The 57408-nt window shown below is 59.7% G+C and carries 53 protein-coding genes and 2 pseudogenes (1 of these 55 only partly in view); 30 read left to right on the top strand and 25 right to left on the bottom strand.

Going from position 1 to position 57408, the window contains the following annotated elements; all coding sequences use genetic code 11:
* The 3 genes from ACSR1C_RS16895 to ACSR1C_RS16885 all read left to right on the top strand — a co-directional run.
* A protein-coding gene (locus ACSR1C_RS16895) for a DUF1403 family protein (protein WP_287014501.1) crosses the window boundary here: on the top strand, nt 1–253 show its 3' portion. The gene continues 701 nt to the left of window position 1, outside the view; 253 of the gene's 954 nt are visible here — the last part of the coding sequence; its start codon lies beyond the left edge, outside the window; its stop codon occupies nt 251–253.
* Nucleotides 250–846, top strand: coding sequence for an SMC-Scp complex subunit ScpB (gene scpB / locus ACSR1C_RS16890; protein ID WP_287014502.1), 597 nt, complete (start codon nt 250–252; stop codon nt 844–846). The genes ACSR1C_RS16895 and scpB overlap by 4 nt, the downstream gene beginning before the upstream one ends.
* A gap of 101 nt (nt 847–947) precedes the next feature.
* On the top strand, nt 948–1841 hold the full coding sequence (locus ACSR1C_RS16885) for a hypothetical protein (RefSeq protein ID WP_350153492.1): 894 nt from the start codon (nt 948–950) through the stop codon (nt 1839–1841).
* A 7-nt stretch (nt 1842–1848) separates the two neighbouring features.
* Here the strand turns inward: ACSR1C_RS16885 and ACSR1C_RS16880 are convergent, their stop codons facing one another.
* Complete coding sequence (locus tag ACSR1C_RS16880) at nt 1849–2352, bottom strand: PIN domain-containing protein (protein WP_287014503.1); 504 nt, start codon at nt 2350–2352, stop codon at nt 1849–1851.
* Between the two features lie 8 nt (nt 2353–2360).
* Nucleotides 2361–3431 (bottom strand): helix-turn-helix domain-containing protein, encoded by a 1071-nt coding sequence (locus tag ACSR1C_RS16875; protein WP_287014504.1) that lies wholly within the window; start codon nt 3429–3431, stop codon nt 2361–2363.
* Between the two features lie 104 nt (nt 3432–3535).
* Between ACSR1C_RS16875 and ACSR1C_RS16870 the strand changes: the two genes are divergently transcribed.
* The 4 genes from ACSR1C_RS16870 to ACSR1C_RS16855 are packed head-to-tail and all read left to right on the top strand — an operon-like array spanning nt 3536 to nt 6432.
* The gene (locus tag ACSR1C_RS16870; protein ID WP_274838380.1) at nt 3536–3760 is read left to right on the top strand and encodes a DUF2188 domain-containing protein; all 225 of its coding nucleotides are present in this window, start codon (nt 3536–3538) and stop codon (nt 3758–3760) included.
* 7 nt (nt 3761–3767) lie between these two features.
* Nucleotides 3768–4754 (top strand): CBASS cGAMP-activated phospholipase, encoded by a 987-nt coding sequence (locus ACSR1C_RS16865; RefSeq protein ID WP_460260428.1) that lies wholly within the window; start codon nt 3768–3770, stop codon nt 4752–4754.
* Nucleotides 4751–5950, top strand: coding sequence for a nucleotidyltransferase domain-containing protein (locus ACSR1C_RS16860; RefSeq protein ID WP_287014506.1), 1200 nt, complete (start codon nt 4751–4753; stop codon nt 5948–5950). The genes ACSR1C_RS16865 and ACSR1C_RS16860 overlap by 4 nt, the downstream gene beginning before the upstream one ends.
* Before the next feature lie 5 nt (nt 5951–5955).
* Nucleotides 5956–6432, top strand: a complete 477-nt coding sequence (locus ACSR1C_RS16855) for a hypothetical protein (protein WP_287014507.1) — start codon at nt 5956–5958, stop codon at nt 6430–6432.
* A gap of 55 nt (nt 6433–6487) precedes the next feature.
* On the opposite strand, the gene ACSR1C_RS16850 is transcribed toward ACSR1C_RS16855, so the two are convergent.
* Complete coding sequence (locus ACSR1C_RS16850; protein WP_287014508.1) at nt 6488–7246, bottom strand: hypothetical protein; 759 nt, start codon at nt 7244–7246, stop codon at nt 6488–6490.
* Nucleotides 7240–8295: a hypothetical protein gene (locus tag ACSR1C_RS16845; protein WP_287014509.1), complete on the bottom strand. Its 1056-nt coding sequence runs from the start codon at nt 8293–8295 to the stop codon at nt 7240–7242. The genes ACSR1C_RS16850 and ACSR1C_RS16845 overlap by 7 nt, the downstream gene beginning before the upstream one ends.
* 279 nt (nt 8296–8574) lie before the next feature.
* On the opposite strand from ACSR1C_RS16845, the gene ACSR1C_RS16840 reads away from it, so the two are divergent.
* On the top strand, nt 8575–9873 hold the full coding sequence (locus ACSR1C_RS16840; protein ID WP_287014510.1) for a DUF5623 domain-containing protein: 1299 nt from the start codon (nt 8575–8577) through the stop codon (nt 9871–9873).
* A gap of 86 nt (nt 9874–9959) precedes the next feature.
* Nucleotides 9960–10241: a hypothetical protein gene (locus ACSR1C_RS16835; RefSeq protein WP_287014511.1), complete on the top strand. Its 282-nt coding sequence runs from the start codon at nt 9960–9962 to the stop codon at nt 10239–10241.
* A gap of 80 nt (nt 10242–10321) precedes the next feature.
* Here the strand turns inward: ACSR1C_RS16835 and ACSR1C_RS16830 are convergent, their stop codons facing one another.
* Nucleotides 10322–11719 (bottom strand): hypothetical protein, encoded by a 1398-nt coding sequence (locus ACSR1C_RS16830; protein ID WP_287014512.1) that lies wholly within the window; start codon nt 11717–11719, stop codon nt 10322–10324.
* Nucleotides 11720–12830: 1111 nt separating this feature from the next.
* Between ACSR1C_RS16830 and ACSR1C_RS16825 the strand changes: the two genes are divergently transcribed.
* From ACSR1C_RS16825 to ACSR1C_RS16785, 9 genes are all read left to right on the top strand, one after another.
* A complete protein-coding gene (locus ACSR1C_RS16825) occupies nt 12831–13169 on the top strand; it encodes a DUF736 domain-containing protein (RefSeq protein ID WP_027238662.1) in 339 nt (112 codons plus the stop codon).
* 635 nt (nt 13170–13804) lie between these two features.
* Nucleotides 13805–13981 carry a hypothetical protein gene (locus ACSR1C_RS16820; RefSeq protein ID WP_165198475.1) on the top strand — a complete coding sequence of 59 codons (177 nt, stop codon included), beginning with the start codon at nt 13805–13807 and terminating at the stop codon, nt 13979–13981.
* Between the two features lie 526 nt (nt 13982–14507).
* Nucleotides 14508–15128 carry a helix-turn-helix domain-containing protein gene (locus tag ACSR1C_RS16815; RefSeq protein WP_353681620.1) on the top strand — a complete coding sequence of 207 codons (621 nt, stop codon included), beginning with the start codon at nt 14508–14510 and terminating at the stop codon, nt 15126–15128.
* Entirely contained in the window at nt 15121–17061 is a 1941-nt protein-coding gene (locus ACSR1C_RS16810; protein WP_287014522.1) for a relaxase/mobilization nuclease domain-containing protein, read from the top strand. Before ACSR1C_RS16815 ends, ACSR1C_RS16810 begins: the two co-directional genes overlap by 8 nt.
* A 15-nt stretch (nt 17062–17076) precedes the next feature.
* Entirely contained in the window at nt 17077–19002 is a 1926-nt protein-coding gene (locus ACSR1C_RS16805) for a type IV secretory system conjugative DNA transfer family protein (protein ID WP_287014521.1), read from the top strand.
* A 199-nt stretch (nt 19003–19201) separates the two neighbouring features.
* On the top strand, nt 19202–20512 hold the full coding sequence (gene dcm / locus ACSR1C_RS16800; protein ID WP_274861472.1) for a DNA (cytosine-5-)-methyltransferase: 1311 nt from the start codon (nt 19202–19204) through the stop codon (nt 20510–20512).
* A gap of 1 nt (nt 20513) precedes the next feature.
* Nucleotides 20514–22097, top strand: a complete 1584-nt coding sequence (locus ACSR1C_RS16795) for an ATP-binding protein (protein ID WP_287014520.1) — start codon at nt 20514–20516, stop codon at nt 22095–22097.
* Nucleotides 22090–24300: a Z1 domain-containing protein gene (locus ACSR1C_RS16790; RefSeq protein WP_460260427.1), complete on the top strand. Its 2211-nt coding sequence runs from the start codon at nt 22090–22092 to the stop codon at nt 24298–24300. The genes ACSR1C_RS16795 and ACSR1C_RS16790 overlap by 8 nt, the downstream gene beginning before the upstream one ends.
* Nucleotides 24290–25234: a PD-(D/E)XK motif protein gene (locus ACSR1C_RS16785; RefSeq protein WP_350153414.1), complete on the top strand. Its 945-nt coding sequence runs from the start codon at nt 24290–24292 to the stop codon at nt 25232–25234. The genes ACSR1C_RS16790 and ACSR1C_RS16785 overlap by 11 nt, the downstream gene beginning before the upstream one ends.
* 12 nt (nt 25235–25246) lie before the next feature.
* Here the strand turns inward: ACSR1C_RS16785 and ACSR1C_RS16780 are convergent, their stop codons facing one another.
* From ACSR1C_RS16780 to ACSR1C_RS16715, 14 genes are all read right to left on the bottom strand, one after another.
* Nucleotides 25247–26227 carry an ATPase, T2SS/T4P/T4SS family gene (locus ACSR1C_RS16780; RefSeq protein ID WP_350153415.1) on the bottom strand — a complete coding sequence of 327 codons (981 nt, stop codon included), beginning with the start codon at nt 26225–26227 and terminating at the stop codon, nt 25247–25249.
* Complete coding sequence (locus ACSR1C_RS16775; RefSeq protein WP_460260426.1) at nt 26227–27651, bottom strand: TrbI/VirB10 family protein; 1425 nt, start codon at nt 27649–27651, stop codon at nt 26227–26229. Before ACSR1C_RS16775 ends, ACSR1C_RS16780 begins: the two co-directional genes overlap by 1 nt.
* A 2-nt stretch (nt 27652–27653) precedes the next feature.
* Nucleotides 27654–28388: a TrbG/VirB9 family P-type conjugative transfer protein gene (locus ACSR1C_RS16770; RefSeq protein WP_287014516.1), complete on the bottom strand. Its 735-nt coding sequence runs from the start codon at nt 28386–28388 to the stop codon at nt 27654–27656.
* Nucleotides 28389–28393: 5 nt separating this feature from the next.
* A complete protein-coding gene (locus ACSR1C_RS16765; RefSeq protein ID WP_460260425.1) occupies nt 28394–29074 on the bottom strand; it encodes a VirB8 family type IV secretion system protein in 681 nt (226 codons plus the stop codon).
* Between the two features lie 17 nt (nt 29075–29091).
* Entirely contained in the window at nt 29092–30105 is a 1014-nt protein-coding gene (locus ACSR1C_RS16760; protein ID WP_460260424.1) for a TrbL/VirB6 family protein, read from the bottom strand.
* Nucleotides 30106–30531, bottom strand: a complete 426-nt coding sequence (locus tag ACSR1C_RS16755; protein WP_460260423.1) for a hypothetical protein — start codon at nt 30529–30531, stop codon at nt 30106–30108.
* 8 nt (nt 30532–30539) lie between these two features.
* Complete coding sequence (locus ACSR1C_RS16750; protein WP_460260422.1) at nt 30540–31307, bottom strand: type IV secretion system protein; 768 nt, start codon at nt 31305–31307, stop codon at nt 30540–30542.
* Nucleotides 31304–32416 carry a lytic transglycosylase domain-containing protein gene (locus ACSR1C_RS16745; protein ID WP_460260421.1) on the bottom strand — a complete coding sequence of 371 codons (1113 nt, stop codon included), beginning with the start codon at nt 32414–32416 and terminating at the stop codon, nt 31304–31306. Before ACSR1C_RS16745 ends, ACSR1C_RS16750 begins: the two co-directional genes overlap by 4 nt.
* A complete protein-coding gene (locus ACSR1C_RS16740) occupies nt 32413–32622 on the bottom strand; it encodes a hypothetical protein (RefSeq protein WP_027238818.1) in 210 nt (69 codons plus the stop codon). Before ACSR1C_RS16740 ends, ACSR1C_RS16745 begins: the two co-directional genes overlap by 4 nt.
* The gene (locus ACSR1C_RS16735) at nt 32619–34997 is read right to left on the bottom strand and encodes a VirB4 family type IV secretion/conjugal transfer ATPase (RefSeq protein ID WP_027238817.1); all 2379 of its coding nucleotides are present in this window, start codon (nt 34995–34997) and stop codon (nt 32619–32621) included. The genes ACSR1C_RS16740 and ACSR1C_RS16735 overlap by 4 nt, the downstream gene beginning before the upstream one ends.
* Nucleotides 34987–35265 (bottom strand): VirB3 family type IV secretion system protein, encoded by a 279-nt coding sequence (locus tag ACSR1C_RS16730; protein WP_027238816.1) that lies wholly within the window; start codon nt 35263–35265, stop codon nt 34987–34989. Before ACSR1C_RS16730 ends, ACSR1C_RS16735 begins: the two co-directional genes overlap by 11 nt.
* A gap of 123 nt (nt 35266–35388) precedes the next feature.
* A complete protein-coding gene (locus ACSR1C_RS16725) occupies nt 35389–35670 on the bottom strand; it encodes a TrbC/VirB2 family protein (protein WP_027238815.1) in 282 nt (93 codons plus the stop codon).
* A 16-nt stretch (nt 35671–35686) separates the two neighbouring features.
* On the bottom strand, nt 35687–36364 hold the full coding sequence (locus ACSR1C_RS16720; RefSeq protein WP_272490895.1) for a lytic transglycosylase domain-containing protein: 678 nt from the start codon (nt 36362–36364) through the stop codon (nt 35687–35689).
* Nucleotides 36324–36638 carry a hypothetical protein gene (locus ACSR1C_RS16715; protein ID WP_008335576.1) on the bottom strand — a complete coding sequence of 105 codons (315 nt, stop codon included), beginning with the start codon at nt 36636–36638 and terminating at the stop codon, nt 36324–36326. Before ACSR1C_RS16715 ends, ACSR1C_RS16720 begins: the two co-directional genes overlap by 41 nt.
* Before the next feature lie 132 nt (nt 36639–36770).
* Here ACSR1C_RS16715 and ACSR1C_RS16710 point away from each other — a divergent pair, with 132 nt between their 5' ends.
* The gene (locus ACSR1C_RS16710; RefSeq protein WP_238368579.1) at nt 36771–37349 is read left to right on the top strand and encodes a hypothetical protein; all 579 of its coding nucleotides are present in this window, start codon (nt 36771–36773) and stop codon (nt 37347–37349) included.
* Here the strand turns inward: ACSR1C_RS16710 and ACSR1C_RS16705 are convergent.
* The 4 genes from ACSR1C_RS16705 to ACSR1C_RS16690 all read right to left on the bottom strand — a co-directional run bounded on the left by ACSR1C_RS16705 (nt 37343) and on the right by ACSR1C_RS16690 (nt 42017).
* Complete coding sequence (locus tag ACSR1C_RS16705) at nt 37343–37543, bottom strand: hypothetical protein (protein ID WP_027238812.1); 201 nt, start codon at nt 37541–37543, stop codon at nt 37343–37345. The genes ACSR1C_RS16710 and ACSR1C_RS16705 overlap by 7 nt on opposite strands.
* Before the next feature lie 76 nt (nt 37544–37619).
* Entirely contained in the window at nt 37620–37829 is a 210-nt protein-coding gene (locus tag ACSR1C_RS16700; RefSeq protein ID WP_040179450.1) for a helix-turn-helix transcriptional regulator, read from the bottom strand.
* Between the two features lie 358 nt (nt 37830–38187).
* Nucleotides 38188–39369, bottom strand: coding sequence for an NAD(P)/FAD-dependent oxidoreductase (locus ACSR1C_RS16695; RefSeq protein WP_036784129.1), 1182 nt, complete (start codon nt 39367–39369; stop codon nt 38188–38190).
* Between the two features lie 32 nt (nt 39370–39401).
* A complete protein-coding gene (locus tag ACSR1C_RS16690) occupies nt 39402–42017 on the bottom strand; it encodes a helix-turn-helix transcriptional regulator (RefSeq protein WP_238368580.1) in 2616 nt (871 codons plus the stop codon).
* A 212-nt stretch (nt 42018–42229) separates the two neighbouring features.
* On the opposite strand from ACSR1C_RS16690, the gene ACSR1C_RS16685 reads away from it, so the two are divergent.
* From ACSR1C_RS16685 to ACSR1C_RS16635, 11 genes and pseudogenes are all read left to right on the top strand, one after another.
* Nucleotides 42230–43441 (top strand): alkane 1-monooxygenase, encoded by a 1212-nt coding sequence (locus ACSR1C_RS16685; protein ID WP_238368581.1) that lies wholly within the window; start codon nt 42230–42232, stop codon nt 43439–43441.
* Nucleotides 43442–43614: 173 nt separating this feature from the next.
* Nucleotides 43615–44085 carry a rubredoxin gene (locus ACSR1C_RS16680; protein WP_027238807.1) on the top strand — a complete coding sequence of 157 codons (471 nt, stop codon included), beginning with the start codon at nt 43615–43617 and terminating at the stop codon, nt 44083–44085.
* A 10-nt stretch (nt 44086–44095) separates the two neighbouring features.
* The gene (locus tag ACSR1C_RS16675; RefSeq protein ID WP_027238806.1) at nt 44096–45541 is read left to right on the top strand and encodes an aldehyde dehydrogenase family protein; all 1446 of its coding nucleotides are present in this window, start codon (nt 44096–44098) and stop codon (nt 45539–45541) included.
* 31 nt (nt 45542–45572) lie between these two features.
* Nucleotides 45573–47201: a GMC family oxidoreductase gene (locus ACSR1C_RS16670; RefSeq protein ID WP_027238805.1), complete on the top strand. Its 1629-nt coding sequence runs from the start codon at nt 45573–45575 to the stop codon at nt 47199–47201.
* A 150-nt stretch (nt 47202–47351) separates the two neighbouring features.
* A complete protein-coding gene (locus ACSR1C_RS16665) occupies nt 47352–48974 on the top strand; it encodes a long-chain fatty acid--CoA ligase (RefSeq protein WP_027238804.1) in 1623 nt (540 codons plus the stop codon).
* Between the two features lie 93 nt (nt 48975–49067).
* A complete protein-coding gene (locus ACSR1C_RS16660; protein WP_027238803.1) occupies nt 49068–49754 on the top strand; it encodes an OmpW/AlkL family protein in 687 nt (228 codons plus the stop codon).
* Nucleotides 49755–49897: 143 nt separating this feature from the next.
* Nucleotides 49898–51085, top strand: coding sequence for an acetyl-CoA C-acyltransferase family protein (locus ACSR1C_RS16655; protein ID WP_027238802.1), 1188 nt, complete (start codon nt 49898–49900; stop codon nt 51083–51085).
* Between the two features lie 2 nt (nt 51086–51087).
* The gene (locus tag ACSR1C_RS16650; RefSeq protein WP_051360505.1) at nt 51088–51351 is read left to right on the top strand and encodes a hypothetical protein; all 264 of its coding nucleotides are present in this window, start codon (nt 51088–51090) and stop codon (nt 51349–51351) included.
* A gap of 23 nt (nt 51352–51374) precedes the next feature.
* Nucleotides 51375–51671: pseudogene (locus tag ACSR1C_RS16645) on the top strand (electron transfer flavoprotein subunit beta/FixA family protein); the annotation flags it as partial.
* A gap of 21 nt (nt 51672–51692) precedes the next feature.
* On the top strand, nt 51693–53480 hold the full coding sequence (locus tag ACSR1C_RS16640) for an acyl-CoA dehydrogenase (protein WP_027238799.1): 1788 nt from the start codon (nt 51693–51695) through the stop codon (nt 53478–53480).
* A gap of 58 nt (nt 53481–53538) precedes the next feature.
* Nucleotides 53539–55791, top strand: coding sequence for a 3-hydroxyacyl-CoA dehydrogenase/enoyl-CoA hydratase family protein (locus ACSR1C_RS16635; RefSeq protein WP_027238798.1), 2253 nt, complete (start codon nt 53539–53541; stop codon nt 55789–55791).
* A gap of 33 nt (nt 55792–55824) precedes the next feature.
* On the opposite strand, the pseudogene ACSR1C_RS16630 reads toward ACSR1C_RS16635, so the two are convergent.
* Together ACSR1C_RS16630 and tnpC are read right to left on the bottom strand one after the other, a co-directional pair.
* A pseudogene (locus tag ACSR1C_RS16630) lies at nt 55825–56546 on the bottom strand (IS30 family transposase); the annotation flags it as partial.
* Between the two features lie 26 nt (nt 56547–56572).
* On the bottom strand, nt 56573–57408 hold an 836-nt coding region (gene tnpC, locus ACSR1C_RS16625), incomplete at its 5' end, for an IS66 family transposase (protein ID WP_036784174.1).

Genomic DNA, 57408 nt, shown 5'->3' with positions numbered 1-57408 from the left:
TGTCCGTCGCGCGGAGGCGCTTCGGTCCGTGGCGTCGAAGCTGCGGGCAAAGGGTTCGGATGCGGCGGTCGACTTGTTCCTGACCGAAGATGCGGTCGCCCCGGCGTCGATGCTGTCGCCGCGTATTCGCGGGACCTCGATCTCCATGACCGATCGCGCTGCGCGGCGGTTCTGCGACCGGCTGGTCGAGCTGGGTGTCGCGCGGGAGCTGACCGGGCGGCCAACTTTCCGGCTCTACGGGATCGCGCCATGACGGTCGCGACCAGGAAGCGGAAACCGGCGGAGGAAGGCGGCGCCGTCTTTGACCGGGATCTGGACGACCTGCCGCAGGAGCTGCGCTGGCGCGAATGGATGGGCCGGATCGAGGCGGTGCTCTTCGCCAGTGCCTCGCCAGTTAGCCGCGAGGACCTCGCGCGCGTGGTGGGGCAGGGGGCCTCGGTGGAGATGCTGATCGAGGACGTCCAGGCCGAGCTGACGGGTCGTCCTTACGAACTGGCCCAAGTGGCCGGCGGCTGGATGTTCCGAACGAGGACGCAGTTCGGGGCCGCGATCAAGGCGGCGGCCGACCTTGGCGAGCAGCCGCTTGCCTTCTCCGAGATGGAGATGGGCGTGCTTTGCGCCATCGCCTACCACCAGCCGATCGACCGGGCGGGGTTGGCCGACATCTTCGGCAAGGAGGTCAGCCGCGATCTTTTAGCCCGGCTGCGCTACAAGGACCTGATCGCAAGCGGGCCGCGGTCGCCGCGGCCCGGGGCGCCGCATACCTTCGTGACGACCGAGACGTTTCTGGTGACCTTCGATCTGCATAGCCTGCGGGATCTGCCGGATCTGGAATTAACGACGTAATGAAACCCGTATCCGGTTGATCGGCTTGTCAAATAATCTGACAAGGAGTTATCGGCTGGCGCAGATGACTGCGTGAGACCAACCAAAACAAGAGGCTTCCGATGATTGACTATACGGAAATCAGAAATGGTGACGATTGGGAGCTCTTCTGCCGGGACTATCTTGTGGCGCAAGGCCTGGTAGTCGAGGTGCCGCCTGGGCCGGGCCCGGACGGTGGTCGCGACTTGCTAGTCAAGGAGCAACTAAAAGGAAAGCTCGCGACACGGTCTTTCACATGGCTTGTGTCATGCAAGCACTTTGCCGCTGGTGGCGGGTCCGTCGGGACCAATCATGAAACAAATATAACGGATCGGCTGGTGCACCATAATGCGAATGGATTTCTCGGGTTTTACTCTACGACCGCCAGTGCTGCGCTGATTACCCGCCTAAAGGATCTTCGTGGTAACGGCACAATTGAGTCTTTTGAAGTATTTGACGGAGCTCGTATTGAGAGCGGGTTTCACGATGTTGGGTTGTCTGGAGTCTTGCTTCAGCATCTTCCTGCTAGCCACACGGCGTTGCGGCCAATCCATCCTCTTCTCGGTGAGTATGTGCCGCTGGAATGCGAGGTTTGCGGAAGGGACCTCCTGAAGGAGAGCACCAAAGGAAATTTCAAGGGCGCAATCAACTTCGCAGTCAAGGATGATATCACGCACTCGGTCCACTTCGTATGCAAGGGCGAGTGCGACCGCAGGTTGACGTCACGCCTGAATCACCAAGGCTTCATGGACTGCTGGGATGATATCCAGGATTATTGCAATCCTCTGATCTTTTTCCGACGACTGACGGGCTACATGGCTGGCCTCAGAAACAATCCGCAAGCCTATACCGATAAGGCTCATCGGCAAATGATCGATCTGTATCTCGCGGTGAGCCAGCGAACATTGAGGCAAACAAATGAGGAGGACCGCCAGGAGTATCTGCGCGCTCGGGAGGTGGAAGAAATAGGTGTCTGATGCTCGACTACCGCACCCGACGTAGCAGGTTGTCGATGAGTTGATTAGGCAGGAAGACCGCCTTGTCATCCCGCCAAAGCGTCAATGCCGTTTCAAGCAGCTTGGGATCGCAAAGGCTCTCACTCAATAGTTGGTCGACCACCCATAGAACGCCATGCGCGGCGATCCCGTTGTCCACGGCCACGCGCCGCAGCAAACGGTCTCCGGTGAGCAGAATAGCTTCCGCGTGCACCTGTGCCGTCACGAGGCAGAAGCAATCGTTCGCCGACAGACGCCCGTGCCGTTTCTTGATGTCGAATGCCTGGCCAACTTGGGCAGGCGGCAGGTCATACGTCGCCATGCCGCTTCCGTCGAGGAGCGCCCATTCCTGAGGTGTGAAATCCAGGATCTCGCTGGCCCGCACGGGTAGTGGCACGATGAATTCGTAGGGTAGGGCGCACAGGACGTGCAACAACCGACCCTTCCGAAGATCGATCAAGCAGCTGGCATCGTTGACGATCACGCGGGCCACGAGACGAACTATCCCCTGATATTCTCTTCAACGGTGGACAGCGATAGGTGCAGCATCTGAGCGGCGCGTACCGGCGAGATCAATTCCTCACCGAGGGCTCGCCAGACCAGGCGCTCAAACCGCTGCGGATGCTCGAAAGCACCGAACCCCTCATCATCCCGTATCTCGTCCGGCTCGCTGGTGCGCCAGCGCCGTGCATAGGTCCGAAACGCGTAGTCGATCATCGACTGGGGCAGGATGCCAACCTGTCCGAGACGCATCAGCATCGCGGCTGCCGACACGCCATAGAGCCGCTTCAGTCGCATGATCTCCATATAGGTCATGCCGCTGCGCGAGGGACCGGCCTCCTCGATCAGGTGATCGGTGGGTATCAGGAACGCACCGGCGAAACGGTTCATCGCCTTCTCGAGCTTGATCGCCGAGTTTCCGGTCGCCCGAATGACACGGTGCGCCAGTTCATGGGCCAGATTGAACCGCCTGCGCTCGACATTGGTGCGGCTTGAAACCACCACGACATCGGTGGAACTTCGGCCCTCGCTGCGCCGCACCTCGCAGGCCAACCCATCGAAGCGCTCGGCGAAATCGGCTTCGATGACCTTGATGCCCTTGTCCTCGAGCAGCCGCGACATGCTGGGAACTGGATCGTTTCCGAGCTTCCAATGCCTTCGCAGCTCTCGTGCCAACAGGTCCAGCTCTTCGTAGCTCTCGACGACATCCCTAACCAGATCGCCGAACGGGTCTTCCGGCGGCGCGATCTCCAGGATGTCCTCGATCGCCAGGTAGTCTTCCAGCCTCTCTATGACGATGGCTTCCGCATGGGCGCGGTCCCTCGCAGAGGTGCTGGAATGCTTGCGGAATTCGACGCCGACAAGCTCTTCGACCTGACCTCCCATCAGGAAATCGAGTGACACGCCAAGCGCCTTGCTCAGTCCGACGAGGACCGAGGAGGACGGGTTCATCTTGTCCGCCTCGTATTTGCTAATGGCCTGTGCGGTGATCCTTGGCGAGGTGCGGTCGGCAAGCCCCTGCATCGACAAGCCCGCCTTCTTGCGGGCCAGTCGCAACCGTTGTCCAAACATGGTCTGCTCCCGTGAAAACGTCAGTTGATAAACGACATTTCTTGCTCTATATATCAACACATGATTGACGAATCGTCAAGGAAAAAAGGCGCTTGGAGATTAAAATGACCAAGAAAAATCAGCATGTTGTTCCCCACAAGGACGGTTGGGCCGTGAAAGGCGCAGGCAATGCAAAGGCAACAGCCATCCACTCGACGCAGCAAGCCGCAATCACCCAGGCGCGGGACATCGCCCGCAATCAGGGCTCGGAAATGCTCATCCACGGAACCAACGGTCGCATCCGCGAGCGCAACACCTACGGCAAAGATCCCTACCCCCCGGAAGGCTAAGTAAATCATGAGACGTATCCTGTGCATCGATGGCGGTGGCATCAAAGGCACCCAACCCGCGGCCTTTTTGGCGGGTTTGGAAGAAGACCTTGATGAACCGATTGGCCGCTACTTCGACTTGATTGCGGGAACGTCAACCGGGGGCATTCTCGCGATCGGCCTCGCCCTAGGCATCCCGGCCAAAACCCTCCTCGAACTCTACGAAAATCGCGGGCCGACGATCTTCGGGCAAGCGGGGGACAAGAGCTGGCTCGGACAAAAGGCCCGGGACGCGCGTGCCGCCCTGCGTCACCTGGTCAAGCCCAAGCACGAAGCGTCTACGCTTCGGGACGAGCTCCGCGCTGTCCTCGGTGACAAGCTCATCGGCGAAGCGGAGACCCGGTTGCTCATCCCGGCCTGGGATGCCGATCAGCGCAGCGTCTACATCTACAAGACGTCACATCATCCGCGGCTCACCAAGGATTACCGGAAGCCGGCCCTCGACGCCGCGATGGCGACGTCAGCCGCTCCGACCTATTTCGCGCGCCACAAGACGGTGGATGATGTCGGGCTTCTCGATGGCGGCACCTGGTGCAACAATCCGGTGGGGGTCGCGACCGTCGAAGCGATCTCGATGCTCGGCTGGTCTCCGCAGGACCTGCACATCCTGAGCCTCGGCTGTGTCGACGAGGTCTACATGCTTCCCGAGTCTCCCGGCAAAGCCGGACTCGGGTTGAAGGCCCTCAGCCTTCTCATGGACGGTCAATCCCGCGGAGCGCTCGGCATTGCCCGTCATCTGACAGGCGATCCGCACGACCGGACGGCTGTTCACCGGTATTCGCCGAGCGTGCCTCAGGGTTTCTTTTCCCTCGACGACATCACCAAGATCCAGAGGCTCAAGGGGCTTGGCGCTTCGAGCGCCCGGCACGCGAGTCCCACACTGAACCCCATCTTCTTCCAGCAACCTGCCGAGCCGTTCGTGCCCGTGCATCAACTCGAACGGAACGCGGCATGAACCAGATCTTCTCGCACCCTCTCACCGATACCGCCATTCAGCGGCGGGCACAGGTCTTCACGATCCTTGAAGAAATCTGCCAGGAGCTGGAATGGACGCAGACCCAGTTTGAGAAAGCCCGAACCAGCTACGAGGCGGTCGCGGACTGGTTGTCCGGATCGAGCGACCCGATGCTTGCTTCCCTCCATGTCTACCTACACGGCTCTGGCGCACTCGGCACCTCGATCAAACCGATCGGGCGCGACGAGTTCGATGTCGACCTGATCAGCTTCATTCTCGGCCTTGGCCCGGAAATCGCACCGGCACGCCTGAAGGCCGCGATCGGCAAGCGCCTGCGCGAGCACGCCTACTATGCCTCTATCCTGGAAGAAAAGAAGCGCTGCTGGCGCCTGAACTACGCCGGTGACTTCCACCTCGACATCTCCCCGACCATTGCCAATCCGAACTGCATGAACGGCGGTGAGCTGGTGCCCGATCGCAAGCTGCGGGATTGGCACGCGACGAATCCCCGGGCCTATCGCGCCCTCTTCGACGAACGGGCGGCCCTGGTCCCGAGGATGACACGGTCGATCATCGCGGCGCAGCGCGATGCGGCCACGACCGAGCCCTTCCCAGTCCGTCAGTCCGTCAAGGGCATTCTGCGGCGGACCGTGCAGCTCCTGAAGCGTCACCGGGATCTGGAGTTCCTGCATGTTCAGGAGGACATCGCGCCGATCTCGATCATCATCACGACCCTGGCCATGCGATCCTATGAGATGTGTGTGAGGCGCCACGTTTTCGCAGACGAGCTCCAAGTGCTGATCGACACGATACGTCTGATGCCGGACTTCATCGAACGCCCGCTGGTCAATGGCCGCCAAATCTACGCGGTCTGGAACGAGACCACCAACGGCGAAAATTTTGCCGAACGTTGGAATGAAGAACCCGCGCGGGTCGAGGCCTTCTACAAATGGCACGGCAAGGCGCTTGCGGATTTTGAATCCCTGCGTGACCTCGTTGGCCTCGACGCGATTGTCGGCTCCATGAAGGACAGCCTGGGCGACAAACTTGTTGCCCGGACCATGAACCGGCGGATGGATGCGCTGAACGAGGGGCGGAAGACGGGGGCACTCGTGCTTGGTGCGGGTGTTGGCCTGACCACCCAAAAATCGGCCGCTTCGACGCCCGTTCCCAAGAACGAGTTTTTCGGGGACTAGGCGCGATGGCGGGATCGACCACGAGAAACCAACTGTCACTGCCCCAGCAGTACCTGTTCCTTCAGAGGACGAAGACGATCTCCGGCGAAGGTGTGCTCGGGCCCGGCCGTTTGGAGTGGCGATTTCGGGCGAAACCGACGCCGCTTTCCCGGTTATATCAGGTCACGCTTGTCCTGGAGAGGGACGGGACGCCGGATGTTCGGGTCGTAGCTCCTGACTTGAGGCTGCTCGCCGGCGGACGCGACCTGCCGCATATCTACCATGACCCGGATCGGCTCTGTCTCTATCTGCCCGGGACCGGACAATGGGATGCCAGCAAACGTTTGGACCTCACCATCATCCCCTGGACCCACCTCTGGCTGATCTATTTCGAGGAATGGCTCGTGTCGGACGACTGGAAGGGCGGGGGAAAACACCCTGGAGAGCATGACCCAGACGAAGGCAACCGCGCATTGCGCCGCAGCCTGCGCCGTATGCGTTAAGTTTCGTATGATCATCGTTCTCGGGTCGGTTCGGAGACACCCCGGATAGGGGGCGCTAGAGCTGGTAGAGACGGGTGATTAGGTCGAGGCCAGTTTCTCGATCGATGGGGACACCGAAGGCGTTCGGGTCGAAGTTTGCCAGCCCGTTCACCCGCACCACGTAGGCCCTGAGGTCAGCTTTCAGTGGCTCGGTGACCTCGATGGGCTGATCGGTCGGGAGAAGTTGAAGCAACCTAAACACATCGTTCCGGTGCTTCCGGATATCGCTTCCCTTGGCATTCGCGTCCCCATCATCCTTTCGCTGAGACAGGTCGACGAATGCTCTGGCCTTGAACGGGATGAGCAGGCGCTCATCGAGTACAAGAATTTCGTCAATGACGCGACGGCTCTCGAGGAGTGCCTCGTAGTAGTCCGTGTCCAACAGGATCGCGGAAAGGCTCAGGGTTTCGTCCGAAACCTCAACCACCGTCAGCCCCGCATCCTCCGGGATTTCCAGCGCTTCTGGTTTGCGCGCAAAGAGCTCGAGCATCGCCGGATACGATGGGTCGGTCGGATTGTGGAACCTGTAAAACTCCCGACGGCCGTTGCTGCGTTCGCGCGCCTGATAACCACCACCATCCAGGAAGGCCTTCAGGGACTGCGCGAAAGACGGATCCACGACCTCGACGCAGAGCACCATGTCGATGTCGTTGGTTTGGCGGAAATCGATGCCGACCTCCTCGAAAATCATCGAACATGCGGTGCCGCCGATAACCGCATAATGGTCGGCATGGTTCGCGAAATGCTCTCGAAACTTGTCCAGGCCGACTACCATGCGAACTCTTCCAACAATTGTTCCGCGGCGGCTTCCAGCCGCTCGTCGGGGTTGTCGCGGAACTGCAGGTAGAGCGACAACGCGTCCACCTCATGCGTACCCGACACGATATCGGGGTCGTACCACCAAACGTCGATCGCGAAGTTCGGCTCCTCCTCCTGTTCGACCTCTTTCCCGAACTCGCCACTTTGAATCCGCTTCCAGTCCTTTGGCCCGGCAGCAAAACGCAGGATGCGGGGCCTGGACATCGTCGAGCGTTCCGAAAGCGCACTTTCGCCACCGATAGGCAGATACTCTGGCAATGGACTGCCGTAGAAGCCCTTCGGCAGAGAGGGTGCCCGAAACCAATGTTCGGCTTTGACCGGCGAGCGCAGTCTTGAAGCCGCGGCTTCGAACAATTCTCGAGGAGCTTCGGAGAACTGGATATGCTTGCTGCGCCCTCGCGCTTCCACATGCGCAAGCTCGCTGGCCTCCAGCTCTTCGAAGGCGCGGCCGATTGACATAGCCGAGTATCGCAAGATTTCCGCGAGATCGCTCGGTCGCGCGTTTTCCACGTCCCTGAGGTTCAGGTGTCGCAAGAAGAGTGCCTGCGATGCCGGCGACAGTTGATCTTCCGAGAAATCCCGTCTTCGCCGAAAATGTTCTCTGAGGTCCATCGCAAGTTGAGGAATGAAGAGCTGGTTTCCTGGCACAATGAAGGCTGCGGACTCCTCTATGAGCCGGCTGCGTTGATAGGCGGAAAGGTGGTCCAGGACCAATACGAGGATCCCCTCAAAGTGGCGTTGGATAGCTCCAAGCTGTTTGGAAAGCCCTGTAGGATTCTTGGCGTCCTCAGACTTCGGGACGACGAGCAAGATCGTATGCCCGAAGAGCTCCGTTTGTCGGTACTCGAATCCATTGGCAAGAAAGAGCGGCAACCCTTTCTTGCTCCCCCAGGCCTTCAGGCTGGCTGGCACATGAAGCGTTGTACGCAGGTGGGACTGCGCATCCTTGATGAGGTCCTGGGAGGATTTCTGATCCACTTCTAACATGAGTTTGGAAGCTAACATTGATAGTGTTAGTTTTCAAGACCGATGTTAGTATCGTCGCTGTGAACTGTGATCCCGGTGCCGACCGTGTTTCCGCAGACGGCGACGCGGTCAGGTGCCCGTTGCATGATGGTGCGATCCATCCTATCTTGTAGATGCTCTTGGCAGGAGCATGGCACTCGCCGTTCCGAAGCTGCAGGCAGCACTGCCCGAAGATCTTTCTAGCGATCCCCATCAGCTAACACTCTGGCTTGTAGGGCGGTAGGCGAGTGACGTTCGGTGTCAAGCCGGGAGATAGCTATGTTGATCGATGGTCCACGACCTACCACCCTAGTTGGGGTGAAACGCCTTGCCAAGCAGCTGAAGAAGACAAACGGAATCAAGCATTCTGACGCGCTTGATCTTGCTGCCAAATCTGCCGATTGTGTCAACTTTCGTCATGCACATCGCACTTTGCCGACCAATGGTTTCACGAACTCCAAGCCCTATGTGTTGCTGACGATCTATTGGAGCGACAAGGAGCGCGGACATCGCTGCGGGCGGGAAACACTGCGGATTGAGCTTTCCAAGCCGATCCTCGAACTCTGCCCCAAAAGCACGCTCAGATATGTTCGCGGATTCGGAAACCTTCGAATGGTTGCCGATGACCATTTTGTCTGTGATGACATTGCCCACAAGCAAGAATATGCGCGGGATCGGCTTTGTACAGCTGAGCGTTCGCTTCGTTTTATGGAGCATACCGGACTGCGACCGAACCGAGACCGCAGGAACTACCCCAGAATTCTGGACACCGACAAGCTACCCAATATCGACCATTCGACTGACTGGGTAGATCCGGCCAGTAGTCAATTCGTCCTGATTGACGAGCCCTATGGCAACGCGCCCGACGATTCAAATCGCGCAGCATGGGCGACCCGCAACGGCTGGCGGCTTGAAAAGGCGTCTTGGCCCGGGATGTATCGGCCCTACGATTGCGATCTCTATGTCGGTATCGACACACGCTCAGGATACGACGTTGACGCTCTGATGGAAAAGATCAATGCCATGCCAGAGCCAGTCGTCAGCGAAAACTGGACGGGAGAATCTGTACCTTCATGGGAGACGTTTCTCAGCCCCATGGCGAAGACGAAACAGGACGAACGCCGCGCAAGGTGCAAGGGGATGATCTATCCCTCTCCGAGCAAGGCCACCGTGCCCTATAACTACAACCCCGGGTGTTCGCGCCGCCGTCCAGCTGGTGAACTCGGAATTGATGGCCATGTGCAGGCAGGCCGCGTGATCAAGGCGGTAATGTCGTCGCAGCATGCACCAGGCGGAGTCTATACGCGGTTGAGTTCGCTTCGGTCAGATCTCGAAGATTGGCTGGGCCTTGAGATTGGCCGGGGGCAACTTGAGGACGCTGAGTTCTTCGAGGTCTACTACACCAGAACCGAAGAGGATCACGCGTTTCTGCAGACATTGACCTCTGCTGATGACGTTGTTGCAGCCCTTCGTAGGATAGCACGGATGTTGAAGAATGCTTATCCCGATTGCGCCCCACTTCGCCAACAGCTTCGGCGCATTGAAATGTCCGTATCGATGATAGAAAAGGCGAGGTAACTTGCGTTGCGCGCCAAAGGAATATTTGGTTCGCAACCGTTCTCTTCTAGGCGCGGTCAATATCAAGGCAAGGGAATCCTCTGATCATGGACTATCCGGAAATTTGTAGGGAAGCTTTTGCTTTGGTCGACGATATCGGCAACGGGGCTTTCAACAACGAGTTCAGTGAACGTGGGACACTTGCCACGACTGTTGAAGTCGCCATGCCCGTCCTTGCGATCTTTCGTCAGTTGAACCCCGATGACCCGAACTCGATTGCTGATGCGCAGTCTCGGCTTTTCAAGATCGCCTCGGGAGAGCAGGGCGTGTTCTCGCGCTATCCTGCACTGGCCGCTTTTTCGCTTGGCGAAAGAATAGACGTTCAGTAGCTGCCAGCGAGGACGCAAGACGGTTAAGCGAGGCAAACCTTTGCCTCGCTTGTTCGTTGCAGACGAAGCAAAACAGATCGCTAGCCAGCCTGATCGCTACCCTTTCCTTCCCGGATACGACGCAATAGCTCTTTGTCCGTTGGGTCGGCACCGTTCATAATCGCCTCCACCTGAAGGAGGTGCTGCGAGGCACGCCTCAAGTCCCGTGGAATGAGCGCTTCAGTTCGTGTTCGGGCTCTGTCCTCAACAATCTCGTGCCCTTCGTGAACAGCCCACCCGATGAACCCCCTCTCGAAACGTTCTTTCGTTTGGTCGTCTAGGTGAAGTTCTTGAGCTGGTTCACCCTCTCGTATCCGGAGAACCTGAAAGCCTCGATGAAACCCGCCCCGCCAGTTCTCTTGTCGTTGGCCGGCTCTCTGCGACCTCTTTGGCATCGGGGTCAGCGCGACCCTCACGTAGACATCCGGGTCGTCGATATTGATCAGTGCCAACGCCAGATCAAGCGGCTCGCCAAGTGTGCTGTGCGTCCAAATGTTGTGATCGAGGAGGTAGCTATCGCCTTCATGCGCCCAGTATTCGCCGTCAGGAATCCAGAACATGGGCCGATCATCGAGAAGGTCAGGCGTCGCAAACCCAATCGGTTCCCAAACCTGCGTGAGTGGCTGGGACAGCCTGAACCGGATGCTCCCATGTTCCACGAATTGTTTCTGGCCGAGATGGGGGGCCACTGCCGATAACAGGCGCAACGCCAGATCTAGGTCGGTGACCGACGGCGTATCGCCTTCATCAAGAAGGACCCGCACCCCTTGAGATGCATGGCTTTCGTCGGGCGTACGCCCATAGAACTCCGGAATAGACAGCACGCAATCGAAGGGGCCAACAACGATCCGAAGCGCACTGCAAGCATTCTGCGCCAAGGTGGAGTACAGTTCGATGGAGTTTAGGTTTTGGATTGCGTTGAAGACGAGTTGCGCGGCGATCGGTTCCAGGTCGGATGCATATGCTTCGGCGATGCCAATGGCGTCCCCACGATTCAAGATCAGTTTTGCGTCGATGGATGCCTCGCTGTACCCATTCCCTTCCACGACGCTGAGTTCTAATCCAATGATCGGATCGCTTGCGTGCCGCATCGCAAATAGCGGGCGGGCTTCTTCGACCAGATAGGCGAGGTCAACTCCATTCCCTGTGTTTTTCACTTCGGCCAAGCGCGCGGGGAATTCTTTTGCGCTTCGATTGATCGCGGGGATGAAACTGGTGTTCTGCCCCGTCTGTGGGTGGGCTCGCTTGGTTTGTTTCGCTTTAAGCGCGCCCCAGTTTGAGCCCGGGGAGATTGCGGCGGCAAGATCGTTCAAGAGTGTCAGCTTGGTAGGGCGATTTTCACCGGTCCATCTTTCCAGAATTCGGTCGACGCCTTTTGACAGGTCTTCGAGCTTGATCGGGAAGGTCTCGGCTGACTGCACATCAGTGTTCAGGTTCATTTTGCTCATTCCTCTGGCGTGCCTCCGAAACCAATTCAAGCCGTGGGCCCTATAGCAGGAGTCGGAAAGCGCGCAGCTGATTGAGCAAACCGATGAATATCCAGAAGCTCGGCAAACCAGGATCCAATGGGCCCGGATCAGGTTCGCTGGGTTGGTTTCCACCTGCTGCGCCGACCTGTACTTTACAGCGCGCCAGCCCCAAGTGAGCTTCTCGAGCTTACATCGTGGACGTTCGGCAAGCAACTACCTGTGGGCCCCTCTCGATGATCTTGGCCCCTCCTGCCCTTTGGTCAGGACCGCGCCCTACTCGGTCGGCTGCACGCAGCCGCCCTCCCCGAGCTGAAACGCCGCCTCTCCCTGCGACGTGCCGCTGGCCGTGCCGTCTCCTCGGAGCCAGCCCGACCAGCCGTCGCATGGTCGTGGCAACGCTTCATCTCGGCCATTCGGTAACGGTCGCTGGGGCGGGCGCGTTACATCAGTGATCTCGTACCTCGCATCTCGCCAGTGTTGGTCCTCGCTTTGCCGGACACGCAGCTCCACGCCGCGATCATGGGTCGCAAACGATGTCCGACGACCACAGGATCGCACTGGCCGCAACTGGCATAGGGCCGGTGATGGTCGTGCTGTGCAAATCCAAGCTATCGGGCTGCCGAAGAGCGTCCGCTCGAAATCCCGGTGAGCCGAGCACGGTATCGGGGCTTTGACGGTCTCCCTGCTGCTCTTCCAGACAACACACATCGCATTGCCATGAGAACCAGCCGTCGCGGCACGTGAGCCAGGGGCAGGCAAAGCTCTGACTCGCCCGGGTCCGGATCGGTGCAAGAAGACAGAGAAGACACCGCCCCCGCAGCTACTCTGTTTGCAGTTCACCCAGTTTCCTTCGCGGCCAACGCACTTCTCCCTTTGTCTGAGTTGCATGACATGCTGGTCGCAGCTGTCGTCCCGTCCACAAAGGTTGTCGCCGATCTTTTTCCCCTGATCCTGCGGATCATTCCTCGCGAGGCAAAAAGACCGGCGCCTGCCCCTCTCCGCTGCGCTTCGCCTTCGGTGTGGCTAGGCCTTGGCCAGCTGCAAGGTGACCATCATTGCAACGCAAACACGGAGAAGAGCAATGACCACGAACTGCATCAAATTCACCAGCGCCGACATCGAAACCGCCAAGGGCACAGGCTCCATCTCGACCCTGACCTTCGATCTCGACATCACGGTCGAACCCGTCGCAAGCGCAAACCCGATGGCCCCCACGCACCGCGTCCTCGGCCGCTCCCCGCGCGGAAAGCTGGTCGAGTGCGGCGGCATCTGGAAGAAGCAGAACAAGGAGACCGGCGCTGACTACTACACGCTGACCATCCGCGACCACGGCTTCAACGCGAACCTCGGCAAGGCCGCGAACCAGGACGATCTGTCCCTGCAGGCCGTCATCCCCTGGGGTCCCAAAGACGCCGCGTAAGCCAAAGGCCAGACCGCTTCGGCGGTCTGGCTATCTCTCGTTCTTGGGTGCGCCTGATGGGCGGGCCCAAAAGCCGATGTTCGAAGAACGCGGCATATTTCGGACGCGCACGCAGAGGCGGGTCGTCAGACCGGATAGGTCGCGGACGCGGCTTCGATCTTTCAGTTCAGCGACAGCGTGGATCACGCGCGGTGGAGGCTGAACCGAATGTCCGCAGGGAGAACTAGGAGCCCACTGAGCGAGGCAAGCACACCCCTTTCGTCAGTCGAGCAAGCCGCGCCAGGGGTGTCTTTGTGAGGCTCCCAGGGGCGGCAAACTCGCCCTGCGCCGTAGGCAACGAAATCACAAATCATCGTCATGCATCCCGGGGCAACGTCTCACGTTAGGATCACCGCCGCGCGCCTTTCCGTCGACCTGTTGGCCTTAGAGATCGCTAGCCCGGGGTCGAGCGGCCGGCAACGCCGGGGACAGGTTTCTGGACGGCTGGCGCCTTGAGCGCTGCGGGGCATCGCTCACAACAAACCTGCCCCCGGCGTGCTCCATTTCATTCCGCCCCGTGCCGGGTGCTGCCCGCTCTCATGCCCCCGGTCTTTTCCACGATCCGTCCAACGACGATCAACGGAAAGGATCACACCATGACACTCGAACAATCCATCGACCTCGCCGAACTGCAAGCCGACATGGCCTTCGATGCCTACCTCGCCGCCTTCGATGAAGACGCCCATCCCGAGACCCTCGACAGCCTCGAGACCGAGGCGCTGATCGCCCGCAGCCGCTACGACGACCTGCGCTCTCAGGGACTGGGTCACTGACCCAGACACTCCTGCGGGTCTTTGGATCCGCAGGGGTCTGACGCTGATCTTTACCAACACTGTGACGCCCTAAATGGGCGTGACCCGCGCCATCCCGCGCGGGCCATCTTCGTGTTCTCGGCGCCCGATCCGTAACCGGCTCGGGCGCTCGGACTGCTCGTCGTTGCGCGCTGCGTGAGCGCAAGTTTCGGAAGCTTTTTCGACCTGGTTGCCCTGCATCGATGAGGGCGGGACCCGTTCCATGCCGCATCGCGACGCGGGGTCTTGATGGTGTCCAATGCCAGCAAAAAGACACTCCGTGCAAAACGTAATATTGCGCAATGTGATGTATTGAAGTATAAGCGAAGGAGAGAAGGAAGACGTTGGCAGGATATGGCCAATGTTTGCACATTTTGTCCGAGGGGTCTGTCATGGGCGTTTCCCGCAAAGCTGAATGCTCCGCCGCACGCGAACACGATTGCGGGCAATCGCTGCCTCGCGCGCGTCTGCGCATGCATCATTTTCCCGGAAGCGGGAGAACGCCCTAGTGCCGAGGCCAGCGAAAAACCTGAAGCTTGAAGAGCGCATCGAAGTGGCGCGGCGCTTTGCGGCGGGCGAGAGCGCGAAGGACCTGGCGGCGGTGTTTGGCATCTCTCCGCGCCATGTGAACCGGCTCGCGAAAGAGGAGGCGGGCGAGGGGATCGCGGTGCGCGATCCGAGCGAGGCAGTTGCGTTCCGGGCGAGCCGATCCGAGCTCGATGCCTTCGACGCGGAGTGGCGCGAGCGGGGCTATGCCAACCGGTCACAGGCGCTCAATGCGGTGCTGCGCGGACGGTGCGGTTTCCTCGATGTGCCGCGCGATCTGGTCGCGGAGTTCTGTGCCGCGTGGCGACAGGCGAAGGACGTGAGTGACGCCGGATTGGTGCTCGCCAAGGCGGTCCATCGCTGTCGGCTGGAGGTCTCGGAGGCGGACCGCGCGGTGCTGATCGAACTGCTCGATCTGGCGCAGTCGATGAGCCGTGAAATGGGCCTGATGAAGGATGCGGCGCAGGCACTGCGTCATCAGGAGTGGCCGAAAAAGGAAGAAGGGCAGGGGGCAGAGGGCGCGGTTCTGGAAGACGGGCCGCGAGTGAGTGGCAGTGGTTTGAGGCTCGTCAGGAATGGCTGATCCGCTCGCCCTCTATGCCTCCGTCATGGGCCGGCTCTGGGAGGATGAGCGCATCCGGGGCCAGGCCGCGGCGCGGATCGACGCGCGGCTGGCGGGGCTTCGGCAGGGGCGGAGTTTCTCGCGCGTCGGATCCATGTCGGCGCGCAACGCACTGAAGGCTGCTTCGGGCCAAAGCCGGGCGGCGGTCTTCAAACGGATCCGGGCGGGGGGCTGCAAGACGCGTGCTTCGCTCGGGGCGCAGATCTCCTACATCAATGACAAGGCGGTCTACACCTACTCCACGATGACCAACGCGCTGACCGACGCGGCGGTGCTTTCTGAGGAGCAGAAAGAAGACATCATCGAGGACTGGGCCGGGACCTGGCGCGGCTCGACCAAGCTTGGCTTCACCTCGCACATGTTGCTGTCCTTCCCGACCGACGTGACGGTCGATCAGGTGCGCGACATCGCCATGGACTGGACGGAGCATTTCTTCGAGAGCGGTGAATATGGCGACCAATGGGACTATGTCCTCGCGGTTCATGACGACCGGGCGCACAAGCACGCCCATATCATCCTGAACAATCGCGGCGTCGAGAAGGGCACCTGGTTTTCCTGCTGGGCCGAGGGCGTGATGTCGCCGCAGCTGATGCGGGAGAAGCAGGCCGAGATCGCGGAAGGCTATGGCGTCATGCTCGACGCTACGACCCGGCTTGAGCGGGGCATTTTTGAGAAGCCCGCTGGGATCGAGGAGATCTACCGCGCGAAGGAAGAGGCGAGGCTGCCGCGCGAGATCGTCATGACCGTGCAAGAGGCCGCCATCGCGCAGGCGCAGGTGGTGGGTTTCGCCAAGGACTACAAGAACCTCGCCGACCTGCTGCACCGGATGGACCAGCGCCACATGGCGCGCGCCGTACGCGGCATGGCGGAGGCGCTTGGTTCGGGCACGCCGTGGAACTTCACCGAAGGAGAGATAGGCATGAAGGACATCAAGACCGTCGGTGATGCGATCGACTATTCCGAGCGCACGATCGAGGCGCTCAGGCTCAAGGCCGAGGAACTGGACCCGACCGAGCGGGCCGCTTTTGAAGCCAAGGCCGCGCCGATCATCGCGGACCTTTCGCAGATGGTGCCGGACCCGGAGCTGCGCGCGCGCTTTGGCAAGCAGCTGGAGGAACCCTATCCGCCGGGGGCGGGCAGCGAGGTGCTGATTGCGGCGCTGCAGTCCGGCAATGACGACGGGTTGCGCGACGTGCTCGAGCGTGCCGAGGAGGCAGGCATGGACAGCGAAGAGTTGGTGGCGCGGATTGCGGCGGGTGGCACGCGGAACTACGGCATGGCGCAGGACTGGGTCGAGCGCGACATGAATGCGGTGCTCGCGAAGGATGGCCTCAGCGTGGAGATCGCCAATGACGATCAGCTCGATCTCGCGCTCGAGAAGGTCGACGGGGTGATGGACGCGCTGATGGAGCGGGCTAAGGAACTGGGTGTCCAGATCGGTCGGACCCTCGCGGACGAGGAAGAGGCGACTCTTCCTCTCATCGACGAGGACTACCGGACGCCCAATCCCTACCTTCAGGACCTCGCCGACATGTTGCGGGACGGTAAGCTCACCGAGGAACAGGAAGAGACCGTCGAGCGGACCCTGCAATCCGAGCTCTTCAAGGAATTGGGCGAGGAGGGCTTGGCCGAGCTACGCCGTGGCAACTTCGAGGTGCTGGATGCGGCCTTGCCGAGCAAGCTCGACCAGATCACCGTCACCCAGGAGTTCCTGGAGATGACGTTTGAGGAGACCGGCGATCAGGTCTTCACCGATCGCGCTGCCGGGTTGCAGCAGGACAAGGCGACAGAGGTGGCGCGGCTGCGCGGCCAGCAGGAGGCGCAGGAGTTGGGGCGTGATCTTGCCCGAAACAAAACGCTAGACCGCGGTCTCGATGACGAGATGGAATTCTAAGGGGAGATGACCACCATGACCAAGACACTCCCCCTCTGGGCCGCGCTTCTTTTCGGTGTGATCTGCGGCGCCGTCATCGGCACCATCGTCGCTGCCTTCTACCTGACCTTGGCCCTGAAAACCGGCTTCGCCAATTTCGACATGCTGACCCTTTGGAAGGCGAGCGCCGCTACGCGTGCGGGGCACGCGCAAGCCTTCAAGGTGGGGTTTGGCGCTGTCGGGTTCGGGGCCATCGGCCTTGGCGCGCTCGCGCTGGCCTGGACCTGGAAGAAAGAGCGCGACGACTACGGATCGGCCCATTGGCAGACGAAAGCGGAGCTGAAGAAAAATGACATGCTGCTAGCGCCTGGCAAGGGCTTCGTCTGCGGCAAGCTTGGCGCGCCGAGTTCCAAGGCAGAGTTTATCTCCTCAACCACCATCCCCCATGTAATGATGGTGGCACCGACCCGCGCCGGTAAGGGCGTCGGCTTCGTGATCCCGAACCTTCTGAGCTTCGCGGGCTCGGTCGTGGTGCTCGACGTGAAGGGCGAGAACTTCGAGAAGACTGCGCGGCTTCGCGCACTGAACGGTGACGAGGTCTACCGCTTCAGCCCGTTTGACTGGGCCAATGCCACGCACCGCTACAACCCGCTTGCGCGGATCGCGAAGGCCCCGACCTTCGCGCAGCGCTTCACTGAGGTCTCGATCCTGGCCGACCTCTTCCTCGACAAGGACAACAAGACGCTCGACACCTTTTCCGAGGCCGGCAAGTCGATCTTCGTTGCGGCCTGTCTTTTGGCGATCCAACGCGGCACGCCGAACCTCGGCGAGGTGAACAAGATCGTCGCCGGGGGCGAATACAAGAACGCCCAATACAAGACATATGCCGATGAGGCCGAAGAGGACATCCTGCGCGAGCTGTGGACCAACGCCGCGTCGGCCTCGTCGCGACTTCTGACCTCGAACATCCAGGCGCTGATGACCGCCGGTCTCAAGCAATGGGACAACCCGGCGGTCCGCTCGGCCACCGAGGCGAGCGACTTCGATTTCTCGACCTTTCGGAAGACCCCGCAGTCGCTCTACATCGCCGTCTCCGAGGATCACATCGCGACCTTGGCGCCGCTCCTGCGCCTGATGTTCGCCGATCTCATCGCGTCGATCCGCCTCAATGAACCGGGTCCGGATGAGCCTTGGCCGGTCATGATGATGATCGACGAATTCCAGCAGATGGGGGCGATGCCCTATCTGGAGCGCGCGATCCATTCGCTGGCGAGCTATGGCGGTCGCGTCGCGATGATCGCGCAGTCACTGGCCTCGCTCGACCGGATCTACGGGCCCGAAGGCCGCGAGAGCCTCGAGAACGGGGCAGGGCTGAAGCTGTATATCACGCCCCGCGACCAGCGCACCGTGAAGGAGGTCTCGGCGGCCGTCGGCAGCACGACCCGCGAGGCGGTGACCCGTATGTATGGCCGCAACAAGGGCTTCCTCGGGGCGACTTCGACATCAGCGCGGCTGGAAGAGCGGCCGCTACTTTCGGAGACCGAAGCGCGCCTGATGGATCCTGACGAGGTGATCATCCTCGCGTCGCCCCAGCATCCGATCAAGGCGAGCCGGATCAAGTATTACGACGATCCGTTCTTCAAGGACATGCTCGCCCGCCAGGAGGGTAAGCCGTTCCCCTATCCGCCGAGCGTGCAGGGTGTGGGGCCTTGGAATGGAATAGCGGGCGGCGACGGTGGAGAAGAGACCGGTACAGACGAGCGGGTGAAACCAGCCGAACGCGCGCCGGTCCGGGATCGATCACAACGGCGCGAGGCGCGGGCGATGAGCGTGATGGCGATGGAGGCTGGAAGCGGGCAACCAGTGCCCGAGACGCTCGAGCGGGAAGCGGCGGTGCCGAAGGAATGGGAGGCGACGCTCGACCGACAGGAGGATTTCATCGAGGAACTGTTGGGTGGGTGAGGTTTCGTCTTGTGTCCTGGCCCGACGCAATCGGCACCCCTGATCTGTCTCAAAGAAAGAGGTGCACTTCGTATGGTTGTGGAGTAGGTCTAGCGTTGACATCATATCTCTCATCTATATCGTGTAGAGATTAAGCGATTGGCTGTTTGAGGACATCGCCAACGACCCACCAAAGCACATAGAAAAGAGCCTGACCGTCGTGGCGCAGTTAAAGTTTATTGACCTTTTTGCAGGCCTTGGCGGATTTCATCAGGCGTTGAGTGCGTCGGGCGCTGAGTGCGTCTTCGCCTCGGAGATCAACGCTGATCTGGCCTCATTGTATGAGAAGAACTACGGCACAAAGCCCCACGGCGATATCCGCAGCGTCGATATTCCTTCGATCCCAGATCATGATGTCCTGTGCGCAGGCTTTCCCTGCCAGCCGTTCTCCAAGGCTGGCGAGCAGAAAGGCCTGCAATGTCCCCAATGGGGCGACCTCATCGATTACGTGATCGACATTTTGCGTGTGAAGGAACCGCGCTTCTTCATCATCGAAAATGTGCCAAACCTTGTCCGCCATGACGGGGGCAGGACGTGGCAGAATATCTGCACCCGGCTGCGCGCGCTCGACTATGACGTCGATTTTGCGCGCTTGTCCCCGCATATGTTCGGGGTGCCGCAAAAGCGCGAACGCGCCTTCATCATAGGCGACCGCGAAGGGCTCGGCGGCTTTTCCTGGCCGGTGCCAGAAGACGCGGCGCAGCTTTCCATTTCGTCCGTCTTGGACGATAAACCCGAGGATGCTCTGCACCTAAGCCCAAACCATGTCCATTACCTGTCAATTTGGCAGGAATTCGTGGCGGCGTTCCCGAAAAATATGGAACTGCCGTCATTCCCGATTTGGGCGATGGAATTTGGCGCGGATTATCCCCTTGATGGCCTCACCCCGTATGAGCGCGGATATCGTCGGCTTGGCCGGTATAAGGGTGCATTCGGGCAGTCCTTGAAGGGGCTATCGCCCGAAGAGACTGAAGCTGCGCTTCCAGGTTATGCCCGCACCAAGCTTGAGCGCTTCCCGGCATGGAAGATCGATTTCATCGAAAAGAACCGCGCCTTCTACGCTGAGCACAGATCAATCATCGATCCTTGGATTGATCAGATAAAATCCTTCCCGCCCAGTTTTCAAAAGCTCGAATGGAACATCAAAGGTGGGGTGCGAGACATCTGGCAACATATAATTCAATTTCGGGCCAGCGGTATTCGGATTAAGAAGGCCGATACAGCTCCCGCGCTAATTTCCATGACAACGAGCCAAGTTCCCATCGTAAGCTGGGAGCGGCGGTATATGACGCCGCGCGAATGCAGCCGCCTGCAAAGCCTTGAGCTCACCCATTTGCCGAGCACCAAGAACGGTGCTTACAAAGCCTTTGGCAATGCCGTTAATGTTGAAGTTGTGAAGCGCATCTTCGCCGCCCTTGTCACCAGAGAAGATGCAGCGGAGTCCGCACAGCGGGCCGTTGCCGCAGAGTAACATGAGCCGCCTAAACACGGTCAATATCCGGCCCGGCGTAAACGTCCTTTCTGTACTGCCGCACCTTAACTACAAGGCGTGGTACGCCTTGGCCGAGTTCGTTGACAACTCGATCCAGAGCAGTATCTCGCGCCGCAAGGACTTGGAAGCCATCTCGGGCGGTTCCTACGTTTTGCGGGTCGATATCACCTTCGATGCGGACGACGGCCGGATCGTGGTTCTCGACAACGCTGCTGGGATTGCCTCATCCGACTATCAGCGCGCCTTCCGACCTGCCGAAATCCCGCCCGATGCAACGGGCCTGTCCGAGTTCGGCATGGGCATGAAGAGTGCGGCATGCTGGTTCGCGCCGAAATGGAGTGTCCGCTCCAGTGCACTTGGCGAAAGAGACGAGCGCACTGTATTCTTTGATATCGACCGCATTGTCCATGACAGCATCGAAGAGTTGAATGTCGTCACTTCGGTTGCGTCCGAAGACAAGCACTACACGGAAATCCGGCTGGAAGACATTCGCCGATTTCCGAAGGGTCGGACCATAGGCAAGATCAAAGAGCATCTGGCCAGCATCTATCGCATCTTTCTGCGCTCTGGCGCGCTGGAGCTCTTCGTAGATGGTGAGCGGCTGCGATACGACGAGCCCAAGGTTTTGGTCACGCCATCCTACAAAGACCCCGATGGACCGCAGATCACTTGGAAGCGCGATATCGACATCGATCTCGGGCCAGGCAAATCAGCGACCGGCTTCGTTGCTATCCGGGAGAAGGCCGACACCCGCCTTGCTGGCCTAGCGCTCTTCCGGCGCAACAGACTGGTCCTTGGCAGCGCTGATGAAACTTACCGGCCAGCCGACATCTTCAAGCGGCCAAACAGCTATGAATCGCAGCGCATCTTTGGCGAAATCCACCTGAAGGGATTCAGTGTCTCGCACACCAAGGACGGTGTTCAGTGGGGCGAGCATGAAGACGAGTTTCTTCGCAAGCTCTACAAAATCTTGAACGCCGAAGACCTGCCGATCATCAAGCAGACACAAAAATACAGGGCCTTGGAGGACGCGCGGAACGCGCGCAAGGTCGCCCGAAGCGCCGCGCCCGCCGTGGCCAAGCAGTTCGATCACAGAGCCCTGGTTGCATCGCAGCAGACGTTTCCGAGCGTTGTATCGCCGAGCCCCGAGCCTTCGCCGGACGAGGACCTTCCCGATGTTGGGGAGCAGCTTGACGCGGTTGCGGAAGGTGAGCGCGATGATTTTCAGTTTGAGTTTTTGTTCCGGGGGACGCCTTGGATCGTGAAGCTCGAATTGTCCTATGCCGACAAGGAAAGCGACTGGCTTTCCATCCAGAGCAGACCAGCCATCACAGACCCGGATCCGCGCGAAGTGCTAATCCGGGTGGCCATGCTCCATCCGTTCATGGCGCAGTTTCCCAATCTCGACTCGGAAGGCTTCGCTGCAGTGCTGAACATCGCTGCTACCATGGCGCTGTCAGAAGTCATTGCCACAGAGCTCGCCTCGCATCACCCCAAAGCAATCCGGCAATACACCAATGAAATCCTCAAGAACCTTGTGACGAGGACTGTCCCCGATGAGTGACGAAGGTATTATCCAAATTCACGAGCGCCAGACTTCCGGCAAGTGGAACCCGGCGCAAGGTCCGGCTCTGACACGCCTTCTTCAGTCAAACACATCACTTTCAGACACCGAGAAGACCCGGCTCGTCTCGGAAACCTTGTCGATCATGCGTCAATGCGCTGATCCAAAGAATCCCGGCGATCACAATACCGGTCTCATCATCGGCTATGTCCAAAGCGGCAAGACGCTTTCCTTCACAAGCTTGTCCGCGCTCGCGCACGACAACGACTATCAGATCGTCCTTCTTCTTGCTGGAACGACCAACAACTTGGTCGAGCAATCCTTCGAGCGTCTGAAGAAGGACTTAGAGGTAGAGAAGAACCGGAACTGGAAGCTGTTCTCGACCAGAGACAAAGGCTTCCAGGGGGCCGAGGTGGAGCGGGTCAAAAGCGAACTTGCGAAATGGCGCAAGGGGAGCACGCGCTCGCGCACAGTGCTGATCGTCTCCATGAAGGAGCATCGCCATCTCGATCATCTGGCCACACTGCTCACCGGGGTCGATCTGACGAACGTGCCGACGCTCATCATTGATGACGAAGGCGACCAGGCGGGGATGAATACCAAGGCCCTGCAACAGGAAGAGAGCACGACCTACGCGCGCATCACGGCGCTGCGCCGTCTTTTCCCGCATCACAGCTATCTTCTCTACACTGCCACGCCGCAAGCGCCGCTTCTGATCAGCCGCATCGACACGCTCTCGCCTGACTTCGGTGCGGTGCTGACACCCGGAGACGCCTATGTCGGCGGCAAGGAGTTCTTTGTGGACGGGCCGGACAAGTACATCGAACTCATCCCGCAAACCGATGTGCCGGACCGGGACGATCCGCCAGCCAGCCCGCCTGCCAGCATGCTAGAGGCCCTGAAAGACTTCTTCGTTGGCGTAGCCATCGGCCTGCGCGAAGAAGATGACCAGGGCGGCGGCAATCGCTCCATGATGATCCACCCGGCCATCCCGAAGGCCGATCATCTCATGTTTGCGAGATGGGCGCGGAACACGCGCGATGAATGGGCGGCCATCTTGGACGCCCCGGATCATCACAGCCATGACGACTTGCTGGCAGGTTTTCGAACTGCCTTCGAACGGTTGAGCGAGACCTATGCCGTCAATTATGGCTTTGATCAGATCGAGCCGCTGCTTTTCGACGCCGTGTCGGAAACCGCCATCGCCGAGCTCAACACACGCGAGAAGACCAAGATACCCTCCATTGATTGGAAGGGTGATTATAGTTGGATACTTGTCGGCGGGATCGGCCTGGACCGTGGCTTCACCGTTGAAGGCCTGACAGTCTCCTACATGCCGAGGTCCATCGGGATCGGCAACGCCGACAACATCCAGCAGCGCGCTCGCTTCTTCGGCTACAAGAAGCGCTATCTTGGCCTCTGCCGCATCTATCTGACGACAGAGAACATCGAAGCGTTCCAAGACTACGTTTCCCACGAGGAATCGGTCCGCTCATCGATCTCCAAGCACATCAAAGATGGGGGCGGCCTGAAGGACTGGCGGCGCACCTGGTTCCTGAACCAGAGGCTTCAGCCGACACGACGCTCTGTCATCTTGCTCGACATGTACCAGTCGCGGGGGCGTGAAGGGTGGATTTACCCCGACTACCCCTATGAGGATACTGGCTTCGTTGCCGATAACCGGGAAGCGGTGAACCAGCTACTCGGCGCGTTCGACTTCTGGGAATACAAGCAGGACGGCTGGAACCAGCAGCAGACCATTCCGGCGTTCAGCGACGACATTCCGCTCAGCGAGATAATCCCCTTCATCGGGCAAATCCGCTACAAGAACCCCGGCGATAGCTTGCAGCACTCGGCCATCATGGTCGGCCTCGAAAAGCTGGCTAGCGAAGACCCTGAGATGCGGTGCAGCGTCTTTGCCTTCTCCGGCCCATGGTCGGGCGTGGAAGCGCGCCGCAGTCTCGATACCAAAGACCCGCCTAAGATCAGAAACCTCTTTCAGGGTAGCAACGCGCGCACCAATTATCCCGGCGCGCGCCAAATCCGGGCTGACGACACGATCACCTTCCAGATTCATCGCTACCACTTAGAAAATGCGGCCAAGAACCGCGTGCTTCTGGAAGACTTGCCCGTGCTTACCGTGCACATCCCTGAGCGTTTGGCGGAGCGTGTTTGGGTGGAACGAGAGGACGATGCTGTTTGAGGCGTATCAGGAACTTGCCCGCCGTTTCCCGGATGCCTGCCAGCATCTCTTCGGGAGTAAGATCGATGGTGCCCACGGCCTCTGGCTTTCCTTGGATGCGCAAGGTCAGCCTTATTTGCTCTTCGAGATGGCCGAGGATGATGACCAGCCTGATCTGAAGCTGAAGGCCGTCGAGGTTCGCTTTGCGTGCCCCTGCGATATCCAGCTTCAGGATGGAAGCGCTCTTACCGGCACTTACACGTTAGTTTCCCTTGCGAATGACGATCCCGACATCATCCGTGTCTTCCTTCGCCTCTTAGAAGAGGCGTTCCTGGCGCCCGGGGCGGATCACTCCGCAGCGGCCGTCCGCGACCAAATCCTCGCGATTGCCGATATATTCACGCGGTTGAACGACGAACTAAACGACGTCGTTGGGCTTTGGGGTGAGCTGCACATCATCCGCACAGCTCAAGATTTGAACGCAGCAGTTAGGGCGTGGTCGTCGTCTGCACATGCCCGGTACGACTTTGTGACGGAGCATATTGCACTAGAGGTGAAGACGACTCTGAAGTCTTCCCGGCAGCATCGGTTTTCGCTTGAACAGCTTCGCCCTAATGCCGACATCCGGGTCTATATTGCATCCATCTTGCTGATTGAACTGCCTGGCGGTGAAATGGCATGCGAGTTGATTGATGAGATTTACGCTGCATTAGACGATCCTGTTGTCCGTGCTCAATTCTTTCGCCAGTGCCTCCGAAAAGGCGGAGCGGACATTTATGGATCGGACACGCGCTTTGCGACCTATCCTGATGGTGAATCTGTAGCAATGTTCCAAGCTGGAGATTTGCCAGTACCTGTTGTCGCCTTCGGGGATCCCATAGCTGAAGTGCGCTTTAGTTTGGACCTTACTGGAATGAGTGCTTCGCCGGACGGCTCGGTGTCATTATTTGGCTGAACTTCTCCAAGTTTATTTTCCAGGCAGATAGAACTCCGTAATCCCCCGCTTCCCCTCGGCCCGCCCCAGTTGGACGATCACATCAATGGATTTCCGGATATATTCCCGCACCTCGGCAAAGGTCAGCGGTGTGCCGGCCTGCAGCACCATGATCGCCAGCCGGTCGATGGCCAGTTCCGCGGTTTCGGCGTGGATGGTGGAGACCGACCCGCCATGGCCGGTGTTGATGGCTTCGAGATAGGTCAGGGCTTCGGCCCCGCGCAACTCGCCGACGATAATCCGGTCGGGGCGCATGCGGAGGGAGGCCTGCAGAAGGGCGTTGGCGCTGCGTTGCGAACCGGCACCGCGGTCGGCCAGGAGGGCGACCGTGTTCGGCTGGCCGGGGAAGAGCTCGAAGGCGTCTTCGATGGTGATCAGCCGCTCGTGCTCGCTCACATGGGTCAGGAGATGGCGGGCGAAGGTTGTTTTGCCGGTCGAGGTGCCGCCACTGATCAGGACGTTAAGCCTTGCCTCGACCAGGGTCTGTAGGGCAGCTTCGAGGTTCTCTTCGGCGAGACTGGAGATGTTCTTCATCTTCTCGGCTCGGAGCGCGTCGAGCGAGACGGCCTTGCCGAAAAGATAGGCGGGGGCGTAATCCCGGACGCAGCCCAAGGCGAAGAGGCGGATGGTGATCGAGGCACCTCGATCGATGGCGGGCGGTACGGCGACCTGGACCCTAAGGGGGCGGCCTGCATATTCCACCTTGCCGGAGACGAGGGGGTTCTTTTCAGAGACGCGGGCCTTGGCGTCGCCGACGATCGTCTGGGCCATGTTGAGGGCGGTGGTGCGATCCACGGTCTGGCCTTCGTGGCGCATGGTGGCGTCGCCTGCGACCTCAAGCCAGACCTTGCCGTCCGGGTTGATCGCGATCTCGACCACGTCGTCACGCCTTAGAAGGTCGCGGAACGGGTCGAGATAGCGTTCGAGGTAGGAGGCTGGCGATGCCTGATCCATCAGTAAATCACCACGTCTCTATCTACGAGCACGGTGACCGAGGCTCCCTGATCGACATAGATCGTGGGCTCGATCGACACCTGATCGGCAATGACCGAGCCGACGGCGTCCTGCAGGTCGCTGCCCACATCGCCCAGGACAATGCTTGTGGTTTCATTGTTGGCGCTCTCCGCTGCCACGGCCGGTGCTGCCCCGATCACGGAAATCAGTGCAGCTCCGCCGAAGCGCTCAGCGAACTTGGTGTCAACGAGACCGGTGAGGCCCGAGCGGCCAAGCTGGTCCCCGCCGACAGCGGCGATTTCCATCGAGGTGCCGTCCGGTGTCAGCACGCGGGTCCAAAGGATCAGGATGCGCTTCTGGTGCATTTCGATGCCGGATCGGTATTGGCCAAAAAGACGAGACCCACGGGGGATCAGGATCCGGTCCCCGGAGAAGGCCGGGACCGGCTCGGAGACCACGGCAACCACTGACCCGGGCAGATCGCTGTTGATGGCGGTCTGGAGCGCCGCCTGGATGACGGACCCTTGGGTCAGCGTGCGCTCGGGATGGGTGAGGCGGGCGGCCTCCTGCACCTCGAGCGGACGCGCGCTTTGAAGGAACTGCTCATTGCCCGAAAGGACCGGCCCTTCTGCGCCAACAGCAGCAGGATCGGCGACCGCTGCGCCACTCGCACCGCCACGGGGGCCGTCGGCAAAGACCACCGCTGGCGATTTGATTTGCGCGGTCAGAAGCTCCTCGGCGACCCGCTCGGCCTCGCGCTGGCGCTGCTCCTCTTCCTGGCGGCGGCGTTCTTCGAGAAGGAGCTGATCGGCGATCAGCCCTTCGCGGTCAAGCTCGGCCTCGAGCCCCTCGCGCTGCGCCCGTTCAGCATCGAGCATGGCCTGCAGCCCTTCGATGCGGGTCTCGGTCTGGCGCTGCAGGCTGGCCAGCTCGGTTTCTTTTGCGGCGAGCGTTGCCTCTAGTGCTGCCTTCTGCTCGTCGAAGGCTTCGCGCAGGTCCGCGACGGCGGACTGGATTTCCGAGTTGCGTGCGGCCTGGCTGGCGACTAGGGCTTCGCGGAGCTTGGCGATCTCGGCCAGCACCTCGGCGCTCGGTTCGGGGGCAGGGGCGGCGGGCACGTCGAGCGCTTCCTCGACGGCGATCAGCGCGTCATTGACCCGCTGCTCTGTCTCGTCGGGTGGAAACTCCAGCCGCCCGCCGGTGCCGGGGCGGCGGTCCTGGAAGGTCTCGACATCGGAGGTCTCAAGCGCACTATCGCCCTCCTGCAAGCCGGTGGCCAGGAAATACGCGACCCCGGCCCCGCCGAGGGCGAGGGCGGCAGCGAGCGCGCCAACCCCGAGGCTGTTGCCGCGGCGTTTGGATTTACCGCGCTGGCTGAATTGATCGAGACGGTCCTGAAAATCGGGAGGGGTTTGATCGGCCATGGTCAGTTGCTCACATAGATCGCGCTCTCGTCGCGCCAGGCACAGATGGCCTCATCGCCAATGCGCAGCGTCCAATAGGTGTTGACCCCGAGGACCCGGACGGTGTTGCCTTGTTGGGTCCAGTTCACCGTGCGTTCGCGGCCTTGATCGTCGGCCTTGAAGAGGGCGGGTTGGCGACCGTTCTCCGGGAAGACGAAATACGTGTAGCGCCCGTCGTCATAGATATGGCTGGGGCGGAAATCCCCCTCGCCCGAGACGCGGTAGTTGTAGTTGCGCGGGGCCTCAAATCCTTTGGGCTGTGTAGCACCCGCCGCGCGGCGCTCCTCGTCGGGGTAACGGAAGCGCACCTCGAAGAACATGCCGGTGCGGTTCGGGATCGAGCCCTCGCGCAGATGGAAGGAATAGGTGCGGCGGTTGGTGATCACCGTCATGTTGGTCGAGGCATTGGCCACATGCGGTTTAATGGTCAGCACATTGCCCAGCTCGGGGATCGGATCGACCTGGAAGCTCTCGGTGTCGCCGACGATCACCGCTTCAAACCGCTCGCCCGCCCCGAAATGAATCGTGGTCGAATGCCTGAGATCGGTTTCGATCCGGTAGACCTGGTTTTCGTTATAGACGGCGGTGCGGATCCGGATGTCGAGCGGGCCGCCTTGCGGTGTGGCCTCGGCGAAGGCGGCAACAGGAAGGGCAAGCGCTAGGAGAAACGTGGTGAGGAGCGCGGGCAGGGATTTCATCTTGGTTAGTTCTCCAGGGTCTCGGCGTCGACGCGGTAGGAGGTCACCACGAAGCCCAAGGGGTTGGCCCAGACGTCCTGAAGGCGCTGGCGGGTTTCGGGTTGGAAGTCGTAGCCGACGGTGGCCACATAAGACCGGGTCACGGTGCGCGTGTCGCGCGGCCGGCGCAGGGTACGGGTGAAGCGGACCTGGGCCACGCCGCGCTCGATCTGGTTGACGGACTTGATGACCACCTCGATCTTGGCGTCGCGGCCATAGACGGTGATCGGGTAGTCTTCGTTGGTAGAGGACCAGAGATCGCGCAGTGTTCGGGCGGCATCGCCATCGGAACGGTCGAGCACCGAGTTGATCCGTTGCTCGCCATCGGTCAGATCATAGGTTTCCCGATCATCGACGTAAGCGACGAGATTGGCCTGAATGATGGCGTCGCTTTCCGAGAGCGTTAGCGCCTGGACGGCGGCGACGCGGTCCATCTCGCCCGTTTCCTTGTCGACTACGACCACGAAGGTCTCGGTCGATTTGAGGGGAAAGAGGCTCGCACCCGCAACCATGCCGGCGACGCCGACCAGCACGCCTGCCGCCGCGACGAACCAGGCGAAGCGCTCACGCCGCCGCGGCCCGTAGATGAAATCCGCCTCGAAAGCGTCGCGGTCAGGCGCGGGGGAACTGGTCACAATCTTCGTCAATTCAGTCGTCTTTCAAATCAGGGTTTGCGGAAGGCCTTGGCGGCGGAGAGGAGCGCACCAGGGCTTTGCCGGATCAACTCGCCGGTCTTCACCACGCCCGCATTGGCCATCTGGTTCAGCTCATGCGGGGACTTGCCAGTGACGAGGCGCGAGGCGGCGCCGGTGCCGTACTGGCGCGTGTTCACGAAGCCTTGACGCGCGAGGCCAGTCAGTCCAACGGCATTCGAGGCAATACCGACAACGCCGGTGAGGTTAGAGGCGATGTAGGGGACCGAAGCCATGATCCCGGCGCTGAGGATCAGGATGACGAGAAAGGGCAGGATGAGGCTGACCGTCTCGACATCACCCGGATCGGCTGACGCATCCCCGATGGCCTCGGCGATTGCCACAATGATGCCCGCGGCGCCTGCGGCGGCGACCGGCATGAGCGCATAGCCGATGGTGGCGCGGGTCCAGGCCTCGAAGAGGGACTGGGTCGGCTTGAAGAGGGAGGTCACGATCATGAAGGGGGCGATCACGATCATCAGCGCGAAGACGATGCGGGCGAAAGCGATGATCCCGGCGGTGACGGCGGCGAAAACGGCGGAAAGGACGAAAAAGATTGCGCCCAGGACCGCGCCAAAAACCCAGCCCGCGCGGTCGCCGATCGTATCGCCATAGGCGGTGATGCGGGCGACCATGTTGTCGAGGCTCTCATAGACCCCAGCCTCGTCTCCCGAGCCGGTGAGCGCGAGGATCGAGGCGCCGACGGAGTCGGGGACCTGCGTGACGATGTCATAGATGACACTGAAATTGTCCCAGCTCTGCGCGAATATTCCCACGAGCGCGATCTTCATTCCGAAGGCAAAGCCGGTGCCGAAGGGCAGGGGGCGGAGCTGCATGACTGCGTTGATCCCGAGGAGCACGACGAGGAGCGCGGCCCCGGCGGAGATCACGTCGCCGATAGCACCCGCCGAGGAGACAAAGCCGTCCTGCGCCACGGTATCCACCGCGGCGTCGACCTGGCTCAGGATGTCGCGAATAACGCCCATCTACTCTGCACAGGCCTCCACAACTTGCGCCTCGAGCGCGTCGGCTTGCGCGTAGAGATCGAGCACCTTGAAGGGCAGGCGTGGGTTGTCCGAGGTCTGGAACCGGGGCAGGGCCGAAAGCGCCTGATCCCAGGTGAATGTGTCCAAGAGGCAGGTGCAGTTTTCGGAGGTCAGCGCTTCCTCGGCGATCAGGATGCGCAGGATCGCGCGGTAGCCGTTGCGGAGATAGGCCGTTTCCGCCAGATCGGTGGGCGGTTTTGGGACACGGCAGGCGTCGGCCTCATCCCGCGCGATGGCCATCGAGTTGAAGGACGTGTCGCCGGACGGGTCCGTGGTCGGGGTCTGGGCCCGCACGGCACAGGGCAGGGATGCCAGGACCATCACCGCGAGACCAAGCGCCCTAATTGGAGCCAAGCTGTGGATCATGGACATTCTCATGGATCCACCGCCATCGAGCGGAACTTGCGCTCGTCGGCGAGGGTCGCGGCATCGACGACGCCAAGCTGGCCTGCACTGACGCCTTGCGCCGCTTCCAGCCGCCAGATCTGGGTCAGGATGATGCCAAGCTCGGCGGTGACGCGGGTGTTGAGATCGACGGCGGCCTTCAGCCCGTCCTGATCGTCGATGAGCCCGACCATGGTCTCGAGCCGCTCGAGGCTTTGACCGGCCTCCTCGTGGCTTTCCTGCGCGGCGACCGACAACATGGCGCTGGCCCCGGCCGAGGTGGCGATGCGGTTATCGGCGGGCTCATCCGAGCCAGAAAGCGTGCTCAGACGTTCCGAGGTGAAACCGCTGCCAGACAAAACCCGCTCGACCGAGGCCGAGAGTTCTGCGCCGGGATTGAAACCGCTTAGGAAATCACCGTTGGCCAGCGATTGCGCGGTGTTGAGGGGGGCCACCAGCTTGCCGCGCAGCGCGCGGAACTCTTCGACGGTGGCAAAGAGTTCACCCAGACCGCTGCCCTCAATGAGCGAGGTCAGTTGCGCCTCGAGGTTGGTGAGCTGCGATAACTGGGTTTCCAGTTCCAGCCGCATCGTTGCCAGTTGCTGCATCTGGACGTTCAGGTCCTCGGCCATGTGCTCGAGCTGGGCCACGAGCTGACCAAGCTGCGATCCATCGAAAGTCGGCACGCCTTGGGCCGTGGCGGGCTCGGAAAATCCGAGCGCGACGACCGCGGTGGTCACCAGAAAAAATCGTCTCATTCAGGAACTCCCATCTGCATGAAGTCGCGCTCGGCCAGCCGGTCGGCGACGAGGTGCTGCGCATAGGCCGCCTCGCGCTGCTGGTTGGCGGCCATCAGCCGGACGCGGAGATTGAGGATGCGGCCGATCTCGGCCTTGGCGTAGGTGTTGAGCTCCCAGGCCGCCTTGGCATTGGGCTGGGCATCGATCTGCAGGATGATCGCGCGCAACCGGTTGATGACCTGCTCGGTCGTTGCCGAACTGTCGGCGGCGTAATAGACGCCCGCCTCGGAGATGCTGGCATATTCGGCCAGAGCAAAGTCCGAGGGAGAGAGTGTGCCGAGCGCGTCGGCGCCACCGACCACGGCGAGGTATTCGTTGTAGAATTTCGAGATGTTGCGCACATAGCCTTGCGTTTCGGCAAAGGGCGGCACGCCGCCATATTCGATGACCCGGCCAGGCCCCGCGTTATAGGCCGCAAGCGCATGGGGGATATTGCCGAAGCGGTTGAGCTGGGTGGTGATATAGCGCGCCCCGCCGCGCAGGTTGTCTTTCACATCGTATCGGTCGACGCCGAGATCCGAGGCGGTGCCGGGCATGAGCTGGGTCAGACCATAGGCCCCGACCGGGCTTTCGGCGGCGACGTTGAATCGGCTTTCCTGTTTGATCAGCGCCTGGAAGAGGCAGCGCCACTGAGTGGCGGAGAGGCCGGCGCGGGCCACACCGGGCGCACCTGCGAATTCGCCCGCGACCTCGACGATCATCATCTCGACCGTCTCGCGGCCCTCGCCGAAAAGGCGGCTGTTCATCGGGCTCGGATCGGTATTGGGGTAGACCGCCGCCACTCCGAAATCCGCATTGCCCTCGAGCGCGCGGATATCGAAGCCGGGGCCGGTGATCGCCGCTGTCATCTCCTCGAGCACGCGCAGCTGGTCGGCCTGCACGTCCGCCAGCGTGGACTCGGTGCGGTCCTTGTCCTGCTGCACGCCCAGATCCTCTGCGAGTGCCGTCACCCGTGCGATGGCGCGGCCGATCGCGGCATTGTCCTGCGTCGGCACGCCCTGGGCGAGCGCGGGCAGGGCACCAAGACCGAGGCAGAGCCCGGCGGATATGATCGCCGCGCGCCTCATTCCGGACGGGGCAGGGGTTCGAAGCTGCAGTCGGGTTTGGCCGTCTCCTGAACCGGTGCGCCCATGGTCGAGAAGGAAAGCGCGGATCGCGTCACCTGCGGCTCGCCATTGCGTCCGAAGCAGGGCGAGGTTTTCTCGGTGTATTTCTCGCACGCGGCCAGAAGGCTCGCGGCGGCGCAAAGCGCGACAAGGGGTTTCGAACTCATATCACATGTCTCCAGAAATCGGGGTTGGCGCGCCAATCGGCGGGCACACGGGCCTCGCCGGTGGCGCCGCCGCCAAGGATGGGAAGGAGGTTGCCGAGCGCGGAGAGATCGGCATCGATGAAGACGCTGTCGCCCGCCGAGCGCACGAGCGCGATGCGCTGGCCAATGGTCGGCTGCACGAGGAGTGCCGCCTCCTTGGCATTCACGCGCAGGAAGTCGTAATCGGAGACCGTGGCGCGGTCGTTCGGGAAGAGGATCTGAGTTGGCACTGTTTCGACGATGGTCTTGCCGACGCGGCTGTCGCGCAATTGGCTCGGGTATTGCGTCATCATGATCACGACGCAGTTCATCTTCCTGAGCGTCACCAGCCAGTTTTCCAGCCGCGCCCCGAAGTAGGGATCGTCCAAGAGCTTCCAGGCCTCGTCGAGCACGATGATGGTGGGGCGGCGATCCTCGACCACGCGTTCGATCTGGCGGAAGATGTAGGAGAGCACCGCCATCCGCTCGGTGGTCATATCGAGGATCTCGGTCATGTCGAAGCCGATGATGTCGGAGGCCAGTTCAAGCCCGGCACCCTGTTCCGGCTCATCGAAGACCCATCCGTAGCGGCCGCCTGGGGCCCATTCGGCGACGCGGGACTGTAGCTCGCCATCGTCATCGAGCGACTGGAACAGGGTCTCGAAACTCGTGAAGCGCCGGAGCGAGCCCTCGGCATGGGCATTTTGCGAGACCGCGCTCTGGATATGGCGGGATTGCTCGCCGGTCAGGGTTCCGCCCCGGGAAAGAAGGGTCGCCAGCCAATCCGAGAGCCAGGCGCGGCCACGTTCGTCGATTTCGGTATCGAGGGGGTTCAAGCCCGTGGGCACACCGGCTCGGATTTCGTTATAGCGACCGCCAAGGGCGCGGACGGCCATCTCAAGACCGCGATCTTTGTCGAAGAAAAAGAGCCGCGCACCGACCCGCTGCGCTTGGGCTGCGAGGAAAGCAGTGGTCAGTGTCTTGCCGGTGCCAGTGCGCCCCAGCACAAGGGTATGGCCAACGGTTGGTTCCTTGCCGGGGCTGCCCGTCTCGTGGAAATTGAAGCGATAGCCCGAGGTGCCGACCGTGGGCAGGACCGAGATCGTCTGGCCCCAGGGCGACTGGTCCGGGCCACGCCCTTCGACGCTGCCATGCAGGGCTGCGAAGTCGGCGAAGTTGATCGAGGAGATCGGCGTCTTGCGCGCACGGTAGCCGAAGTTGCCGGGCGACTGCGCGAAGTAGGTGGCTTTCAGCGCCATGTTCTCGCGCACGATCACCGACATGATCTCCTGGCCGACGCGTTTGATCTGGGCGGCGGCGCGTTCCAGCGTGTCGCGGTCCGGCGCGTAGACCGCGATGGAGAGGTGATGGTCGCCAAAGGCGATACGCCCCGCCTCCTGGTCATCGGCGGCCTGGCCGAGCTGTTCCCGCAGGGAGACAGCGGCATCGTCGGAGGCATGCATCTGGCGGATGATCCGCTGGATGCGTTCGGCCATGATGTTGTTCGGGATCGGGCTGAAGGAGTTCGTCAGCACGATGTCGAGCGGCAGGTCGAGCGCGTCGAGGAGCGTGACATCCGTGAGGGCCGGATAGGTCTTCATCGAAAAGAGCGCGCCATATTTGACCTGACCGGTCACGGCATCGGTCAGGGTGACGACGTCGCCATCAAAGGTGGCGCGGCAGTTGCTCAAGGTATGCGAGAGGGGCAGGGCACTTTGCCCGTAGGCAATGGGAGAGAAGCTGCCGGCGTTCAGCGTGTTGAGGTAGCCCAGCCATTCACCGCCTGACTTTGTGAGCCGCACAGGGTTTGCCGAGGAGAGCGCCACCTCGAAGAAGCCCATGACCTCGTTGAGTTCCTGCATCCGTGTCGCGCGGTCCTTGACCCAGGCCTTGCGGGCCAGCGCACGTAGGAGGGGAATGCGCGCGGAGATGTCGGGGCGCCGGATGACGCTGAGATAGAGCTGGCGCTTGGCCGGGCGAAGGTCCTTCACATGGGACTGCCAGCGCGCGTCGATCGCAGCGGCGAAACTGTCGCCCTCGATGGGGCGCATCCCGAGATCCTGCGGCACAGAGATGCGGTGGATGTAGAAGCCGAAGGCATTGCCGGTCTGGGCGACGATGGCCGCGACCGCGCGTTTGAGCGCATCGAGCCGGGCGTCTTCGCTGGTCATCGGGTTGAGCCCGTCGAGGCGCAGGGTCGCGAGGAGATCGCCCTCGCGCAGCACCATGACATCGTCATCGGTGAGGCCAAAATACGGCAGGTGCTCGGCGAGATAGCTTTCCCGCGCGAACTCCCCGCCGCCGGCTTGATGCAGTGCGGCCCCAAAAGTGGACAGGGTGCCTGCATCACGCGCCAAAGCTGTCGCCTCCGTGCAGGGCCCGGTTCTTCGTCGGGCGGACCGTGCCGTAGGAGACGCGCAGCACCTCGAAGAAATGCGGCTCGCGGTCGGCCACGAACCAGAGGATCGGATAGGCAATGATCCCGATCAGGAAGAAGACCATCGACTTGGTCCAGATGAAGGGCAGAACGACCCCAGTCGCCAAAACCACCAGGTATCCGACAGGGAGACCCAGATACTTGGGGGGACGGGCGAGGCCCAGAAAAAGGGGGGATCGTTCTGCCAACTAGATGCTTTCCCGCTTAGCTGAAATGAAGAATCCGTAGGTCGTCTCGAGGCAGCGTTTGCCGAGCAAACGCGTTCGAGAGGAACGTAGGATGTGAGGTTGCGGGAAAGTCATCGGCCAACCTCAGGAGAAGCCGTCGACGATTGTGCCCGCCGAGAAGATCAGCACGATCCCGATGATGACCGAAGCGAACCAGCCCCAGTTCAGCCGTCCCATCATGCACATGAAACCGGTGCCGATGACGGCGAGCGTCGCGACTGCAATCCCGATCGGACCGGTCAGCGCGGCCTCGACGGTTTCCAGCATGGTCTGGATGGGTGACAAGTCTTGCGCGAGAACGGGCGTTGCGAAAGCCGCCAAGGTTGTGGAGACGGGCAAGAGGCGGCTGAGGCGATGTCTGAGCATGCGAAGTTCCCTTGTTTTACTGAAGATCGATAAGGACGGGCGCGCGGGCTGGCACCTGGTCTGCGATGCGAGTGTCCGGCGCGGAAACGGGGGTGCCTGCCAGCCGGGACCGAATCCGGTGGATGCGCGCGATGTAGTCGCGGGTCTCGGTGAAAGGCGGGATGCCGGAATATTCGACGACCCGATGCGGCCCGGCATTGTAAGCCGCGAGCGCCAAGTCGATGTCCTTGAACGTGGCAAGCTGCGCGAGCAGATAGCGCGCTGCGCCGTCGAGGTTCTGAGTGGGATCGCGCGGATCAACCCCCAGGGCGCGAGCCGTGTCCGGCATCAGCTGGCCCAGGCCATAGGCCCCCTTGGGACTGACGGCGGTCGGGTTGTAGCTGCTTTCCGCCTCGACAAGGGCGCGGAACAGGACCTGCCAGTCGTCGGCGCCCAGATTAACTTGGCGCAGGGCACGGTTCCTCTGGTGGCGGACGGCAGTCGTCTGGATCAGGGAAAGGATGTCGTCACGACCGGAAGGCTGCGCAACATCCAGCGAGGCCAGAACGACTTCGGCCTCAGCGCTATCATCCAGCCCTGCCCAGGCAGGCCGCTCACCATGAAACGTCCAGCCCGAAGTCCGGGCGGTCCCGTCGCGGCCGAAGGCGATGACGTCAGCCGCGCTCCTCGAGGGTGATGCTGTAGTCAGGACCAAAGCGCAGATCGCGCCCGTCACCGAACTCGAGATGATGTTTGAAGAGCCCCGGCCATATGTTGAAATACCGAGGCTCTGGCCCGTGCGGGGTGATCCGTGTCGAGACCAGAATGGCTTCCGGCTCGCCCTCGCGCAGGTAGATGCACTGGTAGCGCGGCTTGCCATCGTCCGTGAACCCCACGAGTTCATACCGGCAGCGGAACGCGATGCCCTTCTCGGACAAGTCTTTGACACCATCGATGGTGATCAGGATCTGGTTGCGCGCTATCGGCATGTTCGGACTCTCCCCACGAGAGCCCTTCTACTTCACGACACTAAGGCCATAAAGTCATATGGAGTCAATACGACATATTGCAGAAAATTGCATATTGCACGATAGTTGCCGCAACTTTTGCGGGAGAGCGACATGAGACGACAGGTGATGGCGGCAACGATGGGTGTGATGGCGGTGTTCGGATCCCCGGAGAAGGCGCAGGCCTATGACATCGACTGCGCCATCATGCTCTGCATGGCAGGAGGGTTCCCGCCGAGCGCGGTCTGCGCACGGGCCTATCGCACGATGATCCGCCGCATCACGCCCTGGCCAAGCCTGCCGCCCTTCGGGGTCTGCACCTTTGCCCATGTGCCGGTCGAGCTGGGCGGTCCCGGCGGGGAGGGCGAACTCGACACCAACCTGCCGGAGTATGAATGGCTGAATCGCACCCATGTGATCTGGTTCGCCGGGCGATCCTACGAGCCTCGCGACGAACCCCGGCAATGGGATTGGTCGATCCGTTCCTGCGATCGCGAGAACCGGACCTGCCGCTACATCCAGCGGGTCTACGGATCCCACACGCCCTGGCCCTCGACATTCATCTCGGAAAGCGGTCAGGAGATCGCCTATCCGACCAGCGGTGGCCTTTGGCACTTCTATTCCCGCAGCATCATGGTCGAATACGGCGACTACGAGGGCAACATGGGCCACTCGGAGTGGTTCTCTTACTGATCCGAACGGTCCGATGTGTTCAGGGAAACCGGGCGAAGCTCGGCAAAGCTGACATCGAAGCGTTCTCGGTCGACATGCCAGCGGCGGCTCACCGAACCATCATTCCAACGGTAATCGGTGAACAGGTGGATCTCCTGCGTACCATCGTTCAGAAACCCGTCCTGAAAGGGCCAGCCTGTCTTTCTTTTCGCCATGTACCCGTGCCACTCGTACTGTTCTTGCCGTTCTTTCTTTCGTGTTGGGGACGGGATCAAAGCCGCAGGAAACGGACTAGCGTTTCGCGAAGAGTTCTTCGGGGTCGACATTGAGCGCCCGAGCGATGCGTTCGAGAAGGTCGAGGGAGGCCGCGAACTTGGCGTTCTCGACCTTGCCCATATGGCCGCGGCTCACGTCGGCCCGATGAGCAAGCTCCTCCTGGCTGAGGCCGCGGGCGCGTCTCAATTCCTGGATGTTCAGTGCTACACGGTCCCGCAAGTTCATGCCCGCGAAACGGACACGATGCGCGAAATATCGCCACGCGATATATGTTACATTCGGAGGTGCGGAGTAGAATTCTTGGAACGGCGCGTGATCGCCGGAATGGGGTGCCTGCCCAAAAGCAGGTCACGGGATGATCCGTCTCGCAAACATTATGGGCCGTTCAATTACTCTTTCGGAAAAGGGCGGCACCGGCAATACCGGTGCCGCCAGTTGGTCGTCCACAGGGAGGTTGTAGAGGACGAATTCTAAAGGAAGCGACTTTTAGCTGTAGGCTGCACAGCATTCATATTTGCTGTTGGCCATAAAATCCGAAGCACACTCCCTTCGGAAGTCGCATGGTTTTGACAGGGATTTTCAGTTACTTTGTATCTGAAAATGATACGGGAGAAATCTCTTTAACCAGTTCGCCTTGACGATGGGGAAGGTTTATAACCTCGGCTGCAACAAGACGGTCGCGGTATTTTAGGTGCACCTCCAATGACGTCGGAGGCTGGGTTGGAACGCGTCGTACCAGATCGTAACCGGCCGCTATTCCTATGGCTTGAACCTTCATGCCTTTGAGGTCGGACCAAAATCGTGGTGGTACGGGAGCTGGGCGTGTTTTATTGCAGATAGTAGCTGCTGCGATTTGTGCCTGGGAGGATGCGTTATGGACAGTTTCAATGCGCGGCTTTCCCGACACGAACGCGTTGTCACCGCGCGCGCAATCACCAATCGCGAAAATCTTGGGGTCGGATGTCCGCATGTCCTGATCCACACAGATTCCATTGTCACAAACCAAGCCCGCGTCCTGGGCTAAGGTTATATTCGGCGTCGCTCCAATACTCACCAAGACAAGATCGACCTTAATCTCTATTCCGTTTTCAAGGTTAATGGAAGAAACATGTTGATTAGCAGCGCCAAACTCTTCGAGACGCTTGTTGAACATGAAACGCACCCCAGCATCTGATAGCTTTTCAGTGATGAAGTTTGTCGCTGCCGGAGAGGCAACGCGAGCCATTGCTCGTCCACCAACCTCTATGATCGTGACGGCCTTTCCACTATCAATTGCGGCAGAGGCCACCTCGAGTCCGATCACACCGGCACCGACGATAACGACGTCGTGGCAGCCTGGGCGATTCAGTGCTTGGCGGAGTCCTGCAGAATCTCTCAAATCTCTTAGATAGTGAATCCCTTTAAGATCGGCCCCCGCCAAATCGAGGCGGCGAGGCGTTGCTCCCGTTGCGAGGATCAAGTTATCGAATTTCGTTGTTTTTCCATCCAAGAAGCGGATTCGACGCTTGTTCCTGTCAATTTTGACGACCTTGCGCGCGCGCATCAGTTCAATGCCGTTAGACTCATAGAACGAAAGAGGCCGCAAAGGGGTCGGTTTCGGTCTGTCTGAATCCAGCAACCACGCCTTTGACAGAGGTGGGCGTTGATAGGGGAGCGCCGCTTCTTCACCTATCAGCTTAATGGTGCCTTCGTAGCCGTTTCTGCGCAGTGTTGCGGCCGCAGTCGTCCCAGCGACCCCATTGCCTATGATCACGGTTGTTTCCATTTTTCGTTCCTCCCTGAGTGTGTAGAATCTTTTTAAATGAGGCCTTTCGAACGTGCGATTGACACGGCCTCGGTACGGTTGCTGGCATTTAGGGACGATAAGATTTTCCGGAAATGCCATTTGATGGTGTCTTCCGTGACATGCAGGCGCGCTGCAATTTCCTTGTTGCTCAACCCCAGTGCCGCATGCTGCAAAACCCCGATTTGCTTTCGGCTGATCGGGGCAGATATATGAGCTGCGGGGAGCTTAGTGATCGTCAGTTCATGTGCCGTTTTTCCGGCAATCGAAACTTGGTCTGCCTTTTGACCCAGGAACGCTTTTGCTGTTGGGCTGATGACCCTCAGAAAATGCCGCCTGTTTTCCAAAGTCCTGAATGCACCCAGTTGTTGTGCTTGCAGATTGGCATCGACCATCCTTTTTTTTGCTTGCTTTTCTTCGCCCATCAGATGGACGGTGGTCGCAAGCGTGCATTGCGCCCTGATCTCACCGCGTTGGTCCCTGATGGCGGCAAAGTTCGTCAGAGCTTTTCGCGCCTGCCTCTCGGCCAGACCCAGTTTCCCGTCACGCAGAAACCTTGAGGCTTCGAGCAACTCACGTTCCGCCTGGATAGCGCGATTTTGGTTTGGCAAGAAGACCAAGTCTTCGTCCGATGGGAGAGGTTCGATCCCGAGCGGGGTACTCGTTCGGGTTCCCATGGCAAAGACTTCGGTGCCCAACCGAATCAGGATACCCAACCGCTTCAAGCCGCGCTCGTTTGCCGCAAGGCGGCAGCGTTCCAGCAGCAAGAAGGCCCGCGATGTGTCACCCCGGCGAATATATACTTCGACCGCGCTTCGAACCGTGTTCCACACCACATCCGTCACCCCGAATGCCAGAGCGAAATCAAGAGCCTCTTGCAGGAGGCTGCCGTCAGGTGTGATTGTTTCGTCTTCTGCCTGGACCTGAAATTCGAAGGAGGTGAACATTCCTCTGACAAACGGCGTGCGCTCGTGGGCGACGTTTTCATCTTTCTGTGCCCGCCGGATTTCGGCGCGCGCGCCATAAATGTCGCCATTGAGCAGTCTGGCCAGGATACCGGCGGCAGCAAGCCAGCCAAACGCATAGCGGTGACGGACTGCTCCGCTTGTGACCGTGGCCGTGGCGATTTGATCTGAAAGGATAGTGAACTGCCTGTCAGAGGCGGCAATGAAGGCTCTGCAGGTCTGTGCAGCCGCCTGCCCGACGGGGTTGACCAACCCATAGATGTCAACCCATGCAGTGCAGCCTTCATCGCTTTCTTTCATTTCATCATGTGTGGCCAGACCAATGGCGTGGACCAGTTCCCCCCATCCATTCGGGTCGTCCTGTTTCGCGGGATCTGAAGCGGGCAAGGCGTTCAGTCTGTCCAGCACCTCTTGAGCTTCCTGAGCACGTTGGCCGAAGTACAGCACCCAAGCATATCCGATGGCCAAGGATGGTGTCTGGATTAATTTGAACCGAGGAATGCCGGTGAACCAGGTTATCAAGGCCTCGATCTCTCCCTGCCTCAGGGCAAGGTCCAGCAGAGCTTGTTCGCCCAGACGTTGGGCCCAATTATGATCTTGGGCCCGCAGGGCCACTTTAATGACCAAGCGGTATTCCCTTCTTCGCCAATGCCAGAATGCGATACGTTTCAGGAAATACGACTGGCGCGATCCGTTTGCCTCTATGAAACGATTGCGCAGATAATCTTTCAGCGCCCGGTTCATTTCATAGCGGTTTGGTGTTGCAGCGCTGGACGCCAAAAGGCGATAGTGCGCTTCAAGTTTAGCCAGTTTGAGGCCTGCAGCGTCCGTCTTGAACACGTAGTTGCAGATATCTTCAGTGATTTCTTCCAGCCAGCTGGCTTTCTCCAGGCAATCGCGGAGCGGTTGCGGCACCTGCGCCAGCACATCGTTTTCGAAATAGGCCTGAACCTCGGGCAGATGGACGATGCCTTCGCCTGAGGCAGTCGATTTTCCCGCCAGCGCGCACAGAAGCGGCCAGCCGCCCGTCAAATCGAACACTCTCTTTGCCTGGTCTGCGTCCAGTGACAGAACCAAGCCAGTCTCATCGAGGGTGAAACCCAAATCGTCCGGGCCGATCGTAACGACATCCGAGAGGACCGACAGAGAGACCGTCGCGTCGGGCAAGCCTTCGCTTATGACCAATCGAACGGTTTCCGGCGTTTCCAGTGTGATCGTTCTCAGAAACCTTTGCGTAGTGGCAGCGTCTGCTACGCCATCCAGGCAGATCGTGACGGGTCTTTCATGATCCGTGAGCAGGCGCAGCGCGAGGATATTCACACTACTCGTGGTCGGTTTCTCGGAGAATCCTTCGGAGGAAAGCGCCGCGACAATCGAATTCGCAATTAAATCGGCTTCAGACAGGTCCTTTGGCCAGAACGACGAAAAATCCAGGTAGATGCAGTCTTCGTTTCTTTCGAGCGCGGCTTGGGCGCACTGCGCGACCTGGACAGACTTGCCAAAACCGGGAGGCGCTTTGTAACGAAGACACTTGGCTGTCGGGTGTCCTACAAAACTTAGCCTGTCGCGTTTAAGATAACCTCGTGAGTACCTCGTACGACGGGTATTCATCCGTTCCAAAAAGTCTGAGATGTCGTCTGGGTTTGCTCTGGAGGGCGTTGTCATCCCTCCCTCCCCGAAGCGATGTATCGTTGGTGTCCCGACTCCATAACCATAGCACGCGAAACTCAAAACTACACGAACGTGTAGTTGTTAGCTGGCCTGGTTGAGAGGATTTTGCCATCTCAGCGTCAAACGGCAGGAGGGAGCAATGCAATACGCTTACGCTTCCGGCCACCGTAAGGCCAAATGACAGCCTTTCAGGGAGGAACAGACTGATGAAGGATTTGAACGAAACGGCCGCGGCGGAAGCCGGCGCCGATGAAGCATACGTTGATAAGAAACGGTATTTTTGGATCTTGTCCGTATTCTGGCCAGCAACGCCGCTGATCGGACTTTACCTGGTCTCGGTAACCGGCTGGAGCATCTGGTACGGAACGGTGCTGATTCTGTGGTATCTGGCGGTGCCATTGCTGGACGCCATGTTCGGAGAGGATTTTTCGAATCCCCCCGAATCGGCCGTGCCTGATCTTGAAAAAGATCGCTACTATCGCGTGCTCACCTATTTGACTGTACCCATGCACTATGCGGCTCTGGTCGGGTCCTGCTGGTGGGTGGCAACCCAATCGGTCAATGCCTTTGAGTTCATTGCGCTTGCACTGTCGCTGGGTATCGTCAACGGTTTGGCACTGAACACCGGCCATGAACTGGGCCACAAGAAAGAAACATTTGACCGCTGGATGGCCAAACTGGTGCTGGCAGTCGTGGGCTATGGCCACTTTTTCATCGAGCATAACAAAGGGCACCACCGCGACGTGGCGACCCCGAAAGATCCGGCAACATCGCGTATGGGTGAAAACATCTATTCTTTCGCAACCCGCGAAATCCCCGGTGCCTTCAAACGCGCCTGGGAGCTCGAAGAAGTTCGCCTTGAGCGGAGTGGCAAGAGTGTCTGGAGCCTGGACAACGAGATCCTTCAGCCGCTGATCATTACCGTCGTTCTTTACGCCGGACTGCTGGCATTCTTCGGGCCGATCATGCTTGTGTTCCTGCCCATTCAGATGGCGTACGGATGGTGGCAGCTGACCTCGGCCAACTATATCGAACACTATGGCCTGCTGCGCGAAAAACTGCCCAACGGCAAATACGAGCATCAGAAGCCGCACCATTCGTGGAACTCGAACCATATCATGTCCAACCTGATCCTGTTCCACCTGCAGCGGCACTCGGACCACCACGCGCACCCGACGCGGTCCTATCAATCGCTGCGCGACTTCAAGGATCTGCCTGCGCTTCCTTCGGGCTATCCCGGGATGTTCTTTGCGGCGCTGGTCCCCTCGTGGTTCCGATCGATCATGGATCATCGTGTCTTGGACTGGGCCAAAGGTGACCTGAACAAGATTCAGATCGAGCCTGGCATGCGTGAGTACTATGACCGTAAATTCGGGTCGGTCGCACCTGCGCAACCTGCCGCCATGCCTGCCGAATAAAACCCTCGCATGGCGCCTCAGACTAAGGAGTTGGCCCCGATGGGGCCAACACTGACCTGACAAACAGCCCCTTGCTCTCACTCGATGACGGGGCCGCAGACACAACCGACAGAAAATCTGGAACGACGCATGTGCTTGCCTGTCAACGCACGTGTGTAAGGGAGGAATGAACAATGGCTAAATATCAATGCCCGGATTGCGGTTACACCTACGATGAAATCCAGGGCCACCCGCATGAGGGGTTCCCGCCGGGAACGCCGTGGTCACAAGTGCCCGAAGACTTTTCGTGCCCCGATTGCGCGGTCCGCGACAAAGAGGACTTTGTGCTGATCGGCGAAGCCGCAGCGCTAGCACCAACCCCGGCACCGACACTCGCTCCGGCCCCGGCACCCGAACCCGTGGCGGTTGACGCTCCTGCCGCCGCACCGCAAGCGCCTGCTCCGGTGGCACAGGCGGCCCCCGCCGCCGGAACCACCTACCGGAAATGGCTTTGCATAACATGCGGTCATATCTACGACGAAGCCCTTGGCGACGAACACGAAGGTTTCCCGCCGGGAACTCTGTTCAGTCAGATCCCCGATGATTGGTGCTGTCCGGACTGTGGCGCCACGAAAGAGGACTATGTCCTCTACGAAGAGAAGTAGGAGCGTGAACATGAATCAGGTTGCATCATTTCACGCAAAAACAGCCAGTGCCGATGACATCCGAGCGGCGTTTGACACCCAGATTCGGGCACAACTTGCCCGGCGTGCCAGTTTTGACCGCAAGGCACGCATTGCACAGCTGGACCGCCTAGCAGAGGCCGTCAAACGGAACGAGGACAAAATCATCGCGGCTTGCGCCGCTGATTTTCGCAAACCCGCCGAAGAAGTGAAACTGACCGAGATCTTCCCTGTGCTTCAGGAAATCCGGCACACCAAACACCATTTGAAGTCGTGGATGCGCCCCAAACGGGCGCGCGCCACTTTGGGGGTGTTTGGCACCAAGGCACGGGTTCGCCCCGAGGCCAAGGGTGTGTGCCTGATCATCGCGCCCTGGAACTATCCAGTGAATCTTTCGCTCGGGCCGCTGGTTTCGGCAATCGCGGCCGGCAACAGTGCCATCATCAAGCCGTCAGAAATGACGCCAAATGCGTCCCGTGTCATCATCGACATCGTGGAAGAGGCGTTCACACCGGATCTGGTCAGGGTCATCGAAGGCGACGCCACGGTTTCCCAAGAGCTACTGTCGCTTCCGTTTGACCACATTTTCTTCACGGGCAGCCCGGCAATCGGCAAGGTCGTGATGGAGGCGGCGGCAAAAAACCTGACATCGGTCACTCTGGAACTTGGTGGTAAGTCGCCCACAATCGTCGGGCCCAACGCCAATATCAAGAAGGCCGCGCGCAACATCGTCTGGGGTAAGTTCGCAAACAACGGTCAGACCTGTATCGCACCGGATCATGTGTATGTACATCGCGATGTTTCGACTGCGTTCAAGGCTGCGCTTCAGGCCGAGATCGGCCGGGTCTATGGAAAGACGCCCGAGGCTCAAAAAGCAACGCCCGACTATTGCCGGATTGTGAACGAACGTCACTTTGACAGGGTTCGCAACCTGATCGAGGATGCCCGTGCCAAAGGCGCAAGCATCCTTCAGGGCGGGCAGACAGACGCGGCCCAGAATTTCGTTGCCCCGACGCTGATCTCCGAGGTTTCGGACGATATGGAAATCACTCACGAAGAACTGTTTGGGCCGATCTTGCCGATCATCGAATATGTCGATCTGGATAAAGTTATCGACAAGATCAACGCAAACCCCAAGCCGCTTGCCCTGTATATCTTCGACAAAAGCAAGGGCTTCGCTGATCAGATCATCACGCGCACCTCTTCGGGCGCGGTGGGCGTAAACCTTACAGTGGTGCATTTCCTGCACCCGAACCTTCCATTTGGCGGCGTCAACAACTCCGGCATTGGGTCGGCCCATGGCGAACACGGCTTCAAGGCCTTTTCCCATGAAAAAGCCGTTCTGGAGGAAAAGCATTCGATCACGCATATGCTTTTCCCGCCTTACACGGGCTTTGTACGCCGTCTTATCAACATCGTGGTCCGGGTGCTTGGATAACAGCCGCCCGTAACCAATAGGGAGAGAAGAAATGTACGACTATATCATCGTCGGCGCCGGATCCGCTGGTTGCGTTCTGGCCAACCGGCTGTCGGCAAACCCGGCAAAACGCGTCGCGCTTATCGAAGCAGGCCCAAAGGACAAGAGCCCCCTGATCCACATGCCATTGGGGATCGCCTTGCTGGCCAACAGCAAAAAGCTGAACTGGGCATTCGACACCGAACCGCAAGAGCACCTGAATGGCCGCAAACTGTTCTGGCCACGCGGCAAGACGCTGGGCGGGTCGTCGTCCATCAACGCCATGGTCTATATTCGTGGCCACAAGGCCGATTACGACTACTGGGCGTCCGAGGCAGGCACGGATGTCTGGGGCTGGGACCGCATGACCGACCTGTTCAAGCGCATCGAAGACAACCATCGGTTCGGTGCAACCGAAACCCACGGTAGGGGCGGCGAGCTCTCCGTGAGTGAGCTGAAAACCGTGAACCCTCTGAGCCGTGATTTCGTACAGGCTGGGCGCGAACTGCAGATCCCCCACAACGGCGATTTCAACAGCGCCGAACAAGAGGGCCTGGGCATGTATCAGGTCACGCAAAAGGATGGTCGGCGTTGGAGCTCGGCGCAAGCTTTCCTGCGCGGGGCTGAGGCCCGGTCCAACCTTGAGATTTTCACCGACGCCCGCGTGACCCGCGTTGTCATGGAGGAAAAGACGGCAACCGGTGTCACCTTACAGCAAAGTGGCGAATATCGCCAACTGCGTCTCAATGCCGGCGGCGAAGTGATCCTGTCCGGCGGGGCCGTGAATTCGCCTCAACTCCTCCTTCTGTCGGGTATCGGGGATGCCCAAGAAATTAAACGGCATGGTCTAGCCGTCGTTCACGACCTTCCCGAGGTTGGCAAGAACATGGCCGACCACCTCGATGTAACGATTATGCATGCTGCTAGCTCACGGCGCCCGATCGGTGTCGCGCCCAGCTTTCTGCCGCGTGGCATTGGTGGTTTGTTTTCCTACATCTTCAGACGTAAAGGGTTTCTCACGTCAAATGTTGCGGAAAGCGGTGGGTTCATTAAGTCGTCCCCTGAACGCGATAGGCCGAATGTTCAGTTTCACTTCCTGCCCACATATCTGAAAGATCATGGCCGCAAGATCGCTTTTGGTTATGGCTATACGCTTCACATCTGCGATCTTTTGCCCAAGAGCCGCGGCTATATCGGCCTCAAAAGCCCGGATCCGATGGACGATCCTCTGATTCAGCCGAATTATCTTAGCGATCCGGAAGATATGGGAACGATGATTGCAGCCTTCAAAGCTGGGCGCAGGATACTCGAAGCGCCGGCAATGTCTGCGCACAGCAAATACGAAGTGCACCCCGGTAAATCTGTACAGACCGACGATGAGATCGCGGCATTCATTCGGGAAAGCGCAGAAACAATCTATCATCCGGTTGGTACATGCCGAATGGGTGCGGACAAGGATTCTGTGGTCGACCCCGAGCTTAAGGTTCGCGGTGTATCTGGGCTGCGAGTGGTGGACGCATCCATCATGCCAAGCCTTGTCGCTGGAAACACCAACGCCCCGACCATGGTCATCGCTGAGAATGCGGCCGAGATCATTCTGGGGCAGGTGCGTATTTTTGACAGGAGCCGGTCTGTTGCCTAAAAAATCTTACGAAAATCATGAAAAAACAGCCAGTTGCCAAGGATGCGATGGGGTTTGTTGTAAGAAACTGCAAGCCGCGACTAGCGGCTTGCGAGCCTACCAGACCGACCAAATAGCCGCTCCTAAACACAAATCCGGAAAGGAAGCTAAATGCGCGGACAAATGATGGCGATGCCCCTCACAATACACTCACTCATTGATCACGGCGCTCGCTATCATGGCAACACCGAGATTGTGTCGGTGGAAACAGATGGCACAAAGACAAAGACGAACTGGAAAGGGATTTCGGATAGAGCCCGTCAGCTCGGCTCCGCGCTGACAAAGCTGGGGCTCTTCCAAGGGGATCGCGTGGCGACGATCGCGTGGAACAACGCGCGGCATCTGGAATGCTACTTCGGCATTTCCTGCGGTGGAATGGTGTGCCACACGATCAATCCACGCCTCTTCCCCGAACAGCTTGTCTATATCATCAACCACGCGGAAGACCGGGTCATCTTTTTTGACAAGACGTTCCTGCCGATCATCGAAGGGATCAGGGAAAACCTGACGACGGTCGACACCTTCGTTCTCATGTCCGCGCGTGACGAAAAGGCAGCCAGCAAGATCCCCGGACTTATATTCTACGAGGACTTCCTGGCCACGGGGGACGAAAACGCCGATTGGGTGGATGTCGACGAGAATGACGCCTCCAGCCTTTGCTATACCTCCGGCACCACGGGTAATCCCAAGGGCGTTCTTTATTCGCACCGCTCTACGGTGTTGCATTCCTTGGGCGCGGCCCTTCCCGATACGCTGAATATTTCAGCGCGCGAAGTGATGATGCCGGTGGTTCCGATGTTCCACGTTAATGCCTGGGGCATCCCCTATGCCGCCGCGATGGTCGGCGCAAAACTGGTCCTGCCCGGTCCGGGGCTTGACGGTGACAGCCTCGCACGGCTGATCGACGACGAAGGCGTGACGGTCGCGCTTGGTGTTCCTACAATCTGGCAGGGGCTTCTCGCATCGCTCGACAAACTCGGCTCCAAAGCCGAGACCCTCACACGGACGGTGGTCGGCGGATCGGCCTGCCCGCCTTCGATGATCGCCGAATTCCGCGACAAATATGGCACCGAAGTCGTGCACGCTTGGGGCATGACCGAAACCTCGCCTCTCGGGACCGCGAATGCCTTGCTGGAACGCCATGCGGGCATGACCAAGGAAGAACAGGCCAAAGTGCGCGAAAGCCAGGGCCGCCCGCCCTATGGCGTGGAACTCAAGATCGTCGACGATGAAGGCAGTACACTTCCCGAGGATGGGGCGGCGCAAGGCAATCTTCGCATTCGCGGCCATTGGGTCGTAGACAGCTATTTCGGTGCGGAACCGGGTACGACTTTGGAATCCGATGGATGGTTTGAAACCGGCGATGTGGCCTCGATTGATGCCGATGGGTTCATGACGATTCGAGACCGCTCCAAGGACATCATCAAATCGGGCGGGGAATGGATTTCCACCGTCGAACTTGAAGGAATCGCGGTCGCTCATCCCGGTATTGCAGATGCCGCCGCAATTGCGGCGAAGCATGTAAAATGGGACGAACGGCCGGTCCTTGTCGCTGTCAAGGCACCAGGGGCAAAAGTGTCAGAGAAGGATGTGATTTCCTTCTTCTCCGACAAAGTCGCCAAATGGCAGATCCCGGATGCGGTCGTTTTTGTGGATGAACTTCCACGAAACGCAACTGGCAAAGTGCTGAAGAACAAGCTGCGGGAAGCATATGGAGACGTGCTTCTGGCGTAGCCTGAAAACAGGCAGGCGGATTTGCAGATCGCATGTTCCGCCTCCTTGAGACCGAGCAAAATGCGCGGAAGAACGACTAAAAGGGAGGAATAAATGAAACAATCTAATGTAAAATCCAAGGGGCCTTTTGCCTCGAAGTTTGTGTTAATCACGATGCTTGGTTGCTTTTCGTCGTTCAGCGTCGCAAATGCGGAACCGCTTTACTCCAAAGGCGACTGGCTTTTTGGCCTGAATGCGGCGAAAGTATTCACGAACGAAACGTTGGATTCAATCAGCGCGGGCGGTGCGCCAATACCGGGGTCTGGTATCGATATCTCCGATGACACCACACTGAGTTTCGATGTTTCTTATTTCTTGAATTCATCTTTGGCATTGAATTTTTTTGGTGGTTTTCCTGCAACCGCCGATCTTACAGGAACCGGCAGCTTGGGGGGGATGACCGTCGGAGAGACAAAATACGGCCCTGCCATCTTGTCGCTTCAATATCACTTTCCGACTAATTCATCCGTTAGCCCTTATGTTGGTGCCGGTATCGCTCGAATCTTGTTTCTGGAAGAACAAGGGGATGCACTTGCGGACTTCGACTTGAAAGACGCTTGGGCGCCTGCTCTCCAAGTTGGAATGCGCTATCAAATGAGCGATAATTGGTTTGCTAATGCCGATATACGTTACACGCCATTCGAAACAGATATCTCTGGGACACTCGGCGGGGCACCGGTCAGAGGCAAGGTTTCGGTGGACCCAACAATCTTGAATATCGGTGTTGCCTACCGGTTCTAGGGTCTCGTTTCTGACGGAAGTAACCCGGAGCGCGCGTGTCGCGCCTCGGAACATTTACTTCCGAACTTCTTGAAAAATGATTTCTGTACTGGGCAACGGACCAACGCGGTCTTCTTGATGCAGAACGAAGCAACGGTGAAAAAATGAAAGATATCGTAGTATTGGACGGTGCGCGAACAGCCATCGGAACCTTTGGAGGGGCTCTTGCCAACACGTCGCCTATCGAGCTTGGGGAGATCGTGGCGAAGGAGGCGATTGCTCGCTCTGGCATTGATGGCAGGCAAATTGAAAATGTGGTGTTTGGTCATGTTATTAATACTGAGCCGCGTGATATGTATCTTAGCCGCGCGGTCGCAATTGGGTCCGGAGTGCCAGAAGAAGCGCCCGCAATGAACGTAAACCGGCTCTGCGGTTCTGGGCTTCAAGCCATCGTGTCTGCGGCGCAGTCGTTGATTCAGGGAGATGCGGCCATAGCACTTGCCGGTGGCAGCGAAAGCATGAGCCGCTCGCCGTATATCATGCCGGCCATCCGCTGGGGGCAAAAAATGGGCGACACTGGTGCAACCGACATGATGCTCGGCGCACTCAATTGTCCGTTTGGCACAGGGCATATGGGGGTCACGGCGGAAAATGTTGCCTTAGAATATGCAATTACCCGCGAGGCTCAAGACGAGTTTGCACTGCAAAGTCAGGAGCGCGCCCTGAACGCGATCAATAACGGGTATTTCAAATCCCAGATTGTTCCCGTCGAGGTGAAGGGCAAACGCAACATGGTGTCTTTTGATACTGATGAACATCCTAAGGCAAGTACACTGGAATCGCTTGGAAACCTGCGCCCAGCCTTCCAGAAGGATGGTACAGTCACGGCGGGAAATGCTTCGGGCCTAAATGACGGGGCCGCCGCAGTTGTATTAGCGACTGCAGATACTGCAGCCAGAGCGAGATTGAAACCGCGAGCAAGGCTGCTCGGCTATCATATAGCAGGCGTGCGTCCGGACATCATGGGGATTGGGCCAATTCCAGCGGTATCAGGTCTTCTAAAGAGAACAGGACTGACAATTTCAGATTTTGATGTGATCGAGTCGAATGAGGCTTTCGCGGCGCAAGCTCTAGCTGTGAGCAAGACTCTTGGTTTGGACAATAACAAGGTGAATCCCAATGGTGGCGCAATAGCACTTGGACACCCGATCGGGGCATCGGGGGTTATAATCTTTCTAAAGGCGCTCTACGAGCTAGAGCGTACAGGTTTGAAACGGGCTCTGGCAACCATGTGCATTGGTGGTGGGCAGGGCATCGCGGTTGCTCTGGAAGCTATCAGGCCTTCGACGTAAACGTGCCGCTTTTGAACACGCTTGTCGATGGCTACAGGGTTGTTCTGGCCGCGCCGATCACCCAGCTCAGTCAGCTGATGGGATCGAACTTGATCATCGGCCCCGGACTCTCCATGGGCGTGCTTAACGACGGGCTCGCCTACAGCAAATACCGACCCTGTCCGCTATTGGTGAAATACGTCGAAGTCGGCTGGCTCGGACAAAGGACCAAACTCGGATTTTACGATTTTCGCGGCGAGGACACGATTCCCGTTCCAACCCGCTGACCCTTGAAGAAAGGAATAGACCCATGAAGGTGCTCGTTCCCGTCAAACGGGTGATTGATTACAACGTTAAGGTCAAGGTTAAGGCGGACGGCACGGGTGTCGATCTTGCCAATGTGAAGATGTCGATGAACCCGTTCGACGAGATTTCTGTCGAAGAGGCGATCCGTATGAAAGAAGCCGGTGTGGCTTCCGAGGTGGTGATCGTGTCCATAGGTGAAAAGAAAACCACCGACACTATTCGCAACGCTTTGGCCATGGGCGCGGACTTCGGCCTCGTCGCAGATCTGTTTGATGTTGTCCCGGAATTGACTGAGAAACTGTGATAAAAAGGAATTGAGGCAATGACCTATGTTGCGCCAACAGAAGAAATGATGTTCGTCCTTGAAGAACTTTGCGGGCTGGACGAAATTTCGCAACTACCCGGGCTTGAGGAAGCCAGTCCCGACATAGTGGGAGCGATCCTCGAAGAGGCGGGGAAATTTGCAGGCGATGTGCTCGGACCGCTCAACGCTGCGGGCGATCAGGCTGGGCTCGGTTTTGCCATGGGGCAGGTGACGACACCGGAAGGCTGGCGTGTCGCCTATGACACGCTGGTCGAGATGGGTTGGAACGCGCCCACGGCGGCGCCGGATCACGGAGGAATGGGCCTGCCGGAGGTGGTGAACGCCGCCATTATCGAAATGTTCAATGGCGCGAACACGGCGTTTCAGCTCTGTCCGCTTTTGACCCAGGGCGCGATTGAGGCGATCAACGGCTATGCCTCCGATGATCTCAAAACGCTCTACCTGCCGAAACTCGTGACCGGGGAATGGACCGGGACGATGAACTTGACTGAACCGCAGGCCGGGTCTGATCTGGCCGCTATCCGCACGAAAGCGGTGCCGGAGGGGGATCACTACCGGATCAGCGGGCAGAAAATTTTCATTACCTATGGCGAACATGACCTGGCGGAAAACATCATCCATCTCGTGCTCGCGCGCCTGCCAGATGCGCCCGCAGGCGTCAAAGGAATTTCGCTTTTCATTGTGCCGAAATTTATTCCCGATGCCGAGGGCACTCCGGGGTTGCGCAATGACCTGCGTTGTGTGTCGATTGAACATAAACTGGGCATTCACGCCAGTCCGACCTGCACCATGTCTTATGGCGATGAGGGCGGTGCCATCGGCTATCTGGTGGGTGAGCCCAACAAAGGGCTTCAGTACATGTTCACCATGATGAATAACGCGCGTTTGGGCGTGGGCCTGCAAGGTGTCGGTATTTCCGAGGCGGCCACGCAACATGCGGTGCGCTACGCGATGGACCGTGTGCAGGGCGGCACGCCCGAGGGCGCGGAAGCGGCCATTATGGGACACCCGGATATTCGCCGGATGCTGGGCCTGATGAAAGCGCGGACTGAAGCGGCAAGGGCTTTGGCATTTCGCGCGGCGCGGTCTCTGGATTTTGCGCATCGCGCAGAGGAAGACAAGACTCGTGCGCACCATCAGCGGCGCGTAGATCTTTTGATTCCGGTGGTGAAAGCCTGGTCAACGGAACTATCGGTGCATGTGGCATCTTTGGGCGTCCAAATCCATGGTGGCATGGGCTATATTGAGGAAACGGGCGCTGCGCAGCACCTGCGGGATGCGCGGATCACCACGATATACGAGGGCACGACCGGCATTCAGGCGCTCGACCTAGTGGGCCGCAAGATCAAACGCGACAACGGCACCGCCGCGCGCGAGCTGATCGCCGAGATGAATGCGACCGCCGAGGGGCTGAAGACGCAGAGCGGCGGGGACGCCGATTGGTCCGGACTGAGCGCGATGGTCGAAGAGGCTGCCGGAATCGTCGGCGATCTGACCGACTGGCTAGTGGCGCAAAACGGTACGGAGCCCCTGTCGGCAGCTGTCAATATCCTTGAGGCTTTTGGGATTTGCCTCGGCGCCTGGGTGATGGGCGATGCCGCAATTTCGGCGTCCAAGCGTCTTGCAGAAGGGCGCAACACGACCCATGCAAAGGCCAAGCTGAGCATGGTGCGGTTCTATGCCTCAAATGTCTTCCCCATGGCGGCGGCACTTCATGCGATTTCCAAGACTGGCAATGGCGCGACGCTTGCGCTGACGGCGGCGGATTTCGACCTCGCGATCTGAGGTCCTTCGGCGCGGGTATCTTCGCCCACGCCAACACATAGTGAAGTCTGGAGATATCATGAGCACGATCAAGACGGCCTTCGGGGTCGAGGATTTGGGATGCCGGCGCGTAGCGGTGATCGGCGCGGGAAATATGGGCGGCGGGATCGCAGCGCAGTTTGCCAATGCGGGGATTGCCGTCGATCTGCTGGATCGGGCGGGGCCGGATGGGGTGCGAGATGCGCCCGCTGAACGAGGCCTTGCGCAACAGATCGCGCGACAGGCGTTCATGGGGGAGGCGCCCGTCAGCCTGGTGCGGGTCGGCAATACCGAGGACCATCTGGAACGTGTGGCGGAGGCGGATTGGATCGTCGAAGCCATCCTTGAAGACCTCGACCTAAAACGTGCACTTTACGAACGGATCGAGCCTTTGCGCAAACCCGATGCGATTGTCTCCTCCAACACCTCGACCATTCTGCGCGGACGGCTGATCGAAGGGCGCGGTGCGGCGTTTCAGGATCATTTCTTGATCAGCCATTTCTTCAACCCGCCCCGGCGCATGGCACTATTGGAACTGATCGGATCTGAGGACCGGGTGGCGTTCGACCGCGCTGCCGAGATTGGGCGAAAGGCGCTTGGCAAAACCGTGATCGAATGCCGCGACACGCCGGGTTTCATCGCCAACCGACTGGGCTGTACCTGGCTTTCGGTGGCGGTGGTCGAGGCGTTGCGGCTTGGGCTGACGGTCGAGGAGGCAGATGCGGTGCACATGGCCTTTGGCGTGCCGCGCACGGGCGTCTTCGGCCTGCTGGATTTGGTCGGGCTTGATGTCGTCAAACCCATCTGGGGCTCGTTGATGGCGGCGCTGCCCCGGACGGACGCGATCAATGCGTTCGATCTGCCGGGGCAGGGGGTAATTACGGATCTTGTTTCTGCCGGGCGGTTCGGGCGCAAAAGCCGTGCCGGGTTTTACCGTAAGTCCGAGAGCGGTGCGTTGGAGGCGCTTGACCTGAACTCCGGCGTGTATCGTGCGCATAGCGGGTTCGCGCAGAAAGACCTGCCGGGGGCGGGGCGCGATCTCGATCTTTTGTTGAATAATGACACGGCCTCTGGGGCCTATGCGCGGGCGGTTCTGGCGCAGGTGGTGGACTATGCTTTGATCCACGCGGGTGAGATTGCGCCCTCGCTCAAGGAGACGGATCTCGGGATGGAGTTGGGCTATGCTTGGCGCGCGGGACCGGTAGCGTTGTGGCGGGAGCTGAGCCCTGAAACGCAGGCGCGTCTGCGGGCGCAGATGCCCGAAGGCGTGCCGTTCGAGGCGCTGGCGACTCCGGTCGTGCGGAGTGGCGAGGCGGACCGGCTGAGCCGGGCACAGGCCGCAGGCCAAGCACTGGCCCAAAATTCCTCTGCAGCGCTTTGGGATCTGGGCGATGATGTGATCTGCTTGGATATTCGGAGCAAAATGCACGCCCTTGCCCCCGCGGTCTTCGACATTCTCGAAGAGGGGGTGAGCCGCTTGAACGGCGCTGCGCGCGGGATGGTTGTCGGCAATCACAATCCGCGGGTGTTCTCCGCAGGTGCCGATCTGTCAAAGGTGGTGGCGTGGATCGAGGGCGGAAAATGGGCGGCGATCGAGGCCTTCATCACGCGCGGGCAAATGGTTCTCGCCGCCCTGCGGACGGCCCACACGCCCAGCGTCGCCGCGATGCACGGGCTGGCGCTTGGCGGTGGGTGCGAGTTGGCGATGCATTGCACGGGCACAGTGGCCCATGCCGAGACGCGGATCGGTCTGCCCGAACATCTTGTCGGTCTGGTGCCGGGCTGGGGCGGATGTCGGCGACTGTTGGACCGAGCCCGCGCCACAGCATCGCACGAGGCGGATTTGTCGGACCGGATCACGAGGGCCTTTCACGCGGCCACACTTGAGGCCCCCGCTGGGTCGGCGCGTGAGGCGGGGGATTTGGCTTTGTTGGATCCGTCTCAACCGGTGGTCATGCGTGACGACGATGTCTTTGCCGCAGCCCTTGCGCATCTCGACACATTGGAGCCGAGGCAGGGCGCGCAAGAGGTGGTGACATTGCGTCTGGATCGGCAGGCGGTTCTGAGCGGGTTGTTGTCGGAGCGCGAAACTGCCCGAGACGATGGGCGGATTACGCCGAACGCTTTTGCGCTTCAGTCGCGCATTGCCGAGATTTTCGCCGCAGGAGGGGCAGGGACGTCGGAGGCCGATCTGGCTGCTCTTGAGAGCGAGGTGTTCATGGCGCTGGTCGCGACGCCTGAAACGCTTGCGCGGATTGGCCACATGCTTCGGACCGGCAAACCGCTCCATTAAATGATGGCTCAAGGGTCGTTGCGACGGTTTCCGCTATCTCAGTTTCATCAGTTCTTCCCTGAATGCTTCAGTTGGTGTGCGCCATCCCAGACACTTTCTGGGCGTGCCGTTCAAGCGGGCAAAAATCGACTTCATATCTCGATTTGAGAGCGCGGCGACAGGCGCATCTCTTGGTAAGTAGCGCCGAGCACGCTTGTTCAGGTTTTCGACGGAACCCTTTTGCCACGGGGCTTGAGGATCACAGAACCATGCCTCGGTTCCGATTCCAGGTTTCAGCTTGCGCCGTTTCCAAACTCAATACCTCTATCAAAGGTGATCGATTTACGGGCTGTTTGGAGCAGGGGTTCCATCACAGTCATTAGCTTGTCCATCAGATGCGTTGTGCTGCGGTCGTTGTTACGGAACAGGACGGCGAAGCGGGTCTTCCGCTCAACGAGCGAGGCGACGTTCATCTTACCCTGAGCACGCTCGAAAATCATCAAATCGCCTTCCCATTCGCCAAAAGTCTCACGAGTATCAACGTAGTCGGGTCGTTCATGGATGGACCGATCTGGCGGGAAAACAAGGCCACGGGACCTGCGTGAATGGTGCGGTCTCCGTTTCTTGCGCCGGTTTGGTAGGTATCGGGCCAGCTCTTTGGATTGGCCGTCTGGACTGTAGACATAAGCATAAATTGTCTCGTAGCTCACACGAACTGTCTGGCCTTCAAAGTGCAATCGACCCGCGATCTGTTCGGGAGACCAACCTTCTTTGAGCGTAACCGGCCGGTAAGGACCGCAGCTTAGGCGACGGCCTTTGCCTCTTTGGATTGTGGCACCCAGTTCCACGGCAGGAGCTCGTCGAGGCGATTGATCTTGTGATCTCCGATGCGGGCAAGGATGTCTGCCAGGTAGGCTTCGGGGTCGTGGCCGCTGAGCTTCGCGCTTTCGATGATCGTCATGGCTTTCGCGAGGGTTTCACCCCCGGCATCGGCCCCGGCGAAGAGCCAATTCTTCCGACCAATCACCACGGGCTTGATCGCACGCTCGGCCGGGTTGTTGTCGATGGCCACGCGGCCGTCCTCCAGGAAGAGCGTGAAGGAGGGCCAGCGGCGGAGCGCGTAGCGGAAGGCTTTGGCCAGTGCGCTCTTGCCGGAGACCCGGCCGAGCTGGGCCTCCGACCACGCCTTGAAGTCCTCCGCCAGCGGGCGCGTGCGGGTCTGCCTAACGCGTCGCCGCTCTTCGGCGGAGCAGCCGGTGATCTCGCGTTCGATGTCGTAAAGCGCGCCGATACGGTCCAGCGCCTCCCGGGCGATCTCCGACTTGGTGCCGGTCCAGACATCGTGGAAGTCCCGGCGCAGGTGTGCCCAGCAGGCGGCCTCCCGGATGCGCACCGCGCCGGTAGCATCGGGCTCATAGAGCGCCTTGAAGCCCGTATAGGCGTCCGCCTGAAGGATGCCGCTGAACTCGGCCAAATGGCGGTGCGGATGCGCACTCTTCCGGTCCGGTGAGAAGAAGTAGTTCACCCTGAACAAGTCCCAACGCATTGATTTTGTTTTATGAAGCGGCGTTTTCAGTATTCTGGAACTGCAGGATTTGGTAGGTTTCGGGCGAGAAGCCTGCAATTTCGGATCAACGT

It is taken from the genome of Actibacterium sp. D185-2 (genome assembly GCF_054954595.1).
This window is presented reverse-complemented; position numbering and strand designations above follow the sequence as displayed.

Coding starts and splice junctions, on each gene's coding strand:
- scpB (WP_287014502.1), top strand. CDS start 250: ATGACGGTCGCGACCAGGAAGCGGAAACCGGCGGAGGAAGGCGGCGCC.
- ACSR1C_RS16885 (WP_350153492.1), top strand. CDS start 948: ATGATTGACTATACGGAAATCAGAAATGGTGACGATTGGGAGCTCTTC.
- ACSR1C_RS16875 (WP_287014504.1), bottom strand. CDS start 3,431: ATGTTTGGACAACGGTTGCGACTGGCCCGCAAGAAGGCGGGCTTGTCG.
- ACSR1C_RS16870 (WP_274838380.1), top strand. CDS start 3,536: ATGACCAAGAAAAATCAGCATGTTGTTCCCCACAAGGACGGTTGGGCC.
- ACSR1C_RS16865 (WP_460260428.1), top strand. CDS start 3,768: ATGAGACGTATCCTGTGCATCGATGGCGGTGGCATCAAAGGCACCCAA.
- ACSR1C_RS16860 (WP_287014506.1), top strand. CDS start 4,751: ATGAACCAGATCTTCTCGCACCCTCTCACCGATACCGCCATTCAGCGG.
- ACSR1C_RS16855 (WP_287014507.1), top strand. CDS start 5,956: ATGGCGGGATCGACCACGAGAAACCAACTGTCACTGCCCCAGCAGTAC.
- ACSR1C_RS16850 (WP_287014508.1), bottom strand. CDS start 7,246: ATGGTAGTCGGCCTGGACAAGTTTCGAGAGCATTTCGCGAACCATGCC.
- ACSR1C_RS16845 (WP_287014509.1), bottom strand. CDS start 8,295: ATGTTAGCTTCCAAACTCATGTTAGAAGTGGATCAGAAATCCTCCCAG.
- ACSR1C_RS16840 (WP_287014510.1), top strand. CDS start 8,575: ATGTTGATCGATGGTCCACGACCTACCACCCTAGTTGGGGTGAAACGC.
- ACSR1C_RS16835 (WP_287014511.1), top strand. CDS start 9,960: ATGGACTATCCGGAAATTTGTAGGGAAGCTTTTGCTTTGGTCGACGAT.
- ACSR1C_RS16830 (WP_287014512.1), bottom strand. CDS start 11,719: ATGAACCTGAACACTGATGTGCAGTCAGCCGAGACCTTCCCGATCAAG.
- ACSR1C_RS16825 (WP_027238662.1), top strand. CDS start 12,831: ATGACCACGAACTGCATCAAATTCACCAGCGCCGACATCGAAACCGCC.
- ACSR1C_RS16820 (WP_165198475.1), top strand. CDS start 13,805: ATGACACTCGAACAATCCATCGACCTCGCCGAACTGCAAGCCGACATG.
- ACSR1C_RS16810 (WP_287014522.1), top strand. CDS start 15,121: ATGGCTGATCCGCTCGCCCTCTATGCCTCCGTCATGGGCCGGCTCTGG.
- ACSR1C_RS16805 (WP_287014521.1), top strand. CDS start 17,077: ATGACCAAGACACTCCCCCTCTGGGCCGCGCTTCTTTTCGGTGTGATC.
- ACSR1C_RS16795 (WP_287014520.1), top strand. CDS start 20,514: ATGAGCCGCCTAAACACGGTCAATATCCGGCCCGGCGTAAACGTCCTT.
- ACSR1C_RS16790 (WP_460260427.1), top strand. CDS start 22,090: ATGAGTGACGAAGGTATTATCCAAATTCACGAGCGCCAGACTTCCGGC.
- ACSR1C_RS16785 (WP_350153414.1), top strand. CDS start 24,290: ATGCTGTTTGAGGCGTATCAGGAACTTGCCCGCCGTTTCCCGGATGCC.
- ACSR1C_RS16780 (WP_350153415.1), bottom strand. CDS start 26,227: ATGGATCAGGCATCGCCAGCCTCCTACCTCGAACGCTATCTCGACCCG.
- ACSR1C_RS16775 (WP_460260426.1), bottom strand. CDS start 27,651: ATGGCCGATCAAACCCCTCCCGATTTTCAGGACCGTCTCGATCAATTC.
- ACSR1C_RS16770 (WP_287014516.1), bottom strand. CDS start 28,388: ATGAAATCCCTGCCCGCGCTCCTCACCACGTTTCTCCTAGCGCTTGCC.
- ACSR1C_RS16760 (WP_460260424.1), bottom strand. CDS start 30,105: ATGGGCGTTATTCGCGACATCCTGAGCCAGGTCGACGCCGCGGTGGAT.
- ACSR1C_RS16755 (WP_460260423.1), bottom strand. CDS start 30,531: ATGATCCACAGCTTGGCTCCAATTAGGGCGCTTGGTCTCGCGGTGATG.
- ACSR1C_RS16750 (WP_460260422.1), bottom strand. CDS start 31,307: ATGAGACGATTTTTTCTGGTGACCACCGCGGTCGTCGCGCTCGGATTT.
- ACSR1C_RS16745 (WP_460260421.1), bottom strand. CDS start 32,416: ATGAGGCGCGCGGCGATCATATCCGCCGGGCTCTGCCTCGGTCTTGGT.
- ACSR1C_RS16740 (WP_027238818.1), bottom strand. CDS start 32,622: ATGAGTTCGAAACCCCTTGTCGCGCTTTGCGCCGCCGCGAGCCTTCTG.
- ACSR1C_RS16725 (WP_027238815.1), bottom strand. CDS start 35,670: ATGCTCAGACATCGCCTCAGCCGCCTCTTGCCCGTCTCCACAACCTTG.
- ACSR1C_RS16715 (WP_008335576.1), bottom strand. CDS start 36,638: ATGCCGATAGCGCGCAACCAGATCCTGATCACCATCGATGGTGTCAAA.
- ACSR1C_RS16710 (WP_238368579.1), top strand. CDS start 36,771: ATGAGACGACAGGTGATGGCGGCAACGATGGGTGTGATGGCGGTGTTC.
- ACSR1C_RS16705 (WP_027238812.1), bottom strand. CDS start 37,543: ATGGCGAAAAGAAAGACAGGCTGGCCCTTTCAGGACGGGTTTCTGAAC.
- ACSR1C_RS16700 (WP_040179450.1), bottom strand. CDS start 37,829: ATGAACTTGCGGGACCGTGTAGCACTGAACATCCAGGAATTGAGACGC.
- ACSR1C_RS16695 (WP_036784129.1), bottom strand. CDS start 39,369: ATGGAAACAACCGTGATCATAGGCAATGGGGTCGCTGGGACGACTGCG.
- ACSR1C_RS16690 (WP_238368580.1), bottom strand. CDS start 42,017: ATGACAACGCCCTCCAGAGCAAACCCAGACGACATCTCAGACTTTTTG.
- ACSR1C_RS16685 (WP_238368581.1), top strand. CDS start 42,230: ATGAAGGATTTGAACGAAACGGCCGCGGCGGAAGCCGGCGCCGATGAA.
- ACSR1C_RS16680 (WP_027238807.1), top strand. CDS start 43,615: ATGGCTAAATATCAATGCCCGGATTGCGGTTACACCTACGATGAAATC.
- ACSR1C_RS16675 (WP_027238806.1), top strand. CDS start 44,096: ATGAATCAGGTTGCATCATTTCACGCAAAAACAGCCAGTGCCGATGAC.
- ACSR1C_RS16670 (WP_027238805.1), top strand. CDS start 45,573: ATGTACGACTATATCATCGTCGGCGCCGGATCCGCTGGTTGCGTTCTG.
- ACSR1C_RS16665 (WP_027238804.1), top strand. CDS start 47,352: ATGCGCGGACAAATGATGGCGATGCCCCTCACAATACACTCACTCATT.
- ACSR1C_RS16660 (WP_027238803.1), top strand. CDS start 49,068: ATGAAACAATCTAATGTAAAATCCAAGGGGCCTTTTGCCTCGAAGTTT.
- ACSR1C_RS16655 (WP_027238802.1), top strand. CDS start 49,898: ATGAAAGATATCGTAGTATTGGACGGTGCGCGAACAGCCATCGGAACC.
- ACSR1C_RS16640 (WP_027238799.1), top strand. CDS start 51,693: ATGACCTATGTTGCGCCAACAGAAGAAATGATGTTCGTCCTTGAAGAA.
- ACSR1C_RS16635 (WP_027238798.1), top strand. CDS start 53,539: ATGAGCACGATCAAGACGGCCTTCGGGGTCGAGGATTTGGGATGCCGG.